Here is a 57,671-nt window from a genome sequence, read left to right on the forward strand (position 1 = left end):
AGCTGATCCTGATCACCTCGCACGTGCTGAGCGACCTCGATGATATCACCAGTCATGTTGTTTACCTGCAGGACGGAAAACTGATATTTTATAAAGATGTGGAAGAACTAAAGCTATCTACCGGTGAGCAAAAACTGAATAAAGTCATTGCGACGCTGATGCAAAAAGAAAACCTGATCACCAACTAAAATCATGAAGATCATTATCAAATATGTATTGCTCGACCTGCTCAGAAATAAAACTGTGCTTGTGTACACTTTCATTCTGGCCATATTAGCCGTCAGCGTGTTGAGCATGAGCGGAAACTCGTCGAAAGGTTTATTAAGCCTGTTAAATATTACCCTGCTGTTTGTTCCCATCATCAGTATGCTTTTTGCAACGATCTATTTCTTTAATTCCGTTGAATTCACAGAATTATTGTTAGCCCACCCGATAAAACGAAAGACCATGATCCTGGCGGAATACGCGGGCGTGGCATTTGCGTTAAGTATCGCCTATCTGGCCGGTGTTGGCTTGCCTGTTATTTTCCTGAATTACAGCATCGCTTCCCTGACGCTATTGATCAGCGGTCTGTTTCTTACGCTGATATTTACCGCGTTAGCTTTGCTGGTTTTTGTTTTATTTAAAGACAAAACAAAAGGCATTGGCGCAGCGATCATTACCGTGCTCTTTTTTACCTTATTGTTCGACGGGTTGTTGTTATCCTTTATTTATTCGTTCAGTGATTACCCCATAGATAAGCCTTTGCTGGGTTTAATATCCCTGAACCCGGTTGATTTGGCACGGATATTTGTTTTATTACAATTGGATGTGGCGGTTATGATGGGCTACTCGGGTGCTTTGTTCAAGGCGTTTATGGGCTCAATCATAGGTAGCATTTATACGCTGGGTTGTATGGCGGTTTGGATTTCTATCCCGCTGTTGGTAAGCGTCAGAAAATTCAATAAAAAGGATTTGTAAGTTACCAACCCAATTCTTTTCTACCAGCTTCGCTGATCATGTCGCCGTTCCACTCCGGCTCGAACGTTATCTCAACTATGATAATATAGTCTTTAAAAGTATTGCTTGCGGTCAACTCTACAGCGGTTTTCAAATAATCTGCCGCAGGGCATGCCGGCGTGGAAAGCGTCATCAGGATATTGACTTTATTTTCACTGATGGCAACTTGGTAGATAAGGCCCAGATCAACTACATTAAGACCAAGTTCCGGATCCTTCACTGTCGACAACATTTCCATTAAAAGGAGTTTATCCTGATAATTCGGATCGGTTATATCTAATTGTATCATTTTCTCAATTTATTAACGATATGAAAAACGTGTCCACAGTACATCAACGAGGCGGTTGTCATTAACACGCATCCGGGATACATCACCCATTGATTTTTGAGTAGTATGCCAGCCAGGAACAAAAGGAACCCAGGCAGATATAGATACATCTGGAGTGCGACCAATTGTTCCTCGTACAGGTCCTTAGGTTGCAGTTCGGCTATGGTGTTGGGCTTATTTAAGTGCATCCAAACAATAAATGGTAAGGTCTTAAAGGTCTGGCCCATGATCAGGGTGGTAATAAACCCCGCAAAAAATGAATACCCGTATGCCACAATAACTGAAGCAGGCGTGCTATGGTAAAAAAACACAGCGATGATCAGCAATATAAAAGGCGCAGCGATACCGCTTATGGCAATGATGGTCATTTTCATTCCGGCGTCCATTTTTTTACGAACGGCACTTTGATAGCAATTCACCACAAAAACAAGGTAGCAGGCAAGACCGGCTGCAAGGAGGGCAATATAAAAAAACACCCCTCCGGAGGTTTGGAACAGCATTCCGTCGGTCAAAAACAATAGCAGCGCCGTATTGATCAGATAGTAGGCAGCCGTTAAATAGGCTTTCTTTTCTTTTCTGCTCAACAAAAACATCGGGATAAGCCTGGAACTCACACCGATAACCAAAAGCAGGAACCATCCGGCCATGCCTACGGAGGCATGCACCTTTAAATAACGCATAAATAACGCAGGTGATTTTCGGGAAGCAGGTTAAAGCGAAAATTGAGGAGTAGGGTAATGCCAATACTTGCGGTGACGATGAGCCATAAATGAGCGGTAACGATATAATCAACAGCGATATTGCTGGCCGATTTTCGCATAGTGAGTATGATGTTGATCACGTGAACGATCAATGCCGTAATGATCAGCGTTGCACCGGTAAAGATCATAGTACCCAATTCAAATACCCAGAAAGCATGTACGAGTAAACAAGTACCCAGCGTAAACAACACAAAGCTTATAACGGGTAAATTATTGCTATATAGCTTTTTATCAGATATAACCGGTATCAACTGGTTACTGGCCCCCATAATGATCATGGTTCCCCAGCCTAAAACGGTAAGGTGGGTAATAGCCAATAAATGCGGCTGAAAAAAATGGCCGCGAAAATCCCCGATCGATAACAATGTCAAAATACTGATCGCAACAAGGCTAATCGCTGCCGCCATGTAATAAGGAATGATCGTCCGCTTTCCGGGGATCTGGTGTGCAGGCATTTCCATAGAACTTATTCGGGATAGATGAGTAGGGTGACCTCCGCTTCGGTTTGTTTGTAGATATACTTAAAATGGCGTTCCTTTAATTCAGGCAGAAGATAAACCGGTACCTTTTTATGATGCACATATAAGGCTTTTCCTTGCGGAAGTTTATCCAGTTGGTCCAGGATGGCGATCATTGGTTGTGGCATTTCCAATGCCCGTACATCGATCTCCACAAAATTGCCGGAGTATTTTTCCTGTACACCATTAAAAATATCAGTGTCCGGGGCTTCAGCGCCAACATCGGCAAGTTTTGAATCAGCGGTAGTAGTGATATAGGTTTCGATCACTCCCGGTTCCTTAGTACGAACAGTTATGCGGTAATTCTGGCTTTTCAGGATATTGATCAACGGGACGGGCTCGAAAGAATTAAGGACAAGTAGGGTTTGATTTGTTCCGAGATGGGAAAGCTTGTTCATAATATTCTTAAACGGATCTATTCCTTTAGCCAGATCGGGACGTACATCATAAGTTTCATCAACAATGATATCGTATTGCTCGTCAGGAATTACTTTAGGCGACAAACCGCCCGTACCGGCACCTTGCTCAATATCAAAACCGATACCGTGTAAATTGGTCAGGATACTGTCAACGGTGCAGTTGCCGATCTTCGCCGCATCAGCGACCGATGCCCCCGATGCCAATACCTTACGGAAAATGGGATTTTTTAACTTTTTAAATAAAGGATTAAGATCCATAAGGACATCAATGGCCCGCACGTCGCATTTCACGATCGTACTTATTTTTGTATCAGCGTTAATGATCATTATCTTAATGGTTAAGCGGGGCCGACCAGGATCTGCCTCGCAGGTGTAAAACTTAGACGGCTTGCTCTAATGCCACCGCTTTGGGAAACAAGATGTTGTTTTCCAAATGAATGTGCATATGCAGGTCATTCTCAAAATCTTCCAGCTTTTTGTACAATAGCCCGTAGCTGTTACAAGCATTTTCCGGAAGAGTATAATTATTGGTCAGCGTTTTGATCTCTTCTGCCAGACGGCCCACGATATCATGGTCATTTTCCATGATGGCGATAGGCTCTTGCACAGAAACAAAGGCATTTGAAGACAGGTTGCTATCTGCATTGACACTTTCCAATTGCTTGATATAAGGAAACAATATGGTTTCTTCTTTCTTTAAATGCAGCAGCAGTTCATTAGCCAGGGCAACTACATTACTCCTGATCTGCAAAAGTTCAGGGTGATTTAGCCCGTGGCGGTTGGCCACCTTTTCGCTAAGTTCCAGCAACACCGGCAGATTTTGTTTTACGTAGGCGTGATGGACATTAACGACATAGTCTGCCAGAAAGACAAGGCTCCATGAATCGAAGTCGTGTTGCGGTGCAGCCGAGGATGTATTCGCGGCTTTTTCGAGTTCTTGCCTTACGTGCAGGATATCTAATCCTTTTTCTTTACACGCTTTTTCGAGTGTCTTCTTACCACCACAGCAAAAATCCAATCCTAACTTTTTAAAAGTTTCTGCTTTGCGCAGATCTTTACTCACGATCTCACCCAGCGTTTCCACATGTTGTCCCGGATCGTTTTTACGGATCTCCACTTCCCATATCTCAGGCCCGTTTAGCAGGTAAGTCCATCCAAAGCAATTACCACGTTCGCCCATCAATTGATAGTATAGCGGCTTAGGGTCGTGGTCGTTGTGGATCACAAAGGCCCTGCCTGGTGATAGGTTATCAAAATACTCAAAAATGGTGGGGTGTTTCAAACGGGGTTCGATGATGGTTACATCCAGTACTTCGATCTGAAGTTCTTCAGGTTGGTTCATATGCTATGTATTTATGATTAATAGTTTATTGAATTACAAGTGGAATAGAAATATCCGCCTTTCGCCGGTGATGGCGAAGAGCCGCTACTGAGATCGTAAGGGCACCCGCAAAAAGAAAAATAGCGGCGATCCATAACAAAAAAGGATAATAAGGGCAACTTATCATCAGCATTGCGGCCAGACCCTGGGTCATTAACAATGCTTCATTGCCGATGACTGCGAGCGCAAAAACGATGATCCCGGTCTTAGCCAGTTTGAAGTGATCTTTAAAATAATTTTGATGCAGCAGGTGGCCCAACAGGAACAATGTGATGAACCCCAGCATGACGAGGTGCAGGTAGCCGATAATCACCGGTCTGTTGTCAAAAATCAGGTTACCCAGCGCAGGGTAAACTATGCCGATCTGCATTGTTGTTTTTAGCAGGAACCCGATCATGGACGCACCAAGAATGATTTTTGTAAATAATGGCGTGTCCCTGAATACAAAGGCTACCGAGCGTGCGAATACTACAAAATAGAATAGCGCCAAGATCAGCAATAAGCCCCCGACAATGGCTACTGACCTGACCGCGAGGTTTGGAAAATGCCATAAATAGGATAGAAAAAGTGTGGGCAGAACAGCAATAGAAAGTATGGTGGCAAAGCGCCCGCCGTTTTGCTTGGCTGATAGTGAGATCCTGCCATTTAATTGGTTAAAAAATATGGCAAATACGCCCAGCGTGAAAAAGCCATTGTATTGCAGATGCAGGTAGGAATAGATCGCATCTTTATACAGCAGTAAATTTACGGAATGCGTAGCCATCATGTAAGCAAGCGTAAAAGGGCCGACAGAAGAAACACACAGGGAGAGCAACGCAACGATACATAACAACAGTATAGTTTTAGAGGGCTGGCTTTTGATCAGGTCGCGGACAAAAATCCAGCTAAAAACGTAGGTTACCAAAATGAATAAGGTGGAAAAGGAAATGGAAAGGAAACCGTATCCCTGAAAGGGAAAGCTAAAAAGCATTCCGGTAGCGGGCAATAAAATACCCGTCAACAGGTATTTATATCGGGGATGCCGGTTAACGCCTTCCGGAAGAATCTCGTAGGTGAATAGGGTAAAGATGCAAAGGGTGATCCACCCTCCGAACGCGAAATGAGAATGGGCGTTGAGTATGAATTTGAAATCGATGCCAGGTATAGAGAACAGGATCTTGCTGCGTAATACAACACCCAGTAATGCAACTACACTCAGGTTAATGAGGCAAATAGTGATCCATTTGTTCTTTACATTCAGCATTGTGTATGATTAACTATATAAAGACCTTCAAGTCCTTAATTGATAAAAAAATTATTCCGCTCTTAAAAACCCACTTCCCTTTTTTAGCTTTTTCGCCATTCCCGCTATCGTGTTATCTTGCATCATGCTAATAAGATCCGACCTGATCGTTTTGAATTGATCATGGAGTGGGCACGGCTCGGTTTCCGAGCATTCTTTTAATCCCAGCCCACAGCCCGAAAAAAGACGATCCCCTTCAACAGCTTTAACGATCTCGATCAACTGGATGGAAGGCTGTTTTTCATCCAGAAAAAACCCGCCGTTAACACCAGTTTGTGAACTGATAATGTGGTTGCGGGTAAGGATCTGAAGGATCTTGGCGGTAAAGTGTTGCGGCGCAACAATATGATCGCAAATCTCAGATATACCTACCTTTTTATCTTTATTACCTTCTGCTGCTATATAAATAGCCGCACGTATCGCGTATTCGCTGGATTTGGAAAACATATTGTACAGATAAAACTTTCAACCTATTTAAATAGTAAGCTTGCTTAAAACAGTTAAAAAGCTGATTTACAAAAGTGCTGGGAATTGAAAAAAAACGGAGTGACTGTCATCAGGTTTAAATGTGATATGTGTCAATTTAGCAACGGTGAATTTGGGGCATATAAACACTGTAAATACCTACTTTAATAAATTCTTGTAAGCCTACCCCTATATGCAATGCTTTTACTAAAAAACAACGTAACCAGCCATTTTCCCTATCTTAGCAGTACCTTAAAATTTATAGCTGGTGTATAATGGTATTCGATTTTAGGCTCAAAGTTTTTCACACAGTTGCCCAGCGACTAAGCTTCACCAAAGCCGCTGCCGAATTGTTTATTACCCAGCCGGCCGTTACAAAACATATAAAAGAGCTCGAATTACAATTAAATGTGCAGTTATTCAGGCGCAATGGCAGCAGTATAATGCTTACAAGCGCGGGCAAAATATTGCAGCAATACGCCGAAAAAATATTCCAAACCTACACCGAGCTGGAAACCGAACTGGCACAATTGAACAACCTGGAGGCCGGCACTTTGCACATTGGTGCAAGTACCACGGTAGCGCAAACCATCCTGCCTAAATTGCTGGCGTTGTTCAAAAAAACTTACCCCTTGGTTAATTTTACCTTTACCCAAGCCAATACCGATCAAATAACTCAGCTGGTTTTAACCGAGAAGATAGATATTGCCATAGTAGAAGGTGCCGCCCATTACCCCCAAATAGCCTACGCTCCTTTTGCTAAGGACGAGATCGTATTGGTAACCCGTGCCAACAACCAGCTATCCAAAAAAGCCGGGATCACACCCAAACAGCTCCTTAATATCCCGTTGATACTGCGCGAAGCCGGATCGGGAACACTGGATATTATTTTTAATGCACTTAACCATGTAGGTATTAACCCAAAAGACCTCCACATCGAGATACAGCTGGAAAGCAGCATCGCCATCAAACAATACCTGCTTTACTCCGAAACCGCCACCTTCTTGTCCATCCGATCGGTAGTGAGCGAATTAAAATATAACGAGCTCAGCATTATCGAAATAAAGGGAATGGGAATATTCCGCACTTTTCAGTTTATCCAGTTGCATGGCAAAAATTCAAAACTTATCGATCTTTTTAAAAGATTTTGCTTAGTCAATTATAACTTAAAGTAATCAGTAATTACTATTTGTAATTAGTGTAAGGTTATAATAGAACTTACCTTTGGCTATTATTCAATCGAGTTTTATGGAACTTATCACTACCGATATTTGCATTATAGGCGCAGGGCCTGTTGGTTTATTTGCCGTTTTTGAAACAGGACTTTTAAAAATGCGCTGCCACCTGATAGATGTTCTGCCGCAGGTTGGCGGCCAGCTATCCGAAATATATCCGCAAAAACCAATTTACGATATTCCGGGGTTCCCAACAATTAACGCCCAGCAATTGGTTGATGGCCTGATGGAACAGATAGAGCCTTTTAAACCAACTTTCTCTTTAGACGAACGCGTTAATGAATTGCTGCAACTGGAAGATGGCTCATTCATCACCCGCACCAGCGACGATACCGAAGTGCGCAGCAAGGTGGTAGTTATTGCTGGTGGTTTGGGGTGTTTTGAACCCCGCAAACCAGCTATAGACGGCTTGGAAGATTTTGAGGGTAAAGGTGTAGCATACATGGTAAAAAATCCCGAAGCCTATCGTGGTCGTAAAGTGATATTGGCTGGTGGCGGCGATTCCGCTTTGGACTGGACAATTTTCTTAGCCGATATTGCAGAAGAAGTTACGCTGATACACCGCGGTGACACCTTTAGGGGTGCACCCGATAGCGCCGACAAGGTTTTTGAACTGGCCCAACAGGGCCGTATCAACCTGGTGCTGCAAGCACACATTAAAGCGGTTAAAGGTAATGGCCATTTGCAGCGAGTAGAAGTGATAGGCAGGGACAACGAAGTTTCGGTTATCGAAGCCGACCACCTGATACCGCTATTTGGCCTGACACCAAAACTTGGCCCTATTGCCGATTGGGGTTTGAATGTAGATAAATCGGCTATTATGGTTGATACTATTGATTACAGCACCAACGTAAAAGGCGTGTATGCTATTGGCGATATCAACATCTATCCCGGCAAGTTAAAGCTCATCCTATGCGGTTTTCACGAAGCTGCCCTGATGGCCCAAAGTGCTTTTAAACTGGTGTATCCCGATCAAAAATTGAGTTTTAAATACACAACCGTTTACGGTGTAACAGCCTTTTAATCGTAAAACGTTTCGCATCTCTGCAAAAAAATGATCAATCTAACAATCGAAGACCGTGACGGCAGCCGCCGGCCGGTTGAAATACCCGAAGGAATAAACCTTAGCCTGATGGAGGTTTTAAAGGCAACCGACCATCATGTACTGGCTACCTGTGGTGGTATGGCCCTTTGTGCTACCTGCCACGTACAAGTTGTTGAAGGCCCCGAGCAATATTTTCACGCAACCGACCTTGAACTCGACCTGCTTGATACCTTGCCCGATGCAGGTAATGATAGTCGCCTGGCGTGCCAGTTACGCATAAACAAGGATATGGATGGGATGGTGTTCAGGATAAAGGGAGAGGAATAGCATTCGGTGAACATTACGAAGTTTTCAAAACCTCGTAATTATTATTGATCCTGAGAAAATGTTCTATCGAATTGAGGGCCTGTCTTACGGTATGAATTGCACCGCCGTAAAATAAAAAACCCATGTAGTGGAAGCAGGACTCGAATCAACGATCTTCGGGTTATGAGGCTGAAGGGAAATCACTATTTAGCTGTTACAGCTCCCAATAAATAAACACATTAGTTAATCGGCCACAACAGGGACTAAAGTACCAACAGACACATAGTCAGTGCTTTAATTGTGGATCAAGCCAATTTCTTAACTTTGATTTTAGCAGCGCAGCCATGTATTTCGTTAATAATACGTTAACGAAAATAACAAAGCCCGCTACAGCTAAATGTAACAGGCTGATTTTCAAGTAGCGGGAACACGCATCGGGTTGAACTTTTTTGCTGATATACAGTCAGTTATAAATGCCAAAGAGATGTTTGAAGAAAATATAGCTGAAAACAAGCAAAATTATTAATGGTATCTTTTAATGCGAAGGCAGTAAAAGCCTATTTTTTTTAAAGCAGTTCGAAACCTTCATAAACTCGGCTTAAGCCAAATGCATCACCGCATACAAAGCGGCTGTAGAGATGGTGATCCACAGTACCACACCCTGAAGCAAAGGCTTCAATCCCACTACTGCTAAAACAGTCCTTGATAATCCGGCACCGATCAGGAACAGGGTCAAGGTTAAACCTGCTTTAGCTACGGCGATAAAGAATGGACTTACTATTTTCACAGCCGGGATATAGGTATTCAGGATCATGGCCAGAATAAATAACCCAATAAAGTATGGGATGCTGATCTTTTTGATTTGTTTTTAAAAAGAAAAGTAGACATGAATGCAACTGGGATGATCCATAAGGCTCTGGCCAATTTTACGGTGGTTGCTACCTCCAGGGCTTGTGCACCGTATTTGCTGGCCGCACCTACTACTGAACTTGTATCATGGATCGCGATGGCACACCATAAACCAAATTGTGTTTGAGAAAGGTTAAAATAATGACCCATGACCGGGAAGATGAATAGCGCGATTGAGTTAAGGATAAACACACAGCCTAAAGCCACGGATATCTGTTTTTCTTCCGCTTTGATGGCAGGAGATATGGCCGCAATAGCGCTGCCGCCGCAAATGGCAGTACCTGACGAAATGAGGAAAGAGGTTTTCTTTTCGATGTTCAGCCATTTACCCATCAGTTTACCGAATATTAATGTTCCGGTGATCGAAGCAATGGTAAACAGAACGCCTTCTTTTCCGGCCTGCATCGCGCTGTGTACGTTCATACCGAAACCTAAGCCGACCACGGATATTTGTAAAAGCAGATTGGTAGCTTGGTGATTTAGATGCAGGTAGGGATGACCGGTCAACTGTGCAATGGCCAATCCCATTAATAAGGCTATGGCAGGAGTAATAAAAGGTGTTAAGCAGAGCGCGATCCCGAGGATAAATATAACTTTACGGGTATTGTCGTTAACGTTCGGTAAGAGGTTGCTTTTTAAAGGGACTGATGTGATTTGAGTGTGCATGATCTTTGTTTTGATACTCAAAGGTCAGGCATTTCAACACACTATTTTTATCACAAGATCTGAGGTTCAATAACAAAAAGTTATGGATCACCTTCGCCGGAAACTGCAATAAATAAACTTCTGAATGGTCTGGAACGGAGTTCGGTGATCTATATGAAAGCACTGCAGTTTTTCAAGATACTCGCCAAATAACTTATTCAGGCTTTTTTCGGAATGTTGCCTAACGGCTAAGCCACTACACCTCTCAGGCCCATCTTCCGCAAATGTACTAAGTACCATGATCGCGTCGGCTTTTAACGATAGGTCTACATTCTTCAAATAGGTTCGCTGATCTTGCTCGCCGGTCAGAAAATGGAACGCCGCCCGGTCATGCCAAACATCATAAGCTTTAGGTGGTTTGAATTCCAGTATATCACTTAGGATCCATTCAATTTGCTGCGCGCTATCACCTAATCGTATCTTAGCACGCTCGATCGCTTTGTCTGAAATATCAAGTACGGCAATATCTGTATATCCCAGGGCTAATAAATGATCAGCGAGAAGGCTATCACCGCCACCAATATCGATAATAGCGGCATTTTTTGGTAAATTCAGATCTGCAATAATGTTTAAAGAGGTTTCAGGTTTTTTTTCGTACCAGCTCACTTCAGTAAGGAGCTTATCCGCGTAAACGGTTTCCCAGTGTTCCTTTTTTATATTCACTTTCGTTAAATAAAGTCTTTAATGTATTCACCCAGGTCATATACTTTCGTTTTTCCTTTAAAGGCATTGTTTACGATACTACTTCCCGCTGCACTGCGATAACCACCCGCGCAATGCACCACGATAGGCTTATTAAATGGTATCTCCAAAATACGTTCCCTGAGCTCGAATAATGGAATATGAATAGCCGACTCAAAAAGAGGTTGCGCCTTTACTTCTGCCGGATTGCGGATATCAAGAATCGTGTACCGATCCTGGTTTGGCTTAAAATCTACAAAACCCAACACCGCTGTTAGCTCACTTCCCTTGTAAAAAACAAATGCTGCTTCAATAAATACTTCGTAACCGATCTTAGCCGTTTTAGCTACCAACTCATTTAAGACTTCTTCATCTTCGGCGACTAAGTAAAACGCCTCTTCAGGCCCTATGATACTCCCGAGCCAGGTTTCAAATTTACCGCCATTCTGAATATTGATAGAACCCGGTAAATGTCCTTTTTTAAAATCGTGTTCAGGACGAGTGTCGATAATGAAAATGCTGTTGTTTAGTTTGCCGGGCATCGCAATGGGAATAACGCCTAATGAAGTTTGCAATTTCATTGCACCATGCTTGTTTAAGGCTACATCATAGGCAAAATATTTGGGGATGAAGGGCTGATCTTCTAACAAAGCCTGGATGAATTGTACTTCGCTCATTTCCTGTAAAGACCAGTTGCTCACCCGTTCTGCACCGATGGTGCTACGGTTCGCTTCGCTTAACGCTTTGCCGCATAGGGTGCCTGCGCCATGCGCCGGATAGATCCATACCTCATTATCTAATACCATTAATTTTTTGCGTAACGAATAATACATATGATTGGCCAGCTCCTCGCGTTTGGAGGTAATGTTACCGGCTTGTTCGCGCAGGTCAGGTCTGCCGCAATCACCAATAAATAAAGTATCACCTGTAAATACCGCTTTGTCTCTACCTTCATGCTCCAATACGATACATATACTATCCAGTGAATGGCCGGGTGTATTTAATGCTCTCAGTTTGATCTTGCCAAATTCCAATACATCACCATCATCAAATGTTTGATGCGGATATTCAGCACCTAATAATTGAGAGCAATAAATGGTAGCCCCGATAGTTTGGTGCAACTCTAAATGACCGCTCACAAGATCGGCATGGGGATGTGTTTCGATCACGCCAATAATTGTTGCAGCATATTTTTCGGCATAATCCAGGTATGGTGCAATATTTCTGCCGGGGTCGATCAGCATTATTTTTCCTTCGCACTCACTCAGGATCGCATACGAATAATGCGATAGCCCTTTATCTTCAAATTGTTCAATTTTCATACTCAATGAGGTAGTTTTTCACGTAATAAACCATATACCCAGGTGCCGGCGATGGCACTTAACAGTGTAACCACGATCACCATAAATCCGCTTCCGATCTGTGCGAACAACGGTCCCGGACATGCTCCTGTTATAGCCCAGCCTAAGCCGAAGATCAATCCGCCGTATACATTACCCCAATGGAATTTCTTATCGGGTATCACAATCGGTTCCTGGTTGATCGTTTTAACGCTGAAATGTTTGATTAGCAAAACTGAGATCATCCCGACTACAATTGCGCTGCCTATCACACCATACATATGAAATGCTTGCAAACGAAACATTTCCTGTATTCGGAACCAAGAAACCACCTGCGACTTGACCAGCACAATACCGAATAAAAGGCCGACGATCAAAAATTTAATGTTCTTCATAACTGTAACAGATAAGGTAAAATAAGCCAGGTCATTATAAAGCCGCCGATCATAAAACAACAGGTAGCCACCAATGACGGCCTTTGCAACGAGGATATCCCCATGATAGCATGGCCGGATGTACAGCCCCCCGCATAACGGGTACCAAAACCTACCAGGAAACCACCCAATACAATAAATATAAATCCCCGCAAGGTGAATAACTGGTTAAAACTGAAAATATCGCCCGGCAATAAACCGCTAAAATCTTTCACGCCTTGTTGCTGTAAGGTGGCAATGGTTTGTGGGCTGAGGTTGACTGAACCCGGTACCGATAATAAGTATGTAGCGATAAATCCACCAGCAATGATACCCAGAGTAAAGAATAGGTTCCAGCTTTCTTTTTTCCAGTCGTATTTAAAAAGGGAAATATTAGCAGGGACACATGCCGCGCAAATATGGCGAAGCGATGAAGATATGCCGAACGGTTTATTTCCCAATAGTAGCAAAGCAGGGACTACCAGTCCGATCAGCGGGCCTGCGATATACCAGGGCCAGGGTTGTTTTATGATTTCCATATTATTTAGTCAAAGTGCTTACCAGTACAAAAATTCCCATGATCAATACAAACCAACCAAAAGCAGGCTTGAGTTTAGCATCATTTATATATTTAGTGAGATAGCTGCCAGCAATGATACCGCCAATAGCAAACGCAGAAAACAATATTAAGAACGAATAATCAATAGCAGCATGCCTTGATACGTCACCTAAAACGCCTAATAGTGAACTGATGGTCATCACCATTAGTGAGGTACCCACTGCTTTTTTCATGGGTAAACCGGCGAATAAGACCAAAGAAGGGATGATCAGGAAACCGCCGCCTACACCTACGAAACCGGTAATGACGCCCACGATCATACTTTGAAGAATCAGTTTGGTATAATCAATCCGATGTTGTGTTTCAGGAAGTGCCTTTTTCTTGCGGATCATAGATATGGAGGCCGCTACCATTAAAGTTGCGAATACCAGCATCAGCAAAACGCTTTTTGTCAATTCAAAGTGGCTGATAGTTAACAGGTGATGTGGCATGGAAGGCATCACCCACTTGCGCATGATAAATACGGCGATCAATGAAGGGATACCAAATACTAATGAAATTTTAAAGTCGACGTTTCCTTTTTGATAATGGCTGATGGCACCTACAGAACTGGTTAAGCCGACAACAAACAAAGAATAGGTGGTGGCCAGTATGGGGTCGAGGGCAAAAAAATAAACTAAAATAGGAACGGTTAAGATGGAACCGCCACCACCTATTACCCCTAAAGAAAACCCTATTAAAACCGAAGCCGCGTATCCTGCTATTTCCAAAACATTTGCTATTATGCAACAAATGTACCGCAGCGCGAACCAATACTTGGTGACCTATGTTACAGAGTGGAATTTAAAGTGATCTTATTCCGGGATAGCGTGATCATATGTTGTTTCTCCATCTGCTTTAACAGTCTGGAGATCACCTCGCGGGTGGTGCCTAATTCTTCAGCAAGTTGCTGATGGGTAATATTAAGTTCGTTGGATTGATAAATGCCGGCCTTTCTTTTTAATAAGGAAACGATCCGGTCATCCAATTTCTGGAACGCAACGGCATTGATCACGTCCAATAATTCTTCAAAGCGTTTATGGTATAGTTTAAAGATAAAATCAGCCCATTCGGGGTATACTTTCACCCATTCACTGGCCTTGGCTACAGGGACCATCAACACCTCCGAATCTTCTTCAACGACTAACTTTACTTTGCTGGTATCTTCATGTATCCCCGCTAAGAAAGACATGATACAGCTTTCGCCGGGTTTAATATAATAAAGCAAAACTTCACGTCCGTCGTCATCCTCCCGCATCACCCGCATACTGCCCGATAGCACTACCGGAATAGATCGGACGTAACTATTGGATTGCATCATCACCGTACCCGCAGGCAGCGTTTTGCGCTGGCTGTTAGCTTGTACTTCTTCTTCCAGTATAGTTCCAAATAGTTTCATCGTGCGAGGTAAGGGGTTGTTAGTTATTGCTTGGCCTGATTCCTTGCAAACCTTGAAAATAATTCGGACAGCGATGATGGTTGCCCATGCGGCTGAATAATGTGGAATGGCCTTTCGATAGTTAAGTCTTTAATATCAATGATCCGGCACTCATTATTCTTGAGTTCTTTCAGGATGGAATGGATAGATAAAAAAGCCAGGCAATTGCTGTGCAGCAAATACGACTTGATACTTTCAGTACCGCCCAACTGCATTTCGACCTGTAGATCACTAAGTTTTATATGATGTGGTTTTAGCGCGTGGGCGATCACATCCAAGGTGCCCGAGCCTGGCTCACGTAACAGTAATGGATAATTCTTTAATTCTTCTGGTTTGATCGTGTCTTTTTTGAGCGATATATTATTACCGGCGCATACCAATACCAATTCGTCTTTCAAGTATTCCTCATATTTAATTTGGGGGTTTCGGGAAACCCCTTCAATAATACCGAACTCAATTTCTTTTTTGATCAACGCCTGTTCAATATCTTCTGTGTTTCCCGTTACCAGGTGCACTTGTATGTCTTTAAACTTTTTATGAAACTGGGCCAATACGGGCGGGATGATATATTGTGCTACTGTAGTACTGGCACCGATGCGCAATACCCCGCTGTGCTGTTTAACAAGCAGGTTCATATCGAACTCCAGTTCCCGGTAAATATCCAATAGTTGGTCTGCGTATTGTAAAAGCGTTTTACCAGCGGCAGTTAAAATGATCTTTTTATTGCCGCTCCGTTCAAAAAGGGAGGTTTTATAAACGCCCTCCAATTCCTTGATATGCTTAGTTACTGCGGGCTGGCTAATATAAAGTTCCGCCGCGGCTTTGGTGAAATTGAGCCGTTTGGCGACGGTGTAAAAAACCTGGAGGCGAAAGTCGAGCATGTTTAATAATTGAATTGTTAAAGTTAATAATTATTAGCAGCCTCGTTTCGAATATCAGGCGCCTCATCTGCCTTGCAGTATTACTTCAAAAGATTTCGTTCCATTTGTTTTAACGTCATATAAAAGGAAACGAGATGGTGTTGTTCAACCTCCTCATGCAGTATTCCGTTTACTTTCTGTACAGCAGCTTGAATTACAGGGGCCACCAATTTTCCTTTTTCAGTTAGGTATACAAAATGCTCCCGCCTGTCTTCCCTGTTGACCTCGGTATAGATATATTCATGTTTGGCAAGATAATCTGTTAGTACTGCCACTCGTGATTTATCGAGCTGCAGGTGCTCACTTAATTCTTTATTGGTTAAGGGGACTTCCTGAGAAAAAAGGATCAGTATAATTTCTCCATAATTCTCTGAGTTAAAATCAGGAAGTTCCCTGGCGATCACGGCATGGTATAACCGCGTTAATCTTTGTAATTTCCTTGATAGTAAAAACTGCATTCGGATTTGTTTAAAAAAGCAACATGGCTGTTTCGAGCCATGCCGCTTTCGATCTTCTTAATTGATTACCGTTCCCTCTTTCACTTCATCATTCGCATTTTTTAGAATAGTATCATTTGCTTTAAGGTTGCCGAACACTTCTGCTGAATCATTCCGTGTCAAGCCTTCCTTAATATCGACCAGAGCGGCTTTCCCATTTTTTACCGTGATCACATATTCCCGTTCAGTTGAGCGGACGATGGCGTTATTAGGCACCAGCAACGATTTCGCGCCGGAAAGCATTGGTATTTTGACTTCGGCATACATGCCGGGCTTTAAATTTCCGTTTTGGTTTTGTACGTCGATCTCGATCGCTTCCGACCGCATACTGCCTAAAGCATTAGCGGAGCGGCTGATCCTGGCAGTTTGTTCATTTCCGGGCATCGCGTTGAAAGTGAATTTTACCGGCTGTTTCAGATCCACTTTATCAACGAAATCTTCCGGGATGTAAACTTCCAGCCGAAGTTTACGCGTGTCCTGTAGCACGAGCATCGGCTGATCGGTGCCTTTTCCAGGAGATACCAGCGCGCCTGATGACACATTACGCTGAACGATCATACCGTCAAATGGCGCACGGATATTCAGGTAAGCCTGCATGGTACGAACGGAAGAAACATTAGAGTTTTCTGACCGTGCCATCGCCTCATCAGCTTTCATTTTGGACATGGCGTTATCCAGGTCGAGCGGAGATACCGAACCGGGTTCTTTCGCAGCCTCTTTTAGCCGCTGGTATTTTTCCTTACTGGCCACCGCATTTTCCTGTGCCTGCAAATAGCGGGAGCCTGCCGATTGTAATTGCGATTCCATTTCAGGCGCTTCCAGTGTGATCAGTAACTGGCCCTTATGAACCATGGTACCTCGGTCAACATAAACAGTTTTTACAAAGCCGTTCACCTTTGGGAATAAGTTAACCTCGTTAAAAGGTTTTAACTGTCCCGGCAAACGGGCTGTACTGGATAAGGCTCTTTCGGCAATATTTCCTGTATCGTATTGCTTCGCCTTTTTTGCGGAAGCGGAGGTCATATCTACCGGCTTTTCGTTGCCGGAGCAAGCCGCAAATAAACTGATGCTGCCCAGCAGGATGAGATATTTTATTTTCATGATCTTATACATTAGAGGTTTGTAATTCTTGAGTTTCGTTAACTTTTACATCTTTCATTAAGGACGGGGAATTATAAGTGGTCTTGTCTTGTATCCAGGCAAATACCATCGGCAGGATAAACAGCGCGGCAATGGTTGAGGCGAATAGCCCACCGATCACGGCCCGGCCTAAAGGCGCGGTTTGTTCACCGGCTTCACCCATACCCGAGGCCATCGGTACCATACCGGCCATCATGGCTAAACTGGTCATCAGGATCGGCCTCAAACGTATAGAGGCACTGGTAATGGCTGCCCTTGTCGAGTTTTTGTAATCCAGCCGCAGTGTTTCCGCATTGGTTACGATCAGGATCGCATTAGCTACAGATACGCCTGTGGACATGATCATCCCCATATAACTTTGTAAGTTAAGCGTGGAGCCGGTGAGCAATAAAGCCGTCAGCGAGCCCAATATAACTGCGGGTACCGTTGATAATACGGTTAGCGATAATTTGAAGGACTGGTAATTAGCGGCCAGTAATAAAAAGATCACCAAAATAGCGAACATCAAACCATTTTGCAGGCTGGTCATGGTTTCGGTTAATAAACTGGACATGCCTTTCACTTCGGCTAATAATCCTTTTGGTGTCGCGCCTAATGATCTGATCGCATCTTGTACAGCGGCTGTTGCTGTACCCAGGTCCTTTTTATAGATATTGGCGCTAACCGTTACGAACCTGCGCGGGCCGGTCCGGTCGTATTCCCCTGGTACATACTTTACTTTGAAACTGGCAATATCACCTAAAACAGGGGCGCTTTGGCCTTTGACCAAAGGAATCTCTTTCAATTCATCCATGGTGTTCATCACATATTCCGGAATCTGCACCTGCACCTGGTAAGTATAGGCTGATTTTTCATCTAGCCATTGGTTTTTCTCGGTAAAGCGGCTCGATGAGGTACTCGCGGTAACTGAACGTGCAATATCAGTTACATTCAAACCCAGTTGCGCCGCTTTAAGTCTATCCAGCGTAATGGCAACCACCGGGAATTTTAACGGTTGTACAATTTGTACATCCCGCAGGTAGTCGATCTTTTTTAACTTACCTAACACCTTGTTGGCATAACCCTCGATCTGACCCATATCCTTACCGGCGATACGTATCTCAATCGGTGTAGAGGCGCCCTGGCTCATGATCTTTTCAGTCATGTCTATCGGTTCGAAGGTGATACGCAGGTCAGGAAGCCGTGCGGCAATGTTTTTGCGCAAAGCATCTTTTAACTCATCCATATTCATATGGTACCCTTCATCCAGGTTGACCTGCAATACGGCTTCGTGTGTGCCGGTATTGAATACGTACAGGTTACTCGTTCCATAACTGCTCGGTACTATGCCTACGTAACCTGAAGTAATAGCTACATGGTGGTTCACCGTGCTATCAATAATTTGGAGTACTTGTTTCAATTTGTCTTCTGTGCGCTCCAAACGCGTGCCGTCGGGTTCTTTAATGCGGATCTGAAATTGGCCGTTATTCAGCTTCGGCATCATGTCCTTTCCTATAAATACGAAGCAAACACCAGCTAAAGCGATAACTACGATGAGGTAAACAGGTACGATCAGTTTTTTACTTGGCATCCAGTTTTCGATGATCTTCATGAACCGCATTTTAATGCGCTCAAACAGATCATTTTTTTCAGGATGCTGCTGCTCCTGCTGCAAATGATGATTCACCTGCCCCTCTTCCTGCCGGTCGAAAGTTTCGCCGGCGTGGGCATGCAGTTTGCCGTGTTCATAATGCTGGTAGGTTTCAGCTTTGATAAGCCAGTTGGATAGAATCGGAACTACCGTTTGTGCTATGATGTATGAAACGATCATGGTCAACCCAATGGATAAGGACAGCGGTAAGAACATGGCTTTGGGTACGCCATTCATCATAAACGACGGTGCGAACACGGCCAGGATACAAAGTAAGATAAGCAATAGCGGAAAGGATATTTCTTCACAGGCATCATAGATGGCCTGTGCTTTACTTTTGCCCATTTCCAGGTGCTGGTGAATATTCTCTATCGTAACCGTCGCCTGGTCGACTAGGATACCTATCGCTAAAGCCAAGCCACTTAAGGTCATGATATTGATGGTTTGACCGAACATCCCCAATAACAATACACCTAACAGAATGGATACGGGTATCGTAATTACCACGATTAAACTACTACGCCAGTCTCGTAGAAAAAGCAGTACCATTAATCCAGTAAGGATAGCGCCTAAGCCACCTTCGGTCATCAGGCTTTTAACCGCGTTTATCACAAATACCGACTGGTCAAACTCATAAGATATTTTGACATCATCCGGCAATAAGCTTTGCATCTCTGGTATTTTGGCTTTGAGTGCTTGTACCACACTCCAGGTACTAGCATCAGCCGTTTTTACCACCGGAATATAAACGGAACGCTTGCCATTGATCAGGGCATAATCTACAGTAACATCACTTGCGTCAGCAATCCTCGCCACATCTTTTACTAATATCGATACGCCGTTCTTGGTCACTATCGGGATATTCCCAAATTCGTCTACCTGTTTAACCAACGTATTGATCGTGGTTACGAACATCGTATTATTTAAGCGCAGGTTGCCCGATGGCGACATGACGTTAAACTTGGCTAATGCTTCCACCACCTGATCGGCAGTTAAGTTATAGCTGCGCAACTTATTCGGGTCAACACTTACCGTAATAGACCGCGAGTTCGCACCAAACGGCGGCGGGGCAGATAAGCCCGGTACTGCCGCAAACATCGGTCTCACCTTGGTAGCCGCCAGATCATAGATCTCTTTCAGGCTTCGGGATGGCGCGGACAATACCAATTGCCCAACGGGTAATGACGACGCGTCAAACCGTACCACCTGGGGAGGCAATGCGCCGGGTGGGAAAAACTTCATAGCGCGGTTTACCTGTAAGGCTACCTGGGCCTGTGCTTCGGCCATATTGGTGCTTTCGTAAAAACTCAGTTTGAGCATCGTTAAACCCTGTATGTTTTTACTGGTGATGTTTTTCACACCGTTTACATACAGGAACTGATCCTGTAAACGGGTGGAGAAGAACCCCTCCATTTGCTGTGGGGACATACCGCCGTATGATTCGATAACATAAATGGTAGGCAGGTTCAACTGCGGAAAAATATCTATCGGTATTTTGATGGCACTGAGCACTGCGAAGATGAGCAGGCTCAAGGTGATCACCACGGTTGTGATGGGCCTTTTGAGTGCGGATGTAACCATTGACATATTAAATTATTTTAAAAGGTTGAGTACAGTATTCACCTGATTCTCGGTAACCGCTTTTTGGAACAGCGCGTTCGAGTAAGCATATTTAGCCTGTACATAATCTGTTTCAGCACGGTAAAGGATGTTGAGCGCGGCGTTCAGTTCAATGATATCTGTCAAGCCGTTTTTGTAAAGGGATAGCTTTTGCCGGTAGCCGTCCGTAGCCGCTTTGAGTTGATGCGGTATTTCCTGCAAACGTTGCCGCGCGGTTTCCAGTTCCACATCTGACTGATTAGCGCTGATCGCCAGTAACTCCTTTTGTTCCTGCAGTTTTCTTAGCGTATAATCTGTTGTAGCCCGTTGCGTTCTTAGCTTTAGCTGTCTCCGGCGCAAATCAAACAGATTATAGGAAATACCGATTCCGACGAGATAGTTATTCCTGTCAAACCCGAATCCGCTGCTTAAGCTATTAAAATGGTCGTTCGCGTCCACGCTTGATCCCCGTCCCCAAACCGCGCCTTCCAGCAGCACTTTTGGATTGTAACTTTTCTTTACTAAGTCTTCCCGTTGTAAACTATTCTGGTAAACAGATTTGTAATAGTTGATCAATGGGTGATTGGTTGTATCGATGCTTAAGGCTTGCAAATTAGCAGCAGTATTGATCAGGGTGGTTTCAGCTGCGGTGTCAGGTACAATGGTTCGATAGGGTAATCCGCTAACAGCTGACAATTGAAGTTGCACCTGCTTAAGCTGGTTATCCAACTCGATATAGTTTAAACGGGCTTTTGAAAGTTCCGCTTCGGCGATGCTGGTATCCACGCCCGCACGTACGCCGCTTTTGGCCAGTGATTGTACAGATCGCCTGATCTCTACATTGCGCTGGATGTTTCGGGTCTGGATCGCTAAGTAATTTTGGAGCCGCATCAATTGTAAATAATTATTGATGGTATAGGCCTGCAACTGGTATTTGGAACCAGCAAACTGGTTTTGCTGTACCTTCACATCTGAATTGGCTATCTTGTTTTGCGCGCCATAGGCACCGAAATTGTAGATCTCCCAATCCAGGGCCGCTACGCCAACATTGGCGGAAACGGTGGTGGTGTTATTATCAAGGCGCACACCCCTTGAATCCGATGGAACGATGCCAAAGCCAAAATATGGGCCGGCCACGTTATTGTTGGTGCCCAGGTCGGCCTGGTAATTAAGTTTAAAATTGGGCAGCCAATTGCTGCGGGTTTCGGCAGCCTGTGCCTGTTTGATCAGGATAGCTGCTGAATCAGTTAATAGGGTTGGTGCTTTTTGTTCGACCCTGTTGAGTAAGGTTTTTAAACTCACCGGGGGATTGCTTTGCTGCGCATAGCCCTGCACAGCCACGAACAGGCCAAGAACCACGCCTGAAATTTTCTTTAAAATTCGCATATATTGATTCCGGAATAGGCTTACAGGTAAATAGATACCGGTAAACGATGGATAATTATTGATAAAATGATCGAAGTATTGCTAAGGCAGCGTGCCTTGCAGCGATCAGATCAGATCCGGAAAGTGCAGAGGGAGAGGTAAGAATATTGAAAACTAACGACCGGATCTGGGAAAGTCCGGTATCGTTTAAGGTCTAATTTCCAAAGCTGAATGGTAAAGAATAAAAGGGTGAAAAAACCTACAACCGATGTAAGTACATCAATCAGCGACTTTTTATCTTCCAGCGTTGATTTATCAGGACGTTGAAGAAAACCGCCTTTAGTTGTAGTGCCGTTCAGGTTTTCGGTTTTTCTTTTGAAAATGGAATTGTGGCCTGCAAAATGAATAGCATGAGGCTGGGTCATACAAGGTAAAAACAAGATATGGGTAACAGCTATTACAAAGTAAACAGCCATGATTGTCATTACCAGGAAGGGTTTTATAAAGCCACCTTTTTTCACCTCAACGAATTAGCGCTGTAAAGTTGAGAAAAAATTATTTAGTTTTTATGCAAAACTATTGTTGCAAAGGGACAGAAAAATGGTACTGCACACTAATAGGGCAGAAGTAGACTTCATTGCTTTGGAAAACCCTATTTTCTCGGCATATAGATGATGATGCAGGCCCCAATAACATCCGCGGTCTGGTTTAAACCCGTCGACTTTCCAGGCCCAGATCAGTGCCATGAAAATAAAGATACCACCATAAGCCGCATAGACGCGTTCGAAGTTGGCGGTTTGCAGGTAGCCACCACACCATATAGCGCTAAGATCAAACCGCCGGTTACACCCACCACAGTGGCTTGTCTTCCTTTAACCGTTGCCAAACGACGTAGCCGCCGCCGATATCGAACAAGCCAGCGAGTATAAAATAGCTAATGATTTAATGAGGTTCATTTTTCAAATGTAAAGAAACCCGTTCATAGATAAAATCAATTTTACCGGGCTTTCCTTAGCCTTTCAGCCAATACATTTGGCAAAGGGCTGCTCAATCGCTTTTGCAGCATAACCAATTATGTTGGTCGCTTATAAGCAAGGCCGCATTTTGTTTGCTAATTGGGTTAATCATGATATTTGTAAATAATTAAATATTGTTTATGAAATCAGCTTATCTATATGTGCGAGTAAGCACTGACGAACAAAAAGAAAAGGTTATTCCCTGCCAGAACAAGAGGATCGACTTTTAAAATATTGTGAATTTAACGACATCAACGTCAAGGGCGTATATCGGGAGGACTTCTCAGCAAAAAACTTCAATCGTCCAGAATGGAAAAAGCTTATAGCAACAATCAAAAAAAAATCTTCCGGCGACGAGAATAATATTTTATTCGTCAAATGGGATAGATTTAGCCGCAACATACAATATGCTTATGAGATGATCGGCATATTGCGAAAGTGCAACACCTCGACAATGGCTATCGACCAGCCGATCGATCTCACTATACCGGAAAGCTCCGTAATGCTTGCAGTGTACTTATCGGTACCTGAAGCAGAAAATACAAGACGGGCATTGAACACCGCAAACGGCATTCGTAGAGCAAAACAAATGGGCAGATATCCCAACAAGGCGCCTTTAGGTTACATTAATCTAACAGGCTTGGACGGAAAAAAAATTATCCCTCCCAGGCAACCTGAAGCAGGTTAGAAGTAGTTATCGAACTGTTCGACTGAACGAAACTACCTGTCGTATCTACTTGATTAATAAGGATTTACTTCAAATAAAAAAGCAGGAAAATGAAGAAATTCTTCACTTTCCTGCTCAGGTAGCGGGGAGCAGGATCGAACTGCCGACCTTAGGGTTATGAATCCTACGCTCTAACCATCTGAGCTACCCCGCCGGGTATATGTTTTTAGATATTAGCACCTTACGTTATAACTTTGTCAGTGATCACACCGGGCACCCCCTAAAAAAGGTTTGCAAATATATGAAAAATTCGTTTTCTTTAGAAAAAATGTTAACATTTACAGCCTGAGTTATAATTCATACTATTGAGTACTACTATGTCGGAAAAGAAAAAATTTAATATCGAATACGAAATCAAATCATCCCCAAGGATATTATATACTTTCTTGATAGAACCTAACGGTTTGGCCCAGTGGTTTGCCGACGATGTGAATGTGCGTGAGCAGGTTTACTCTTTTAACTGGGACGGTGATGAGCAAAAGGCTAAGTTGATGAGCTTTAAAGAAAACAAAATGGTTAAATTTAGGTGGCTTGATGATGAGCCGCAATGCTATTTTGAAATGGAAATACTACAAGATGAATTGACCAATGATGTAGCTTTAGGTGTTACCGACTTTGCCAGCGAAGAAAACATTGCCGACCGTAAATTAATTTGGGATAACCAGATAGATTATTTAATAAGTGTGTTGGGTGCATAACCCAAATAACAAGAATAATACAAAAGTCACCCCGGGGTGACTTTTTTTGTTGAAAAATTAAAAAGCTGCATTCCAAATCAGTACTTTAACATTCAGGTTTTTTTTAGCCACAACCTTTTAAGTATAGAAAATTAATTACAAGCCAAAAACCCGACTCTGGGGTGTTAAATGCTGGGATTAGTATTTGTGATACTTTAACCTTGATCATCAATACAAAAATAAAACGCTTGCTTTTTTATATTTGTATTGATATTACATACCGGGACTACCTTTTTATCTACGGAAGTATTTATATAACCAATATACTTAACCGCTTAAACCGTAAGATACAAGCTTTGGTATGGCTTATACACAGAACGTAAATGGCAAACCTGTTTGTATTACAAAAACGCATTTATAACTTTATAATTAATAAACCCAATTAATAAAATGGACATCACGGTAGAAACGACAGTAAATGCGCCGATAGAAAAAGTTTGGGCATACTGGACAAAACCTGAACATATAAAGCAATGGTGCAATGCATCTGACGATTGGCATGCCCCTTATGCCGATAACGATTTACGTACCGGCGGTAAATTCAAAACTACGATGGCCGCTAAGGATGGTAGTTTTAGTTTCGATTTTGAGGGTGTTTATACCGATGTAAAAGAATACAGCCTGATTGAATATGTTATTGGCGATGGCCGAAAGGTAAAGATCACTTTTACAGATCTGGGCGATAGTATCAACATCATTGAGGTGTTTGAAGCTGAAAACGAGAATCCTGCTGAAATGCAACGGGGCGGCTGGCAAGCTATTATTGATGACTTTAAGAAATATACTGAGGCATCAATATAATAAATTACAGTGGTTTAAACAGCAAAGCCCCTTAAATATTAAGGGGCTTTGCTGTTTGTGGTGAATGATATTAGTTATTCAACTTAATCATATCCATAGTTAGCTTTTTATCCTTTTTAAAGTAACTAACCTGTATCACATGGTTGGTTTTTGCCGGAAGTATGGCAGACCAGGTTGCCTTTTCCTTTTTTATGGCGATTTTATCAGATGTAAACTTACCGTTTTTATACCTTATTTGTCCAAAGTTCTTTGTTTTTTTGGCGTCATTATCCAACTTATCATAATCAACAAAACTGAAAGTTATTTCGCTGTTGTCATCACTCTTCATGGTATACATATAATCCATCCAACCCATAAACTTAGCCGCTGTGGCAAGCAGATATGGTGATAAGAAACCGGAATAAGATGGGAAAGAGTTGGTTGTACCTTTTGCCTTCTGAATTTCCTGGGCCTGCACCACATTTCCATTCTTATCGTATTCTATTACAACCATGTTTTCTAACTGTAATGATACAAAGCTTCCCCCTGTCATGGCCCCTAAGGCTGATAAAGCACCAGAACCTCCCGGTTTTTTAAACTTTTCGGCAATAACAATATTGGTGTTATTCTTTGTTTTTACAATATCGTGGATATATAAAAAGTAACCGCCATCAAGCTTGCCGTTTTCTATAGTTAAATATTTACCCAATGACTCATCGAACGTTTTAAAATTACTTTTTAACAGCTTGCCTGTTTTATCAAGTTCCAGAAACGCGAAACCATCCGGAGGGGTTGTGAATGTTTTAGCTTGTTTATAATTTAATCCTATCACAATGATCTTACCATCTTCAAAAACCGCGTTTACAGGCACAACATAATTACCGTCAAATTCGGTAGGCAGGTCAAATAACTCAGCACCATCCTTTACGCTGTTAGCTACCAATGAGTTTTGGGTTTTAAAGGAATACATCCCTCTTTCTATCTTGGTTACCGCGGTTAATATGATATCGTTATTACCGTTTAAATAAGTGGGGAACATTATGCGTGATTTACCCTCTGGTTCATAAGTATGATCCCATGATTTTTGGCCTGATGCACCAGCATAGTTGATGATAAATGCATCATTGGGGTCATTATAAACATAATTAACAAAGCCACTATTTTCAACTATACCTAATTCGGGGCTTACGCCCTGTTTAAACTGGGTATATTTCATACCAGATGGCTTGTAATTGATTTTGGTTGTTATGGAGTTTACCTCCTTAGCTTGCTGATCATACACTTTTAGCTCAAACGTTTTCTCCTTTTCATTCCAAAACTTAAAGCAAAAGTTATTGCCATCAAAGCCACTACTTACCAACTCCCATTCCTTAGGGCCCTCAATTTCTTTGGTACCTAATGAATTTAAATTTTCATCGAGCAGGTTAAGTTTAAATATCCTTGTTTTACGGTCAACTTTATCAAATTCGTAAAAATTGTAATATCCCTTTACAACATTATTTTTTTTGATCACACCGCTACTGCGGATATTCACAGTCTTCACTTCGTCAAATACCTTCGTTGCATCCTGGCTAAACGCGGGTATACTAAAAAGGGTGACCAAAATGAGTAGTAATTTTGCTTTCATGGTTAATTGTTTAAATGGTTAAGGTTGTTTATGGCTTCTGCCGAAGCGTTGATTTGTGATTTATGGCTTGTATAATATTTATTTGTGATGGCGATTAACTCGCCCAGATCGATATTGTCTATCAGTTTTAGCAAGATGGCGTATTCGTCCTTATCATCATCGGGTATGTATTGATTACTCACCACAGCATACAGTTGATGCTTTTTTTGATGTATGCAAAAGGAAAGCAGCGTATCAAATATCTCGGATTTAATAAAATAGTTGTCCGGGTAGAGCGTATTCATTTGAACAAGCTGATAAAAATAATAACTCAAATTATCATTCTCTTTAGAAAATGCAGCTTCTTCAAACAATGCTTGCTTTTTCAACTCCGAAAATTTGGACGCGTTAGCTATTTCATAATCTAAACCGATTTTTCCATGGCTATCAAAATTATTTTTCATGGCTATCTTTCTTACAGCGCAATCGGGGTGGGTTTTCAAGGAGTCAGTTTCTTCTTTCCTGGTATCACTGAAACTCATTTTTTTTGAGGGCCTAAATAAATTATCAGCTACAGCCATATTTTCCTGCTTAAAAAAGCTCTGCAACACGCCTGTAGCGGGCGAATTTTCGGCAGCTTCGAGCAGATCAAAAATATGAGCTATGTTAGTTCCGTTGTAACCCGTGTTACGAAACAGTGCTATACCCAATGAATCGGCGGCCCGTTCTTGTGAACGGTTGTGCTTACGGCGGTTAAAAACATCGCTTTTATACAACTCTTCCAGTTGTTTTTTTGAATTATATTCTTGTTTCTTTATTTTTTTAACACGCACCAAAAACTCGGATGAGTTGTAAGTTTCTAATTGCGATATAATAGAATTGTTAACATGTTTTAAAAGGTAATGCCCTAATTCATGACAGAAAACCATGGCCACCTGGCTTTCGTTCTCCATAATATTAAGCAGGCCCAGGTTACAAACAATGGTACCTTCTTCGTAACTATATGCATTTACATTAGATGTACGGTTCACAAAAAAGTGGAACCGGCCGGCATCAAGTGAGTTTTTTTGCAGGATATGTAGAAAAACAGAATTTAAATAGGGATAAACCGCGCTATCAAACAAAAACTTTCTCTCACTCAGGTCCTTCAGCAGATCGGTATTTTTTTCGCTGATTATTTTGAGATAATCCTTTTGATATTTTTTCTCAAAGCTATTGGCATCATCTTTTACGGTTTTGTTTAAAAATACCGTATAGCTTTCAATATCAGTATAAGCATATTGTTTAGGTATAGCAACCGGCTTGTTTTTTTGTCCTTTTGCTATAAAAACAGACATAGAAAATGCCACTACAGCAATAACAAAAGGCAGGATGTGGGGCTTAGGGAAATGCTTCACTATTTAAGTAAAATTATTTATTTTTTACTTAACTGCAAGTATCTGTATAGTTATTTTACGATATCATAAAAACATGATAACATTTCATTGTTAAATAACCAGGTGAGCCATATACCCTATCCATAGTTCATCAACGGTTTTGTCGGTTATTTGCTTTAATAATTGGGGCATTTAACCTCAAAGATGGAAAACCGTTTTATCCTTCAAACAAACTGCGTTTTATTCCCATTTCCAAACCTCTTAACTCGGCAAGGCCTTTTAAGCGGCCAATCGCTGAGTATCCCGGGTAGGTGTTGTAGTTAAAATCGTCGAGTATTTTATGGCCGTGATCGGGGCGCATGGGTATCGCTATATCGGTACGGCCATTGTCTGCCCGTTTCTTTTGTTCGATGATAATGTTCTTCATTACGGCAAACATATTGGTGCTGCCACCTAAATGGTCGGCTTCGTAAAAGCTACCATCGGCTTCGCGCTGTACATTGCGTAAATGGATAAAGTGGATATGCTCACCTAAACGGCTCACAATTCCCGGAAGATCATTATCCGCACGGGCACCTAATGAGCCTGTACAAAAAGTTAAACCGTTTGATGGGGATGGGCAAAAACCTACCAGATCGCTCAAATCCTTTTCTGTTGATACTACTCTCGGTAAACCCAGGATCGGGAACGGAGGATCATCGGGATGGATACACATGTTGATGCCTGCTTCTTCTGCTGCCGGTATGATGGCCTGTAAAAAATAAGCCAGGTTTTGTTTCAGTTTGGCAGCATCGGTTTGGGCGTAGCGTTGCAGGTGTTCCTTAAATTCGGGGATGGTAAATACTTCATCGGTTCCGGGTAAACCGGCCATAATGGTATCGGTTAGGTATTTTTTCTCATCTGCAGTAATGCTATCCAAATAAGCTTTCGCGGCTTGCTGCTGCCCGGTTGTAAACTCTTTGAATGCATCTTCTCGTTCTAAAATATACAGATCGAACGCGGCTACTGCCGGAGCATGGTAACGTAATGCGGAGGCATTGTTGGGTAAGCGAAAATCGAGGTTGGTACGCGTCCAATCCAACACAGGCATAAAGTTATAGCATACGGTTTTTAGTCCGGCTTTAGCCAAGTTTTGCAGACTGGTTATGTATTTGGCAATGTATTCGTCGCGTTCGGCACCGGCGGTTTTTACACTTTCGTGGATGTTTACGCTTTCGACAACTGACCATGTTAAACCGGTCTTTTCTATAATATTCTTACGGAGATTGATATCGTCCATTGTCCAAATATCCCCGCAAGGGATATGATGCAACGCGGTAACTATACCTGTGGCTCCTGTTTGCCTGATAACCGGCAGGGTAACGGGATCTGAAGGGCCGAACCAGCGGAAAGTTTGTTCTAAATCACTAAACATATGCTATATATAACGGGCAGAATATACCCGCCGTGAAATTATGAACAATAAAGCAAATTCGCAATCGATTACGAAACAGAAAATCCAATGCAGTATAACGGTGTTGGATTTTTTAGTTATGGATAAAAGCTACACCTTTTGCTTTTTAACCTCCACATATCCCTGGTAAGATATAGGATCGCGGTTATTTAAGCTTACACGTAATGTGGCATATCCGTTTTTTGAGATAGTGAGCTGCATGGTACGCACATCTTTGGCATTTTTTGGAACGATGGATACTTCCCAACTATCCTTTTTCTCAACAACTTTGTAATCAAATTTGGTGGTGGTAAATTGCACCCCGGCATCTTCGGAGTTCATTGGTGCCACATAGGCCCGGCCAAAGTATGGCAGGTAAGCTACTAATGAATCTGTACCTATTCGCAAATCATATTCGGGGGTTACATACCGATTGCCCCCGCGCATAGGCTGCACATATTGGGCTACAAAAACATAGCTTTTAGCATCAATCATGCTTTTAACTTCGGCTGCTGTTTTGGCTTCTTTTGCTTTCCTTTTGGCGCTTTGTGCAAAGCTTGTGTTAATTACCCAAAAGGATAAGATGATGAAAAACGAAGGCCTTGCCCATGTTGCAATAAATGTTTTCATTTTCAAAGGTTTATGTAAATATAACGATATGTTTTTGATAATGTTTTATCAGGATAAATTTAGCGGGCGAAGTATGTACGTATGAATAAGCGATGGATTTTTCGTATTTTTGTGTAGAGAGAGATGTAGTATGGAAGGGGCCAATTTGTTCTTTAACCTCTTACTTTATCCCCCCTTTTTTGTTATCGTGGTATTAAAGTTATTATCTTTAATCGCCCCTAAATTCAGCCATTATTTATGAAACGGATACTTTTACTGGCCACGTGCTTTGCTTTGTTATTTGTACAAGTTAGGGCGCAGGACAACTGGAAATTTGCGCACTTATCGGACATCCATGTGGGGAGTGATAACAGTGTTGCCGATTTGCAGCGTACGGTTAACGATATCAATGCGAACCCGGAGTTGGAGTTTGTGGTGATATCGGGCGATATTACGGAGTTTGGGACTGATGCGGAATTACGCAATGCCAGGAGTATTTTGGATGGCCTGAATAAACCCTGGTATATTGTTCCGGGGAACCATGATATGAACTGGTCGGAAAGTGGAGGAAACTCGTTCAAGACGGTATTTGGGTCGGAAACTTTCGCGGTTAAGCAACATGGCATTTTGTTTCTGGGTACCAATTGCGGGCCCAACATGCGCATGAGCCCCGGGCAGGTACCGAGGGAGAATCTGGTTTGGCTGGATTCGGTTTTGAAAGTAACCCCCAAAGAGACACCGATCATTTTTGTGAATCACTACCCTATTGATTCGGCGCTGAATAATTGGTATGAGGTGATTAATCGTTTAAAAACAAAGAATATCCAGCTCATTATTTGCGGGCACGGGCATAGTAACCATCATTTGAACTTTGAGGGTATTCCGGGTATAATGGGCCGATCAAATTTGAGGGCCAAAGATTCTGTTGGCGGCTATAACATTGTTACCCTTGCCGGGGATTCGGTGTTTTATAGTACGCGCTTACCGGGTGTGGTTACTAAACCTACGTGGACCAGGGACAGATTGTACGACCATCATTTTAGAGTACCGGGTAAGTATCCGAGGCCAGATTTTTCGGCCAATCAAAAGTTTGCTAATGTTAAGGAGATTTGGGCCGTTGAGGATAACAGCGATATTGGAGCGGGCAGCGCGATAGCTGGCAACCTGTTTATTACGCCTAATACTGCAGGCCGGTTAACAGCTTACGATGTGAACACGGGTAAGAAAGTTTGGGCCACACGAACGGGCGGTAAAACTTATAGTACACCCTGCGTTTGGGAGAAGTACGTAGTGGTATCGAGCTCCGATAAGAATTTGTATTGCTTTGATGTAAAAACGGGTAAGGCTATTTGGAAGATGACAGCCGATAAACCTATGGTAGCATCGCCCATCATCAAAAACAATAGGGTTTATTGTGGTAGTTCGGATGGGCATTTTAAATGTTATGAGCTTGCTACCGGAAAAATCATTTGGGAGTTTGCAGCTGTTGAGGGTTTTGAAACAGCCAGGCCTTTATTATATAACGGCTTGGTTTATTTTGGCGCGTGGGCCAATCATTTATATGCTTTGGATCAAAAAACGGGCGCCTTAGTTTGGAACTGGACGAGCGGCTCAACCAACCGCATGTTTTCGCCGGCAGCTTGCTATCCAGTGGCAACGGCTAACAGGTTATTCATCGTAGCTCCGGACAGATACATGACCTGTATTGACGCTACAACTGGTAAAGTGATATGGCGGAAGCAAGACCCAAAGATCAAGGTACGTGAATCTATGGGCCTTTCGGCGGATAGCAGTTTGGTTTATGTTAAAACCATGGATGGTGATGTGCTTGGTATATCTACCAAAGCCGATGAGATGCAGGTTGACTGGAAAGCGCAGCGCAATATGGGTTATGATATTTCGCCATCGCTGATAGCAGAGCATGGCGGTTTGGTTTTCGCGTTAAGCAATTCGGGCATAGTTTATGCCTTTAACCGGGTTGATGGTTCGGTTGCCTGGATGCATAAGATATCTAACTGTTTGGTAAACCCTTTGAGCTTTATCAGCGATAAGCAACTGGTGGCTACTACAATGGATGGAAAGATTGTTTGTTTGAAATATTAGGCAATACCAAGTTAACCTGTTCGAGTTTTTATTTGACGTACAAAGAGAGTGTATGAAAAACTAATAATTAACTTAGTAACAAAACAATTAACATGGTGCCAATAAAATCGGCCTTAATTATCTTTTTGGCTATAAGCTGTTTACATCCGGTTTATTCTCAGCAAAAATACACGCCTGTCAGCATTCATTCGCATAACGATTACTCACGCCCCGATCCATTTTACCATGCCTTTAAAGCGGGTGTAGGCACCATTGAAGCCGACGTGTTTTTACGGAATGGTAAGTTAATGGTCGCGCATGACTCTGCCGATATCCAGCCCGAACGCACACTAAAAGCGCTTTACCTCGATCCATTAAAAAAAGAACTTACCAATCACCCAAGGCCGGTGATTTTGATGATAGATATGAAAGAGGCTTACGGGCCACTATTATCTCAACTGATCAACGAACTTGAAGCCTTAAAACCATTCATAAAAGCGGATAATAACCAAGCCCCGCTCGGCATCGTGATAACCGGAAACCGCCCACCACCATCCCAATATCAAGACTATCCGTCTTACCTATCTTTCGATGATGACCTGCAGCTACCGCACACCCTACAACAATGGCAACGCGTGGCACAGGTTAGCCTTAACTTTGCCAATTACTCCAAATGGAAAGGCGAGGGGGCTTTACCTTTACGGGATGAAAAAGTGACCAGAGCCATCATTAACGCCGTTCACCTTACGGGGAAAAAGATCCGTTTTTGGGCCGCACCCGATAACCCCGCGGGCTGGCAAAAACTGATTGACCTCAAAGCCGATATCCTATCCACCGACAAGATCGACGAGCTCATTACTGCCATCAAATAAATAGAGTAACTGCGCTAACCTAAATAACAAATTATGCCTGCCTGTCGGCAGACAGGGGTAAATATGGGTATCCTCAAAAAGCCTTGGGCTTCAGTTTTTTGCTTTAAAGGGGGGGGGATATTGTAAGAAATCTCAAACGTATTTTTTCCCAACGGCCCTATTCAATCAATTCTTCAATTATTAAAAAAGGGGGGATACCTAACCGCCCAATCAAGTGCCATCGTTTGATTGTAAATAGTTGTGGGCGTCCACGCTCACGGAGTGCAAAGGGGGATAAAGTAGGATTTTTTCAACCACATCTTCCCATCTTGCCTATTACATCTCCAATCAAAGGGGGGGAATAAGGGGTATATTTTCAAATAACAAATCGGCAAAACCTAACAATAAACCAATGCGATCCTACCAATACAAAGATACGCATAAATTACAAAAAAGACTCCGACAATAAGTACTTCGACCTCACTATGACCGAAGCTGAGCAAATTTTTAAGATCCTTAGGCTATATTAAACCCTGCTCATTTACCATTGTTCTCCAGAAAGTAAACTATCCGGCAGGCAGTCCCTTTTGATAATGGATTATGAGCGCTTATAACCTTAACCTTCAACACATGTTTTCCTGCGGATAGGTCATCAGCCAAAACAGCGTACGATGGTAAATGTAACCCTTTACTTGCCGGTTTATAAATATCCATATCCGGGTAAGGCTTGTTATCAACTGTATAGCTAATTATTCCGGCATCTGGCCCGGCAATAAATCCCGCGCCTATCACCGTTCCGGTAAAAGATAGCTCAAAAGTAGCATTAGGTTGAGCCGCCTCCAACACAGGCACATCAGTAAAGCCCGCACGGGTATGTACACTATCGGCCGGGTGCCATGTTTTAACATATTTAAAACCCCTCAGCATTGCCGCGCTGGCTATATCTAAATACTCGCCATGCTCATAGTTAAGTATGTTGATTGGTTTAGAGATGCTATGTTTAACTAACCTTGCGGGAATAGCCTTTTTCAACTCACCAACAAACAATTGCTCAATAGTGTTAAAGTACAATTGTTGGCCAAAAGGCGATGGATGCAAACTCTTAAAATCATCTTTCCAGGTAAATTCATTATGATCAATCCGGTCATTTATTTCTTTCGCCAAGTTAATATAAGGCAGGTGATAATATTGAGCGATATCCTGATGAACCTTTGCTTCGGATGGAATTTTCCCCGCATGGTAATCGGCATTTTTAAGCTCATCGGCAAAAGCCATTACAATAATATCCGTTAACGGGTCAGCTTTAAGCGTATGCCTCACAATACCTTCCATAGCCCGGCGCTGTACCGTATCCGATTTTTCGTTGCCCCTGTCATTCACAGCCGCTTCTAAAAAAAGCAGATCTATCCTGCCCTTCTCCAGCACATCTCTTTTCATCCTGAACGCGTGCGGCAAACTCCCTAACGATGGTATCCCGGCATTCATCATGGTAAAATGTATCCCCGGATACGTTTGAATCAAATACTGCTCAACCTTGCCCCGCCAGCCCGTCATATTCGTGATCGATCCACCAAAAAAGGCAACCGTAATATTCTTCTCTGTAGCCAGCTTATACCTGAAGTTATCCAGGTTGCCATATCGCGATATATAGCTTTCGCTGGATAGTTTTTTAGCGGTATCAATCACATTGCTTTTAGCAAAACCGTTAAAAGCAAACGTTAACAACAAGCCAAGCACTATATATTTTCTAATCATAAAAGGAGTAATTTATAACTGAACCGTTTTCAAAATAAAATCAACAATAGGCATAGGGTTAGGCAAACTATGCGGATGATGCTTGGCTCCCGGTTTATGCAACACGGTAATATTGCCACCCAAAGCTTTAACCTTTTGCTCAAACAGCAAAGTATTATCGGCCGGTGCCACAGCCTCATCATTATCTGCCAGTAAATGCAGCATAGGGTATTTACCCTTCACAATCTGCCCAATCTTATCAATCGGACTACCATGAAAGTTATTCAATTGTTCATCCGTAGTAATATGGTAATCCGCTTTAAACTTCTCAACGTCTTTCACGCTTTTCTGACTTTTTCCACCACCCAGCGGCCAGCTTTTTAAATCGAGCACAGCATTGTCAACATACACACAAGCAACTTTATCCGGGTTAACCGCTGCCCAGTTGTAAACATATACCCCGCCCCTACTCATACCTTCCATTACCGCCTTTTTGTTCAATCCGGCAGATCGTAAAACCTTATAAAAACCATTCCACGCGTTTATCGCCTCGTCGTTACCAAACAGTTCAATTACATCGCAATAAACAATATGGAAACCTCTTTCCAACAAAGAGATATCCGCTTGCGGCTCATGCCCCCAAAAGCGGGCTCGCCATACCCAGGGATGCCCAATCGCGCTCCATTTAGGCTGCACAACTTTGCAGTCATGGTTATTCAATGTAAAATCGTTACACACATACCCATAAAACGAACTCTGCTTTACCGAATACTTAATCCCCTTATCTATATCAAACCTAACATCACGCTTTTGCTGTAGCAGATCAGCCAACCTTTTGGCAATAATACCCGCCCCCTCCGCATTCGGATGGATCTTATCAGCTAACAAGCTTTCCTTATCGGCGAATAAACTATGCAGGTCAATAACTTCCAGATGCTCCGTATAAGCCAGGTGTTGGATATGTGGAATGATTTGCCCAACAATCACTTTATCAGATATCGAATTACTATCTGGATGAAAAGATTTGATCGGCAACAGCAACACAATTCTCGGGTGCGATGGTAAGGCCTCAAAAGCGGCTATCATCTCCTTATAATCGTGCTCATACTCGTCAAGGTATACCCGGTTAACTAACTTGCTATCATTGGTACCCAACTTAATAAAAACAACATCGGGATTACTTTGCAAAGCCTGCTGATATTGGGGCTGATTAATATAAGGCTTGTTACCCTTATGCAGTAGCGTGCTGCTATTCACACCAAAATTACTCACCACATAATTATCACCCAGCATCCGCTGTAACTGCGCGGGGTATGAGTCATGCTCCCGGTCAACTATCCGGGCGCCATAAGTAATGCTGTTACCAATACAGGCAACCTTAATGGGTGCTACAGCTTGCGCGATGGAGCTGCATAACACGATCAGCAATATAAAAACGGTACGTTTCATTTAAATTGGTTTAATTACCTTTTAAAAATGATTGTGGGTAATTACTTCAAACAGTATGGTGCAATTACTTAAATTTATAATACAATGTATTCAATTATCTAAGCAAATCAATGATAAATATGAGTATACTCAATAGGCAATCACCCCCGATTTTCTGCTAAAATGGCTTATTAATTTGCTAAAAACGGCCCTCATTTGCTTGTTTAGAATCAGCAATTTGTACCTGCCAATTATTAATCACCAGATATGAAAAAAACAGTCCTTTTACTCGCGCTAATATTCGCGACATTAACCAACACCTTATTCGCTCAAAAAGCCAAAACTGATAAACACATGCAATGGTGGCGTGATGCCCGCTTCGGCATGTTTATTCATTGGGGAGTATATTCCGTTCCTGGTGGTATGTACAAAGGCCACCCCATGACCAAGGGCGGCGCCGAATGGATCATGAACCGTTCAAAAATACCGGTTGCCGAATACCAACAATATGCCAAACAATTTAACCCCACTAAATACAATGCCGATGCATGGGTTAAAATGGCAAAAAACGCCGGTATGAAATACATCGTTATCACAGCCAAACACCATGATGGCTTCGCCCTGTTCAAATCAAAAGCCAGCAAATGGAACATGGTCGATGCTACTCCTTACGGAAAAGATATTTTAAAGCCTTTAGCTGCCGCTTGTAAAAAGTATGGCATCAAATTAGGCTTCTATTACTCACACGCGCAGGATTGGAACAACCCTGGCGGAAGCGCGGCACGCAAAGTTACTACCGAAGGCTGGCCTAACCCCGATTCAGCTAAAATTGATGCTTATACCGAGGCCCACACTGGCCACTGGGACCCTGCCCAAACTACCCGCAGCATGGGCGATTATATGGATCAGGTGAGCGTTCCACAAGTAAAAGAACTATTAACCAACTATGGCGATGTTGCCGTTTTATGGTGGGATACCCCAACCGACATGACCGACGAGTTTGCCGCCAAACTAAACAATGTACTAAAGCTGCAACCCAACATCATTACCAACGACAGGTTAAAGCGCCCCAATTATTTTGGTGACTATAAAACCCCAGAACAAAAAATACCCGATCTAAGTGAATTAGATGGCAAAGACTGGGAAACCTGCATGACCATGAATGGCTCATGGGGTTATAAAAGCTACGACCATAACTGGAAAAGTAATGAAAAGCTGATCCGTAACCTGGTTGACATAGCCTCAAAAGGCGGAAATTATTTATTAAATATTGGCCCAAAAGCCGATGGTGCTTTCCCCGATGAAGCCATTAAAAGCTTACAAGTCATAGGCAAATGGATGAAAGTAAACGGCGAGGCCATTTATGGCACCAAAGCCAGCCCTATCGATACACTAAGCTGGGGTCGCTGTACTAAAAAAGATATTGCCGGTAATACCATCTTATACCTATCAGTTTTCGACTGGCCTAAAGATGGTAAATTAACAATCCCGGGTATCAAAACTCCCATTACTTCGGCCAGGCTACTGGTAGGTAACACTACCATCAAAAGCAAACAAACCGGCGATGTTTTAGAACTCCAACTCCCGGCCAAAGCTCCGGATCAAATTGCATCAGTAATTAAAATAAACCTAAAGGGCATACTCACAAAAGGTTCAGCAAAAAGCGGTAAAATAAAAAGTGGTGAGCTTGATTAATCGCGTCGTATCAAACACATAAACATGCGTTACATAACAACACTTATTATAGTTCTATTTTTAGCCTCCAATGCTAAAGCCCAGGCACCCGAGGGTGAAAGCTGGGATAAAAACATATCGGGTAAAGAGCACCCAAACATCCAGTGGTTTAAAGATGCCAAATTTGGCTTATTTATCCACTGGGGTTTATACTCTGCCGCTGCGGGCGAATGGCAGGGAAAAAACAACTACGGCATTAGCGAGTGGTTAATGAATACGGCCAGAATCCCCGCGAAGGACTATGCCACCCTTGCCAACAACTTTAACCCGGTAGGTTTTAATGCCGCGCAATGGGTAAAACAGGCACAGGGCTTTGGCGTAAAATACATGGTGGTTACCGCCAAGCACCACGAGGGTTTCGCCATGTTCAAATCCAACGTATCTGATTTTAACATAGTTGATGGGTCGCCTTATCATAAAGACCCTATGAAAGCCCTATCAACCGAAGCCCATAAAGCAGGTTTAAGGTTTGGCTTTTACTATTCACAATTTGTTGATTGGCACGAACCTAATGGCGGCCGTAACAATTGGGATTTTGATGAAACTAAAAAAGATTACCAGGCCTATTATCGCACCAAAGCTATCCCACAGTTAAAAGAATTGCTCAAAAACTACGGCCCGCTTGATATCATCTGGTTTGACCAGGCGGGCGGGATGACGCCTCAGCAAACCCAGGCTTTGATCGATTCCGCAAGAAAGCTCCAACCCGGCACCCTACTTAGCAGCCGCATTGGCAACGGCTTAGGTGACTTTAAAGACTTTGGCGATGGCGAAGTACCCGCCCTGCCAGTTAAAGGCGCGTGGGAAGCCCTATTCACCCACAACGATTCATGGGGATATACCAAGTTCGATCATAATTTCAAAACCTCTGCCGAGATCGTCCATCTGCTGGCAACTGTTGCCTCAAAAGGCGGCAACCTTATCTTAAATGTAGGCCCCGATGGTAACGGCAAGTTCCCCGAATTTTCGGTCAGGTACTTAACCGAGGTTGGCAACTGGCTCAAAATAAACGGAGCTTCCATTTATGGCAGCACCTACGGGCTAATTGCCCCCCAACCCTGGGGAGTTAGCACCGCTAAACCGGGCAAACTATTTTTGCATGTGTTTAACAAACCAACTAACGGACAGATTGTAGTGCCTAACATCAGTGATCATATCATATCGGCTTACCGTTTAGATAATCACAGGCCCCTAACCTTTGTAAAAAAAGGCACTGATATTTTGATCAACGCAGCAGCTATGCCCGCTAATGCGGATGCTGTAATTGTGGTAAATTACAAAGGGAAGATCAAAGATGCCGGGCCAAATGCGCCTACTATTGTTTCGTACCAATACCCGCAATACAATATAGAGGCCGCGTACACCAATACCTTTGGCAAAGCCAGCGCTAAAGCAATTGTATCAAGCAATTATCATGGCGATTGGAAACACAACACCTGCATCACCGCGATGGCAACCCCGGCCGATAGCGCCAACTTTAAAATGCGTGTAACCGAACCCGGCGATTACAAAATAAGCCTTGAGTACGCTTGCGACGAAAAAAGCAAAGGCCAGGAAGGAACGCTTACCGTATTAGGCAAAGACTACAACTTTTTAACCCTCCGCACATCTGCCGATTACGACACGCATAAACCCGGGTTATTTATCAAACATACCATCGCTATCGCGAGCATCAAAAAGCCCGGTACTTATTCAATAAGCATCAAACCATACACTTCTGCAACCGAACTGTTTAAATTAAAAACCATCGTTATAGAACCGGTTAAATAAACCATTACTATAAACCAACAAAACAAACAAAAGCCGCTTTTATTGCGGCTTTTGTTTGTTTAATATCCTGCTAATATCTAATCATGATCTCCCGCTAAAAACCGCTTATTTTTTAACCAAAGCAACCTACCGGTAATCTGTGGCGAACTGGCTATCTTTTTAGCGTTGATGTTAATATTGGCCGCAGTAGTATATTTATCCTTGCGGATATCAGCCAGGTAATAGTATTCATCGCGTACATAGTTATCACCATCGGCATTACCTGTACCTGTTGTGGCATCTACTTTACCGGCATAAATACCATTGGTTACCGTGGTAAGCACAATATCAAAGTAAGTATTTGCCATAGGCTTAATATCATCCAAACTAACGTTGTAGCGGCCGCTGTTATAAGCCAGCCAAAAACCTTCCGCATCATAAGCGGCATGGTTGGTATCTTCTACACTACCGCCAATAGCGTATTTCCAATTATAGCAGGCAGTACCCAATTTAGATGTAACCGTAGTCAAATTAGCTTTAAACCAATCCACATTGGCCTGCACTATAGCATCATATTTTGTAACCCTTGTCGGTGCATCATTTAATATCAAATGGCATTGCACCAGGCGGATCATGCTATTGGTAACCATAAACAACTGGTTCCAGGGTGCGGCATCATTAGGTTTGTAAGTGTTAGGCGCCCCCGGAAAGTACAGTTTGTTATCACTCGCGCGTACAAAACGGGGTAGTATCCATACATCGTTCACATAATCTGCCTGCTCAATATATTTGAGCGCCCTTGCTTTGTAAGTTGCGCCATAACCCTTTGCATCACCAATACCTACAGCGGTATTCCATATGGCGGGCTTTTGTAAGATCAGCTTCGCGCAGAAAACCATGTGCGATAGTACATCCCCCTGCTCAACACCGGCCCCGGCAGGTATTGTAGCCGCGTCTGATGATGGCCAAACCGGTTCAATACTCCCCGTCCATAATTTGCGCTGCCCGCCATTGGTCACACTCGCCAAATCATTTCTTCCAGATAAGGCGGCATCACAGTAATAGATCATCCGGTCAAGTATCGCTATATCTCCGGTAGCTTCATACATCAAACCACAAGCTTCAATAGCCTTGCCGGGGTTTCCAAAAACCCAAACATTCTGGTCGTTATCAGTTGGTGCGGCAACTGTTTGCATATAGGTTTTAAAGGCCAAAATTTCGCTAACGGTTATACTGCCGGTTAAACTTTCAACTATCATACCCTTATTGGTTACAGGTGTAGTTGTACCGCCTCCGGTTGGGGTAGTAGTTGTCTGCGTAGTGTCGGTAGTCGTTTTTTTGCACGATGTTAAAACGTGGCCACAAAGCATAGCCAGGCCTCCTAAAAGGATCAGTTTTTTCTTCATAAATATTTAGCTATATGGTTATTTAATTGGGGCGATCTTTAATCACACTAATTTACCAAACCCATTGCCCATTAACTCACATCACTTGGCTTAACAGTAAACATTATTGGCATAATAAACTGTAATACAAACATTTATTTAATAACACAGCCTAGTTTAAACGTAAAAAGGGCTAAACACATGTATATGTTTAGCCCCATGTATAGCTTGTATTTTAATTTACTTTACAGGTTTTAAGTCCACTTCTAATAACCTCATCAGCCCTTCTGCTTTAATATCTTTTGCCCTAATAGTAATGGTATGTATACCTGGTTTCAAATCAACAATACCCATATCTGTTTCTTTAACGCTGTCGCCCTTAGCTAATGTTTCTATCGTTCCCGGCTTAATCGCATCATCAATCACCAATTCATATTCACCGGAATTGTTGCTATCGGCACTGTATTTAAGCAGCAAAGCAAATTGTGCAGGCGCTAACAATCTAAACTTCCAGCTGATGGTTTGTTGTTTATTCTTCCAACCGTCAACATAATAACGGGCAGGTTTACCATCACCAAATTTAAAACCCTTGCCAGTAAGCAAAGCATCAAAGGCCAGCAAACGGTTATTGGGCGTAGCCGATGTAAGCAACCTTACAGAATCAGTCACAAAAGGTTTCTGGCCTTCTAACACAATAACACCGCTTAAATTATTGGGGGCTTTTGCCGGGATGGTTAGTTCAATATCCAAAGCACTTAAACGTTTAAACGCCAAAGGCTTCTTAGCAGGATCGGCCAATAAATAAGCTTTCGCGATATTGCTTTTCAAGCCCGCTACAATCAGTTTATTATTACGTGGCCATTCAAAAACCTGTAGATATAATTTGCCCCTTTTTTGTGTAGATACGCCCCAGTTTTGAATAGGCAATGGTGTTTTTGTACTTCCATAGATACTGGCGCTATTAACCTTCATCCAGATACCAATACTATCCAGTATCCGCTTATCGGCAGCATCAAATTCGCCATCGCCTTTAGGGCCAATATTCATTAACAAATTACCCCCACGTGATGCCGATCTAACCAATAACTGAACCAAAAACTTTGCCGATTTATGGCTCTTATCAAACTTGGAATAACCATACGATTCGTTAGTAGTTGGTATAGCTTCCCAATCGCCCGTTACCGGGAAAAATTCTGCCGGCCTATCTGCCGTATTTTGATAATCGCCCAGGTTTAAATTACCACCGCCACGAGCCAGCCTACCATTAACAACTACATTCGGGTCGGCTTCGCGGATGGCTTCCAATATCCTGATATTTTCAGACAAAGGCAGTTTGCTTGGCGTATCAAACCATAATATATCCGGATGATATTTTTTGATCAGTTCGCGTATCTGTGGTATTGCTTTTTGATTCACATAATTAGCTGCCTTAGGTAACAATTCGGGATGAACATCGTACCAGTTGGCACCACCAAATAACAGTTTATCGCCACCCGGGTTATTATATTCCCAATCATTTCCGGGGGCATCAGGGTGTTCCCAATCAAAGGCATGCGAATAGTAAAAACCAAACTTAATGCCGTGCTTTTTACAGGCCGCGGCAAGGTCCAGCATCGGGTCGTGCTTCCAGGCAGTTTGTTTAACCACATTATAATCTGATACATCCGAATTAAACATCGCGAAACCATCGTGATGTTTAGCCGTAATGATCAAATATTTCATACCTGCTTTTTGGGCTATGCTCGCCCATTCATCGGCATTAAATTTAACCGGATTAAACTGATGCGCTAATTGCAGGTATTCGGCGCGTGGTATTTTTTCTTTGCGCATCAAATGCTCGGCATAACCATCAACCTTTTTCCCTTTCCACTCGCCTCCCGGTAACGAGTATATTCCCCAATGGATAAACATACCAAAGCGGGCCTCGCGCCACCATACCACACGGGCATCATGCGTTTTCATTGATGTTGCCCACCAGCCATGTACAGCCTTATCAATTTCTTTTTGATCGCGGGCTTTTGCCTGATTTTGCATTCCTTCTTCGTCGCCCTTTTGTTGGGCATACAAAGTTTGAGAATTACCTAACGCCAACAGCGCCAGGCCGAACGATAACGATTTTAATGTTTTGATGTTTTGCATAGATAAAAAGCCAGGTGCTAAACAATAAGTAGCACCTGGCAGGTTTTAATTTTTAAATAAACCGTTAATTGGTATTAACATTACATTTATAGAACCGGCAAACCGGGAGCCAAACTTGCACCAAACACATGGATAATGCCATTGGTTGCAACATAGCCACCACTCCTATCGTTCGTTTTATTATTGTGAACTATTGGTGCCGAATCACTATTGTTTAATATCTTCAGATAAAATAACCCCGCTTGGTCAAAACCTCTGCCATTAGCAAAATAACCCAACATACTTGATTTAGATAATGCAGTGTTTGCAGGTAATAATGATTGGATAGGCTTATTAGTCTCATTCAAATCGGCAAAGTTATAACGGCCTTGTCCTATCAGGTATAAAAAGTAATTTTTAACGTCCTCTTTAGGGTAATCGCTCCACTTAGTTGCAGGCTTGGTTACCGGTATGCCTGTTGTAGGGTTAACACTGGTTACCATAGGGTAGTCAAACCACAAACCGGCCGAAATAGTGGTAGTTGTTATCCCCCCTGTAGTTTTCACTGTAGATACACGTATGGCATCATTGGTCATAAACAAATAAGTACGATCAGCCTTTTCAAATTCAGCCAGATCAATACCTGCATAATCCAAACCGGCTTTCATGTATTTAAATATGGTATCGGTAGCGCTGTTGGCAATACCTGTGCCGCTGGCCCTGTCTTCTAAAAACTTACGTGCGGTAACGTTAATATTGTTATCAAGCGTTTGCGGATGATAATCATAATTCTTTTGCGGCTCAAGCCCGAATATCTTTACGCAACCTGCTTGCCCTATAGCAACTATAGCCAAAAGCAAAATGAGTAAATATCTATTTTTTAAACTTTTCATGTTATGTCTTTTAAAGGTGAACATTAATCTGAGTAACCCGGATTTTGTGTCAATTTTTTGTTTGAGTTTAATACCGCTCTGCTTATTGGCCAAAGCACCCGGCGGATATCAGCGAAACCAACCAGATCGGTACCACCGCTTCTTGCTTGCCTATCCTTCAAAACCGGATCCATTATTTGTTTAACGTGATCGGTACGTATCAAATCAAACCAGCGTTTACCTTCGCCAACTAATTCATACATGCGCTCTTGCAAAATGGTATTCTCCATTGAGGCTTTATTATTAACAAGCGGGTCCGTAGGCAAATATTCAACAAGACTTGCCCTTTTTCGGATATAGTTTAAATATTTAAGCGCGTTTGGCAAATCATTATTTCCATTTAAAGCTTCTGCATATAACAAGTAAATATCCCCTAAACGGTACATTGGCAGGTATGGGTTAATTGTTACTGCATAATAAATAGCCAGATCTGCCGCGGTTGATGCCGCGGTAGGATTAACCGGGCTTTGAGCAAATTTCACAAACCTATCCCTATTATTAGTAGGCGTAATATATAGATCCAGGGTTTGTTTAGGTCTGATATCATTTGTGTGTGTTGCTGTAGTTTGTGGTAAAAAATAGCTGGCATAAAATAAAGGATCAAGCTGCATACCCTTGTTATTATTTGCCGGACCGAGTACCATGCACGAACATCCGTTGTTGGTATAGTTCCAATTTATTGACCATATAGCCTCTGCACTCGCTGTTGGTGTGGTGAAAACGTTTTTCCAGGTAGCAGTTGGCTCCAGGTTAGCGTCTGATGTTCCGGCATATAACGCGCCCTTTGGATTTTTTGCCTTAAACAAATTATTTATCCAGATAATGGCGTTAGGATAATCTTTCTTCCACATATAAGCATCGGCGAGGTTTGCACAAATAGAAGCTTCGTTAATATAAAATACAGATGCTGTTTGCCCTTTAACTGTTAAACTATAAGCTGTTGTTAAATCTTTAATAACAATATCATTCAAAATTGAAGCGGCAGTTGTTTTTTCGCGTTCTGGCTCCTGGCTTATGCTTTCATAAGGTTCAAGCCAAACAGGTGCATCGCCCCAAATACGTAATATATAAAAGTAACACATGGCACGCATAGCGTATGATTGTGCCAGATCCGCATTTACAACATCTGTTGTAACCGAGTTATCTATCGCGGTTACTGTAGGTATATATTTGATGTTGTTATTTGCACGACTGATCACAGTATAAAACTTAGACCAATCACTGTACGGATTATCCGGTGTGATAGCGTTAAAAGCTATTTCATTTTGATAAACGTTTGCGTAGCTTATAAATCTGTCAAACGTATCCGACCTGAAATCTCCCCAGTAATGGTAACGATCGTTAAATGACGTTGTGCCGCCTTCACCAACCATCATCAATTGAAATCCCGAGTACATGCCGGCCATCGCGGCATCAACATCGTACTTTGATTTGTAGAACTGAAAATCGGCAATTTGCGAAACCGGTGTTTGAGTTAAAAACTTTTTACAGCTACCTAAAGGTAGCAGCATCATTAAAACAATGATATATTTAAATGTTTTCATAATTGTATCTATTACAATTTAATATTTATTCCTAAACCAACTTCTCTTCTTTTTGGATACTTTCCGGTATCATCATTAGGTGTTAACGGGTTGCTGGTACTAAACTCCGGATCGTAACCTGTGTAGTTGGTCCACGTCATTAAGTTTGTGCCATATATAAATCCCGACAATCCTTTTAAATGCAATTTTGCGGCGAATTTATTATTTAAGTTATAAGACAGCCTAACGCTTGCCAATCTGATAAAACTTGCATCTTCAAGATATAAGCTATTCCCATTTTGTTTCAAACTCCCCCTGCTTGCGCGATCAGGATAATAAGGCAACGTGGCTATGTCGCCTTGTTTTTGCCACGAATTGTACAATACCATTGGGTTACCAGGGCCTGTATTTGATGGGTAATTAGCATTGTATTGTAAGGTGTTATAAATTTGCCCACCAATTGATGTGTTAACCAAAAAGAATAATGAGAAGTTTTTATAGGTGAAATTATTACTCACACCTAAGTAAAATTTTGGTTGGGAATTACCTATAACATGGCGGTCATTATCATCAATCAAACTATCGGCATTCATATTTTGCCATTCGGTATCTCCGCCTTTTAACTTACCGGCCGGGTCGTACAGGTTGTGTACAGTACCCGTATAAGGCTGCCCATCATAAGTATATTGTGGCTTGCCTCCTACAAACAATGGTTTACCATCGCCACCTAATACAACGGTAAGTCTTTTCCAGCTATCGTTATACGCGTTTGATTCGTTCCATTGGAATACACCAAGGTTTGTCCAGCCATAAAAATCGCCCAGGCGGCCTCCTTCCTGTACATACCACTTACTACCTGCTACAAATGGTGTATGGCCCGCCAGTTCAGTAACTACACCTCTTTCAAATGATATGTTAGCATCAATATTCCAGGTAAAGTTCTTTTTGCTAATAGGCACACCACTAACTGTTAGTTCTAAACCTTTGGTATTTATTGAACCTACATTTACTGTAACGGTTGAAAAACCTGTTTCCTTAGCTAACTCTTGTGGATAAAGCAATCCTTCCGAACCCTTTTTATAAACATCTGCCGTAACGCTTAAACGTCCTTTTAAAAAAGTAAGTTCTAAACCCAAATTGGTTTGAACATTAGTTTCGTAATGAATATCGCTATTACCAAAATTAGAATCATACACCGCAGCGCCAACACCATTGTAACTACCGGTAAAGCTTACTTTGGTTAAAGAGGCATAATTTGTGATTTGATCATTACCAACACGGCCATAACTTACCCGGAGTTTTGCATCATCTAAATAGTTTTTAGACCAATCCATAAATTTTTCTGCCGAAAAGCGCCATGCGCCTGATCCTGAATAAAAATAACCTCGTTGGTTACTCTCTCCAAACTTTGATGAACCATCATTACGCAAAACCCCTTGAAAAATATATTTGCTTTTGTAATCATAGTTTAACCTGGCTAAAAAACTTTGCTGGGTAGACCCGCTTCCGCCTGTGTAAGTAGAAGTTGTTGTTAAATAGGCAGGCAGAGCCGCGGTAATTTCTTCACTTGTAGTGTTAGCATATTCAAGGTGAAAAATATCCGACGAACGTTTTTGAGCATCTATACCTAAAGTAGCCGAAAAGTTATGATACTTATTAAAAGTTTGACTATAGTTTAAATACGATTGGATTTCGTAGTTAAAATTCTTTTTCAATTCATCAGTACCATTATTGTTTGTACGGCCGTTGCTCAAATACCTTGGCGAAAAGAAGGTGTATTGCGGACTCTCGTATGAAAAATTGAACAAATTGGTCCACTTAAGGTGTTTGCTTATATTCAGATCAAGCTGATTATTTACTTGTGCCGAATATGTTTCTGTTTTATTGATCTCATAAAGCGCATTGGCAACCGGGTTGCGTTTTGAACCTATATAACTGGTTAATGAGCCATCGGGATAATAGATCAACGAAAACGCGGGCCTGTCAAAAACAACGTTAACTGTACGGCCTACCGGTATTTCGTTTTTGTTTTGATAATATAAGGTAAGATTGGTTGTGTATTTTAAAAACGTAGTAGGCTGGTATGAAATATTAAGCCTGGTTTGCAAAGTTTTTGCATAACTATTAATTATAATAGATTTATCATCCATATAATTAACGCTGGTATAATAATTTAATGTTTTGGATGCGCCACTCAGGCTTAAGTTAACCTGATCGCGATTACCTAAATTACCTAATAGCAGTTTTTGCAAATCATTATCAGCGTTAAAGCTTGGGTTAAGCGAATCGGTGCTTGATCCTGCCGTAGCAGTACCACCGGCTTGTAAACGTCTGAAAGCTCTAACCTCCTGCGCATTGCTTTGTGGTAATTTATGAGCCAGCCTGCCAAATAAGTGGGTATATTGAACACTTACTTGCGGTACACCTTCAACACCCTTTTTAGTGGTAATTAAAATTACACCGTTAGCCGCCTGCACCCCATAAATAGATGCCGAGGCAGCATCTTTTAACACCTCGATACTTGCAATGTCCAGCGGATTAATGTTACGGCCATTATCACTAATAACGCCATCAACAACATATAACGGCCCTGCACCGGCATTCAATGTTGTAACACCACGTATTTGTATGGTTCCTTCGGCCCCCGGCCCGCCATCATTTGTTATTAATACACCGGCAGCTTTACCTTGCAATGCTTCTAACAAATTGATAGGTTGCCTATCCTGAATGTCTTTCGCGCTAACCGATGATACCGGCGCTGTTAGATCACTCCGTTTAACTTTACCGCCAAAACCGGTAACCACCACCTCGCTTAACGAGCTGGATGTTTCGGCCAACACTACATCAAGCACTTTATTAGCCGGAACCACCTTTTCTGTTGTGGTAAAGCCTATAAAACTAAAAGTAAGTGTCGCTCCCACTTTCGCGCTTATGCTATACTTACCATTTGCATCGGTAACGGCAGCGGTAACTGCGCCGTTAACTTTTACACTCACACCTGGCAAGCCCATCCCGCCGGCGTCTTTAACTGTACCGGTAACTTTTCCGGGAGTTTGAGCCCTTGCTTCAAAGGCGTTAATAAAACTAAGCAGAAGCACTATAACCGCTAATTTTAGGGCAATAGAACTTCGCGAAAAATTTTGAGTAAATTTTTTTCTCATATCTTTTTAGATATTGGTTTATAAATAAGTGAACTGGTTCTGTGAGGTTGAATGTACCACAGAACTATAAGTAAAATATCTTACTTATAACAATACAATTTTACTGAGCTTGGTTGGTTTTTGGGTTTCATAATTTTTTAATTTAGGGTTATACCTATTGGTATTTAATTGGTAATGCAAGTAACCGATAAAGCAAAACTTAGCATTTAATGCTATTGGCGAATGATTCAGTTATTTTGGCATCAAAAAGCGCAGAAATGGGCTGTTTTTGCTAAAAAAACAGAGTTTTTTACTTTTTATCAATGTAAAAGTTGTCAAAAATTGAAACGAATCACTCAACTTTTAACATAAAACAAGGCAGATAATTACAAGTATGTTAAGAAACGTATCGGGTTAGTTACAATTGAATTATCCATTTTTGATAATTTACGATGATAAGAATGAAGTCGCACCGAACGTTGATTCTTTAACTCATATGATATTTTTTGGCAAAAAAAGCGCAGCAATTAAAGTCATATTTTGAATACTTATCCTGATAAAATCACTTCTTTTTATGCGTAAATTCTTTTTGATAGGCGAGTGGTGTTTTACCGGTTAATTTTTTAAAATATTTATGAAAGCTGGCAAAATTATTAAAACCGCTTTCGTAGCAAATTTGTTGAATTGATAATTTATCCTGTATCAATAGTTTACATGAAAGCCCGATTTTACACTCCAGCAAAAAGCCCGAATAGGTTTTACCGGTATGCGTTTTAAAGTATCGGCAAAATGAGTTTGGACTTATACAAGCTATGGTAGCAATCTCATCCAAGCTTATTTTATTGGTAAAGTTTGATAACGAGTATTCGTAAATGGCATTAATGCGTTCGTTCTCCGCATCCTCCAAATTCGGTAAAAAACTGCTCGACGATAAAAAATGCACTTCACTGCTCCCGGCTATCAATTCCAATATCTCCAGCAATATCACCATCCGTTTAAACGATTCCGCTTTTAACATCTGCTGCATCATTTCGGCTACCCGCGCACGGGTATTACCAATGATCTGGATACCGCGTTTAGCTTTATCCAATATATTTTTGATCATCGCATTCTCCGGAAGTAATAAAAATTGTACACCCCAAAAATTCTCATTAAAGTGAGCTACGATTACATCAGCCGCGCTTTTAGAATCCTCAACAAAATAGTGATCGTCAAAACGCCAGTAATGTGGCAGGTTAGCTCCTATAAGTACCACATCACCATCACTAAACGACCGGATATTATCGCCTACAAATTGAGTTCCGGTACCTTTTTCTAAAGATATAAGTTCTACCTCGGTATGGTAATGCCATTTATTATTAAAAAACGGGATCAGATCGTGCCTTACACTAAAAGATTGTGCAAGTCCGGTGGCTACTTTTAACAGTTGAGGTTTCATAAAAATCAATAAATATTTAGAAATCCGGTTACTGATAACTCATCCAAACAACCTCAACAGGGAGGACATGGATAAGTTCCCGAGCCCAGAAAATCAAGCTATAATAATTGGTTTAGCAGTGCTTGTATAACAACATCTAAAATACTAACAATATGCCAATAAATATGACTATTATGATAAGATATGCCAATAAAAAAACATTCCATTATTGTTACTTGCACAATTATTAAGGCCTGATTTTTTGCTTACAGCCTACGCTATAATCTATTTATCAGGCATCGCTAAAATACACTCATGGAAAATACTACAACTCACAAAGTTTCAACTTATTTGATCATTCACCCAGACGATAATGTGTTGGTTGCACTTAAAGATTTAAAAGCAGGTACACTTATACAACATAATAACGATAAATTTATGTTAGCTACCGATGTTAAAGCCAAGCATAAATTTACCCTCCAAAACATTGATCTAAACGGCGCTATAACTATGTATGGTGTAGTTGTTGGCGTTGCTTTAGAGCCACTTGCAAAAGGTACTGCCATAACATTACAAAATATAAAACATGCATCAGAAGATTTTAGTTTAGGCCAGCGCAAACTAAATTGGGTTAAACCCGATATTACCAAATGGCAAAACAAAACCTTTAATGGCTACCACCGTGCAGATGGCTCGGTAGGTACCGCTAATTACTGGTTGGTTATCCCGTTGGTGTTTTGCGAGAACCGTAATGTGATGGTTTTAAAAGATGCGCTATTGGATAAGTTAGGCTATAAAAAACCCGACCTATATGAAAAGAACGTTGACGATTTGGTAGCACTATATAAAGCAGGTAAACCGATTGACGACATCCTAAATGCCGACTTACAAATAGCGCCCGATCAAAACGCAGGTACCAAATTATTCTCCAATTTAGATGGGATCAAATTTTTGACCCACGATTTAGGCTGTGGCGGCACCCGTACCGATTCGGATGCGCTATGCGGATTATTGGCCGGATATATTACCCACCCGAACGTAGCCGGTGCAACCATATTAAGCTTAGGTTGCCAGCACGCGCAAGCTTCAATTTTGGTTGATCAGATCAATAAACGTGATACCGGTTTTAATAAACCACTCATTATTCTGGAGCAGCAAAAAGAAGGAACCGAAAGCCAATTAATGCAAAAAGCGCTTAAACAAACTTTTGCCGCGCTTATTGAGGTTAATAAAATTGAAAGACAGCCGGCCCCCTTATCAAAATTATGTATTGGCCTGGAGTGTGGTGGCTCTGATGGTTTTTCAGGTATATCGGCAAACCCGGCCATTGGCTTGGTTGCCGATATTATTGTAGCGCTGGGCGGATCTGTAATATTAGCCGAGTTCCCCGAACTTTGCGGAGTAGAGCAAGAACTTAGCGACCGCTGCATAGACGAACCAACAGCTCTTAAATTTAATGACTTAATGCGAGTTTACAACCAGCGCGCCGAAGAAACAGGCTCAGGTTTTTATGCCAATCCATCTCCCGGTAACATCCGCGATGGTTTGATCACCGATGCCATTAAATCTGCCGGAGCCGCTAAAAAAGCCGGAAGTTCGCCGGTGGTTGCCGTGCTTGATTATCCCGAAAAGGTTACTACTCCCGGCTTAACCCTGTTATGCACTCCCGGAAACGATGTTGAAAGCACCACTGCCGAAGTTGCCGCCGGTGCAAATGTTGTTTTATTTACCACAGGTTTGGGCACGCCAACAGGCAACCCGGTTGCCCCGGTTGTTAAACTGGCTACAAATACCCCGCTCGCCAAACGCATGCCCGATATTATAGATATTGATTGCGGTAATATTATTGAAGGTACAGAAACACTAGCCCAGGTTGCCGACAGAATTTTAGAACACACCATTGCCGTTGCCAGCGGACAGATCATCCCCAAAGCAGTAACACTTGGGCAGGATGATTTTATCCCGTGGAAACGTGGCGTATCATTATAATTACTGCGCTACAACCGTATAAGTTTTACCTTTTTGAGTTTCAAAAACTGTAACATAGCTCTTTTTCAAATTCAAAGCTTGTAGCTGCGCATTGGTATTTTTTTGATATACAGCAGCATTGGTGTATTGTCTGTTTCTGGTATCAGTAACAGATTTTACACCATTTACTTTTACAGGCGTAAAAGTTCTGAGTACGCATTTACCACCCAATGCCGATGTGATTTGAGCCGTAGTTAAATGGCCGTTCTTCCAGTTTTCGGTTACTGTAATATTCCCCCTCGCTTTAATTCCGGATATGCTGCCTTCGGGCCATGCATCTGGTAAAGCGGGTAATAAAACCAGTTCGCCGTAATGGCTTTGCAAAAGCATTTCGGTTATACCGGCTGTAGCGCCAAAGTTTCCATCAATTTGAAATGGCGGGTGCGCGTCAAATAAATTAGGATATGCACCGCCACCGCTCATTTGCTCTTTAGTGTCAATCGGATCAATATAATTGAGCGCCGCGCTTAAAACTTTATAAGCATGGTTACCGTCCTGCAAACGCGCCCACCAATTGGTTTTCCATGCCATTGACCAACCTGTACTTACATCGCCACGATGAATTAACGATTGTTTAGCTGCGGCAGCCAACCCAGCATCACGATAAACATTGATCTGGCTCCCCGGATATAATCCAAACAACTGCGAAATATGACGGTGTGTATCTTTCGGATCATCCCAATCATTAAACCACTCTTGCAGCTGACCGTATTGACCGATGTGATATGGATATAATTTAGCTTTAGCATTTTTTAATTTGGCAACAAACTTTTTATCGGTATTTAAAACAGTAGCTGCCCTAATACAATCTTCAAACAATTCGCGGATGATACTCATATCCATAGTAGAAGCCATGGTCAGTTGATATTCCTTACCATTTATTTTGATCGTATTCTCAGGCGAAGTTGATGGATTGGTAACTAAATAACCACTCTTAGGATCGGTAATCAACCAATTGAGCATGAATTGCGCGGCACCTTTCATTAAGGGATAACCTTCAGTCTTTAAAAAATTGGTGTTGCGTGTAAACAAATAATGCTCATACAAATGCGTGCTCAACCATGCTCCGGCCATTGGCCAGCACGACCAGCGCGGCATGCCCTTAGGGTCTTTATCATACCCACCCGGAGTTGATGTTTTTGCCCAGATATCCGAGTTATGATGCACCACCCAACCCTCGTTAATATCATAATTTACCTTCGCTGTCACTTTTCCGTTTACCGATAGATTTTTAATAAAATCAAACAAAGGCTCATGGCATTCCGATAGATTGGTGTTTTCTGCCAGCCAATAGTTCATTTCGGTATTGATATTGGTGGTGTAGTTACTACCCCATGGCGGTTGTACCAGGTCGTTCCATAAACCCTGCAAATTATTTGCTCTCCCGTTTGGCCTTGAGCTGGCAATAAGCAGGTACCGGCCATATTGGTAATATAAAGCTTGCAATTCCAAGTCGCTTTTACCAGTTTTTAATCGCAGCATTCGTTGGTCAACAGGTAATTGATCAGCTTCCGGATTGGTAACTAAATTAAAGTGAACACGGTTAAATAACTTTTGATAATCAGCAATGTGTCTGCGTTCAAGTTCAGGATAACTCTTTACCCAAGCCCCGTTCAAATTTGTCTTGGCTTCAATAGCCGGGTCTTTCCCAGCCGATGCCGCGGAACGATCAAAACCGTTAAAGCTGGTAGCCTCAGTTAAGTAAATAGTTACGCTTGTAGCTCCCTTCACCTGCAATTCGTCCTTATTGGCTTTAATGGTTCCACCGGTAGCTTTAATTCGAATATGCACCTGAAAAGTCATGCCTTCGCCATTGTCATCATAAACAACCTGCTGAGGTTCCGAAGGGCGATTAGCCACAAATTTAGGCGCTTTTCCTTTCAGCACTAAGTAATCATCGCCTACAGCACTTGTTGTATAATGCAGCTTGCTGGTTAAGCTTGTATTAAAGCTCAATGCATTTGCCTTATCGGCGGTTAATTGAATGATCATCACCTTATCGGGATGGCTGATGAAAGTTTTGCGGGTATAATTAACACCTTTTATGGTATACTTAAGCGTAGTTGTGCTGTTTTTGATATCAAGATCGCGATAGTAATTGCTTGTTGTAGAATCGGACAAACCAAAGTTTAAAAACAGGTCAGCCATAGTCAAATAACGGGCGGAGTACGGCCCTTGCATCTTTTTCCATAGTTCGGCAGCTTTCTCATAATCGCCATCAAAAACCGCTTTACGTACCAGTGGCAAAACCTGCGGTCCGTTAGATATATTTCCAGCATCCGGAAAACCCGACCATAAGGTATTATCGTTTAATTGATAACGCTCTATATTGATACGCCCAAAAACCATGGCACCGGTTTTGGCATTACCCAATGGCAAAGCTTCTTCCCACACCCGGGCGGGCTTATTATACCACAATTTTAACGATTGTTGGTTTATTTGCTGAGCCAAAACGGGCAGTGTGCAAATTGATACCAGTATGGTAAACGTTGTAAGCTTCATTTATTAGTGTATAATTTGGTAACGCAAGGTGCAAAAAAGCGCACTTACATTAATCACTATATGAGTATAGTATTAAACAATTTTGGCTTTAGATAAAAGTCTGGAATTACCCTTTTACAAACCATACCATCAGATAAAATTCATTTGTTATGCATTATAACTAACCCTACTGTCACTACACAAATGAACCAGTAAACCCTGGCAATGAATAGCTTTATTACAGATATGCCAATATAGTTTATTAATTAAGCAATTTTAAAAAGATGATATATGGTAAATCCTACTTTCTTTGTAAAACCAATTATTACTTATCTAAAACCTATGCAAACCATTGCACCTCAGCCGGTACAACAACCTGCCAACAAAACCAGCCAGTTATTTCCGGTTATTCTAGTTACGTCCTTGTTTTTTTTATGGGGCTTTGCCCATAATCTGGATCCTATATTAATACCGCATTTAAAAAGGTCGTTCACACTAACCACAGTTCAGGCAACATTGATCGACTCTGCTGTTTTTGCCGCTTACTTTTTAATGGCTATACCTGCCGGTATCATCATGAAAAAATATGGCTACAAATGGGGTATTGTTATTGGCCTACTCATTTTTGCTACAGGATCATTTTTATTTATTCCAGCTGCGAATACTCAGCTTTATAGTTTCTTTTTGATAGCGCTATTTATCATAGCCTGTGGATTAACTATTTTAGAAACCGCCGCCAACCCATATATGTCAACTTTGGGCGATCCCAAAACATCGGTATTACGCTTAAATTTCGCACAATCATTTAACGGTTTAGCCGCGGCTATGGCTCCAGCTATTGGTGCCAGAATTATATTAACCAAAGGCCATACTGATGCTGAGTTAAGCACCATGACAGAAGCCGCAAAAAAGCTGGCCTTAGCTGCCGAAGCCGCGTCCGTTAAAACGCCTTACTTTATTTTAGGTGCTATACTGGTTGTGATAGCCATTCTATTCTCAATAATTAAACTGCCTAAAATTCAGAAAACAGAAGAACATGTAGCAGGTAAAAACATCCTGCATGCCTTTAAACACAAGCACTTATCATGGGGTGTTGCTGCTCAGTTTTTTTATGTTGGTGCACAAGTATGCGTGTTTAGTTTATTCATCCTATATGCAACAAAATCGGCCGGGATATCCGAAGTAAAAGCAGCTGATTATTTGGGTATTTGTGGTATCGCATTTTTAATTGGCCGCTTTGTAGGTACTGCTTTAAACGTAGTGATACAACCTCAAAAACTACTGGCGTTATATGCCATTATTAATATTGCACTTTGCCTCGTTGCAGTATTTGCTCATGGCATGATAACCGTTTATACGGTAATTGGCATATGTTTTTTCATGTCTATCATGTTCCCAACTATCTTTTCACTAGGTATTAAAGGTTTAGGTGGCGATACTGAGTTTGGCAGTAGCTTAATTATCATGTCAATAGTTGGTGGTGCTATTCTACCACGCTTTTTTGGGATGGTTGGCGAATCATTCAACAACATCCAATATGGATATATTGTACCTTTAATTTGCTTTGCTGTGATAGCCGTGTTTGGCTTATCAGGGTATAAAGTAACGAGCAAAACCGATGTCCAAACAGCATTCGATCCCGGAAACTTAGGATAACCATATTAAGTATGCTCCGATCGGGCTAAACCCGATCGGAGCATACAAAAACGCCAACTAAACTTAATATTATGCCTCTTTAAGCAATCCTTTTGATCTGGCTTTTTTGCAGCTTGCATTGTCAATTGTAACCAATTACCAATGCACAGATCTATCCTTTTTATTTGCTCTTTATTCCTTTGCCTTAACTATTCCGCGCAAGCGCAGGCCCCAACATTTACCCAGGTTGAACCCGGTATATTCAAAGCCATTATTGGTAAACCCGATAACTTTAACCTGTTAAACGCGGCTGGCGCAATACCTTACCATGCCGGCTTGGTTGAAATGGGCAACGCCGGTTTCCCATTAAACAAGGCAGATATTTCGGCAACTGTGGTTAATGGCAAAACCTATCTGCGCTTCCCGCTCACCCGTACCGAGCAGCTTTACGGCTTCGGCCTCAACTTTCAAACCGTGTACCAGCGGGGCAAAATATTAACGCTGCATGTAGATAATTATGCCGGTAAAGACAACGGCCGTACACACGCCCCTACACCATTCTACGTTTCATCCAGTGGTTATGGTGTATTTATTAATTGCGCCCGTTACATCACCGTTTACGCGGGCACAGCGGTGCGTGCTGATAGCAAAACCCCTGCCGAGGTTTTGGATAGGAATACCGACAAAAATTGGAAATCACACCCTTATTCTGATGCCGTTGAAATGCTGATCCCTGCCGAAGGTGCCGAGATCTATATTTTTGCAGGCCCAACCCCAATGGATGCTATCCGCCGTTACAATTTACTAAACGGAGGCGGCTGCTTGCCACCACGCTGGGGGCTTGGCTTTACCCAACGTGTACAGCGCCTAACCGATGCCGCAGGCGTAACCGCCGAAGCCAAAGCTTTTGAAGATAAAGGTTACCCATTAGATTTTATCGGCCTTGAACCTGGCTGGCAAAGCAAATCGTATCCATGTACTTTTGATTGGGATAAAACCCGTTTTCCAGATCCCAAAGCATTGGTACAGGATATGCTGAAAAAAAACATCCGCTTAAACTTATGGACCAATCCATACGTATCGCCAGAAGCGCCCATTTACAAAACCATTCTCCCTTACACGGCATCGCATACCGTGTGGAATGGCTTGGTACCTGATATAAGCCTGCCTAAAGCAA

At 42.1% G+C, this 57,671-nt stretch carries 50 protein-coding genes, 1 tRNA gene and 1 pseudogene (1 of these 52 running past the window's edge); 15 read left to right on the forward strand and 37 right to left on the reverse strand.

Annotated features, from left to right (window positions below):
- Together ABIN91_RS02940 and ABIN91_RS02945 are read left to right on the forward strand one after the other, a co-directional pair.
- Positions 1-188, forward strand: a pseudogene (locus ABIN91_RS02940) (hypothetical protein); the annotation flags it as partial.
- Between the two features lie 4 nt (positions 189-192).
- A complete protein-coding gene (locus tag ABIN91_RS02945) occupies positions 193-960 on the forward strand; it encodes an ABC transporter permease subunit (RefSeq protein ID WP_348048276.1) in 768 nt (255 codons plus the stop codon).
- 1 nt (position 961) lies between these two features.
- Here ABIN91_RS02945 and ABIN91_RS02950 read toward each other — a convergent pair whose 3' ends face one another.
- Genes ABIN91_RS02950 through ABIN91_RS02980 form a run of 7 tightly spaced genes read right to left on the reverse strand, consistent with a single transcriptional unit; the run spans position 962 to position 6,135 of the window.
- Positions 962-1,288 (reverse strand): metal-sulfur cluster assembly factor, encoded by a 327-nt coding sequence (locus ABIN91_RS02950; protein ID WP_348048278.1) that lies wholly within the window; start codon positions 1,286-1,288, stop codon positions 962-964.
- Positions 1,285-2,007, reverse strand: a complete 723-nt coding sequence (locus ABIN91_RS02955) for a hypothetical protein (protein ID WP_348048280.1) — start codon at positions 2,005-2,007, stop codon at positions 1,285-1,287. Before ABIN91_RS02955 ends, ABIN91_RS02950 begins: the two co-directional genes overlap by 4 nt.
- On the reverse strand, positions 1,995-2,549 hold the full coding sequence (locus ABIN91_RS02960; RefSeq protein WP_348048282.1) for a hypothetical protein: 555 nt from the start codon (positions 2,547-2,549) through the stop codon (positions 1,995-1,997). Before ABIN91_RS02960 ends, ABIN91_RS02955 begins: the two co-directional genes overlap by 13 nt.
- A 5-nt stretch (positions 2,550-2,554) precedes the next feature.
- Positions 2,555-3,352 carry a DUF2249 domain-containing protein gene (locus tag ABIN91_RS02965; RefSeq protein WP_348048284.1) on the reverse strand — a complete coding sequence of 266 codons (798 nt, stop codon included), beginning with the start codon at positions 3,350-3,352 and terminating at the stop codon, positions 2,555-2,557.
- A 52-nt stretch (positions 3,353-3,404) separates the two neighbouring features.
- Complete coding sequence (gene ric, locus ABIN91_RS02970; protein WP_348048286.1) at positions 3,405-4,367, reverse strand: iron-sulfur cluster repair di-iron protein; 963 nt, start codon at positions 4,365-4,367, stop codon at positions 3,405-3,407.
- A 25-nt stretch (positions 4,368-4,392) separates the two neighbouring features.
- Positions 4,393-5,649, reverse strand: coding sequence for a hypothetical protein (locus ABIN91_RS02975; protein WP_348048288.1), 1,257 nt, complete (start codon positions 5,647-5,649; stop codon positions 4,393-4,395).
- A 51-nt stretch (positions 5,650-5,700) separates the two neighbouring features.
- On the reverse strand, positions 5,701-6,135 hold the full coding sequence (locus ABIN91_RS02980) for an Rrf2 family transcriptional regulator (RefSeq protein WP_348048290.1): 435 nt from the start codon (positions 6,133-6,135) through the stop codon (positions 5,701-5,703).
- Positions 6,136-6,428: 293 nt separating this feature from the next.
- On the opposite strand from ABIN91_RS02980, the gene ABIN91_RS02985 reads away from it, so the two are divergent.
- The 3 genes from ABIN91_RS02985 (at position 6,429) to ABIN91_RS02995 (ending at position 8,760) form a co-directional block, all read left to right on the forward strand.
- The gene (locus ABIN91_RS02985) at positions 6,429-7,328 is read left to right on the forward strand and encodes a LysR substrate-binding domain-containing protein (protein WP_348048292.1); all 900 of its coding nucleotides are present in this window, start codon (positions 6,429-6,431) and stop codon (positions 7,326-7,328) included.
- A gap of 73 nt (positions 7,329-7,401) precedes the next feature.
- A complete protein-coding gene (locus ABIN91_RS02990) occupies positions 7,402-8,412 on the forward strand; it encodes an NAD(P)/FAD-dependent oxidoreductase (protein WP_348048294.1) in 1,011 nt (336 codons plus the stop codon).
- 30 nt (positions 8,413-8,442) lie between these two features.
- Complete coding sequence (locus ABIN91_RS02995) at positions 8,443-8,760, forward strand: 2Fe-2S iron-sulfur cluster-binding protein (RefSeq protein WP_348048296.1); 318 nt, start codon at positions 8,443-8,445, stop codon at positions 8,758-8,760.
- Between the two features lie 577 nt (positions 8,761-9,337).
- Here ABIN91_RS02995 and ABIN91_RS03000 read toward each other — a convergent pair.
- The 16 genes from ABIN91_RS03000 to ABIN91_RS03075 all read right to left on the reverse strand — a co-directional run bounded on the left by ABIN91_RS03000 (position 9,338) and on the right by ABIN91_RS03075 (position 22,889).
- Positions 9,338-9,553: a hypothetical protein gene (locus ABIN91_RS03000; protein ID WP_348048298.1), complete on the reverse strand. Its 216-nt coding sequence runs from the start codon at positions 9,551-9,553 to the stop codon at positions 9,338-9,340.
- The gene (locus ABIN91_RS03005) at positions 9,550-10,314 is read right to left on the reverse strand and encodes a putative sulfate exporter family transporter (protein ID WP_348048300.1); all 765 of its coding nucleotides are present in this window, start codon (positions 10,312-10,314) and stop codon (positions 9,550-9,552) included. Before ABIN91_RS03005 ends, ABIN91_RS03000 begins: the two co-directional genes overlap by 4 nt.
- An 87-nt stretch (positions 10,315-10,401) precedes the next feature.
- Entirely contained in the window at positions 10,402-11,016 is a 615-nt protein-coding gene (locus tag ABIN91_RS03010) for a class I SAM-dependent methyltransferase (RefSeq protein ID WP_348048302.1), read from the reverse strand.
- 5 nt (positions 11,017-11,021) lie between these two features.
- On the reverse strand, positions 11,022-12,356 hold the full coding sequence (locus ABIN91_RS03015; RefSeq protein ID WP_348048304.1) for a rhodanese-like domain-containing protein: 1,335 nt from the start codon (positions 12,354-12,356) through the stop codon (positions 11,022-11,024).
- A gap of 2 nt (positions 12,357-12,358) precedes the next feature.
- Positions 12,359-12,769, reverse strand: a complete 411-nt coding sequence (locus ABIN91_RS03020) for a DUF6691 family protein (protein ID WP_348048306.1) — start codon at positions 12,767-12,769, stop codon at positions 12,359-12,361.
- Positions 12,766-13,326, reverse strand: a complete 561-nt coding sequence (locus tag ABIN91_RS03025; protein WP_348048308.1) for a YeeE/YedE thiosulfate transporter family protein — start codon at positions 13,324-13,326, stop codon at positions 12,766-12,768. Before ABIN91_RS03025 ends, ABIN91_RS03020 begins: the two co-directional genes overlap by 4 nt.
- Before the next feature lies 1 nt (position 13,327).
- Positions 13,328-14,116, reverse strand: coding sequence for a sulfite exporter TauE/SafE family protein (locus ABIN91_RS03030; RefSeq protein WP_348048310.1), 789 nt, complete (start codon positions 14,114-14,116; stop codon positions 13,328-13,330).
- Positions 14,117-14,175: 59 nt separating this feature from the next.
- The gene (locus tag ABIN91_RS03035) at positions 14,176-14,784 is read right to left on the reverse strand and encodes a Crp/Fnr family transcriptional regulator (RefSeq protein WP_348048311.1); all 609 of its coding nucleotides are present in this window, start codon (positions 14,782-14,784) and stop codon (positions 14,176-14,178) included.
- 23 nt (positions 14,785-14,807) lie between these two features.
- On the reverse strand, positions 14,808-15,704 hold the full coding sequence (locus tag ABIN91_RS03040; protein ID WP_348048313.1) for a LysR substrate-binding domain-containing protein: 897 nt from the start codon (positions 15,702-15,704) through the stop codon (positions 14,808-14,810).
- Between the two features lie 80 nt (positions 15,705-15,784).
- Entirely contained in the window at positions 15,785-16,201 is a 417-nt protein-coding gene (locus ABIN91_RS03045; RefSeq protein ID WP_348048315.1) for a MarR family transcriptional regulator, read from the reverse strand.
- A gap of 57 nt (positions 16,202-16,258) precedes the next feature.
- Entirely contained in the window at positions 16,259-17,341 is a 1,083-nt protein-coding gene (locus tag ABIN91_RS03050; RefSeq protein WP_348048317.1) for an efflux RND transporter periplasmic adaptor subunit, read from the reverse strand.
- A 4-nt stretch (positions 17,342-17,345) separates the two neighbouring features.
- Positions 17,346-20,591 carry an efflux RND transporter permease subunit gene (locus ABIN91_RS03055; RefSeq protein WP_348048319.1) on the reverse strand — a complete coding sequence of 1,082 codons (3,246 nt, stop codon included), beginning with the start codon at positions 20,589-20,591 and terminating at the stop codon, positions 17,346-17,348.
- Positions 20,592-20,603: 12 nt separating this feature from the next.
- Positions 20,604-21,995, reverse strand: coding sequence for a TolC family protein (locus ABIN91_RS03060; protein WP_348048321.1), 1,392 nt, complete (start codon positions 21,993-21,995; stop codon positions 20,604-20,606).
- Between the two features lie 110 nt (positions 21,996-22,105).
- Positions 22,106-22,459: a hypothetical protein gene (locus ABIN91_RS03065; protein ID WP_348048323.1), complete on the reverse strand. Its 354-nt coding sequence runs from the start codon at positions 22,457-22,459 to the stop codon at positions 22,106-22,108.
- 81 nt (positions 22,460-22,540) lie between these two features.
- Positions 22,541-22,795, reverse strand: a complete 255-nt coding sequence (locus tag ABIN91_RS03070) for a hypothetical protein (RefSeq protein ID WP_348048768.1) — start codon at positions 22,793-22,795, stop codon at positions 22,541-22,543.
- Between the two features lie 22 nt (positions 22,796-22,817).
- Positions 22,818-22,889, reverse strand: a complete 72-nt coding sequence (locus tag ABIN91_RS03075) for a hypothetical protein (RefSeq protein ID WP_348048770.1) — start codon at positions 22,887-22,889, stop codon at positions 22,818-22,820.
- Between the two features lie 303 nt (positions 22,890-23,192).
- On the opposite strand from ABIN91_RS03075, the gene ABIN91_RS03080 reads away from it, so the two are divergent.
- Positions 23,193-23,678, forward strand: coding sequence for a recombinase family protein (locus ABIN91_RS03080; RefSeq protein WP_348048772.1), 486 nt, complete (start codon positions 23,193-23,195; stop codon positions 23,676-23,678).
- Between the two features lie 119 nt (positions 23,679-23,797).
- Here ABIN91_RS03080 and ABIN91_RS03085 read toward each other — a convergent pair.
- Positions 23,798-23,871, reverse strand: a tRNA-Met gene (locus ABIN91_RS03085).
- A 163-nt stretch (positions 23,872-24,034) separates the two neighbouring features.
- Here ABIN91_RS03085 and ABIN91_RS03090 point away from each other — a divergent pair.
- Together ABIN91_RS03090 and ABIN91_RS03095 are read left to right on the forward strand one after the other, a co-directional pair.
- Positions 24,035-24,415, forward strand: a complete 381-nt coding sequence (locus tag ABIN91_RS03090; protein WP_348048325.1) for an START-like domain-containing protein — start codon at positions 24,035-24,037, stop codon at positions 24,413-24,415.
- Positions 24,416-24,844: 429 nt separating this feature from the next.
- Positions 24,845-25,255 carry an SRPBCC family protein gene (locus ABIN91_RS03095; RefSeq protein WP_348048328.1) on the forward strand — a complete coding sequence of 137 codons (411 nt, stop codon included), beginning with the start codon at positions 24,845-24,847 and terminating at the stop codon, positions 25,253-25,255.
- A gap of 70 nt (positions 25,256-25,325) precedes the next feature.
- On the opposite strand, the gene ABIN91_RS03100 is transcribed toward ABIN91_RS03095, so the two are convergent.
- The 4 genes from ABIN91_RS03100 to ABIN91_RS03115 all read right to left on the reverse strand — a co-directional run bounded on the left by ABIN91_RS03100 (position 25,326) and on the right by ABIN91_RS03115 (position 30,278).
- The gene (locus tag ABIN91_RS03100; RefSeq protein WP_348048330.1) at positions 25,326-26,861 is read right to left on the reverse strand and encodes a DUF6770 family protein; all 1,536 of its coding nucleotides are present in this window, start codon (positions 26,859-26,861) and stop codon (positions 25,326-25,328) included.
- 2 nt (positions 26,862-26,863) lie between these two features.
- Positions 26,864-28,237: a M48 family metallopeptidase gene (locus ABIN91_RS03105; protein ID WP_348048332.1), complete on the reverse strand. Its 1,374-nt coding sequence runs from the start codon at positions 28,235-28,237 to the stop codon at positions 26,864-26,866.
- 196 nt (positions 28,238-28,433) lie between these two features.
- Positions 28,434-29,630, reverse strand: coding sequence for a mannonate dehydratase (uxuA, locus tag ABIN91_RS03110; protein ID WP_348048334.1), 1,197 nt, complete (start codon positions 29,628-29,630; stop codon positions 28,434-28,436).
- 129 nt (positions 29,631-29,759) lie between these two features.
- Positions 29,760-30,278 carry a DUF4251 domain-containing protein gene (locus ABIN91_RS03115; protein WP_348048336.1) on the reverse strand — a complete coding sequence of 173 codons (519 nt, stop codon included), beginning with the start codon at positions 30,276-30,278 and terminating at the stop codon, positions 29,760-29,762.
- A gap of 237 nt (positions 30,279-30,515) precedes the next feature.
- Between ABIN91_RS03115 and ABIN91_RS03120 the strand changes: the two genes are divergently transcribed.
- Both ABIN91_RS03120 and ABIN91_RS03125 read left to right on the forward strand, forming a co-directional pair.
- Positions 30,516-32,360, forward strand: a complete 1,845-nt coding sequence (locus ABIN91_RS03120; RefSeq protein WP_348048338.1) for a PQQ-binding-like beta-propeller repeat protein — start codon at positions 30,516-30,518, stop codon at positions 32,358-32,360.
- 92 nt (positions 32,361-32,452) lie between these two features.
- Positions 32,453-33,211, forward strand: a complete 759-nt coding sequence (locus tag ABIN91_RS03125; protein WP_348048340.1) for a hypothetical protein — start codon at positions 32,453-32,455, stop codon at positions 33,209-33,211.
- A gap of 516 nt (positions 33,212-33,727) precedes the next feature.
- Here the strand turns inward: ABIN91_RS03125 and ABIN91_RS03130 are convergent.
- On the reverse strand, positions 33,728-34,945 hold the full coding sequence (locus ABIN91_RS03130; RefSeq protein WP_348048342.1) for an SGNH/GDSL hydrolase family protein: 1,218 nt from the start codon (positions 34,943-34,945) through the stop codon (positions 33,728-33,730).
- A gap of 12 nt (positions 34,946-34,957) precedes the next feature.
- Positions 34,958-36,373: a GDSL-type esterase/lipase family protein gene (locus ABIN91_RS03135; RefSeq protein WP_348048344.1), complete on the reverse strand. Its 1,416-nt coding sequence runs from the start codon at positions 36,371-36,373 to the stop codon at positions 34,958-34,960.
- A 246-nt stretch (positions 36,374-36,619) separates the two neighbouring features.
- On the opposite strand from ABIN91_RS03135, the gene ABIN91_RS03140 reads away from it, so the two are divergent.
- Complete coding sequence (locus tag ABIN91_RS03140; protein ID WP_348048346.1) at positions 36,620-38,047, forward strand: alpha-L-fucosidase; 1,428 nt, start codon at positions 36,620-36,622, stop codon at positions 38,045-38,047.
- 24 nt (positions 38,048-38,071) lie between these two features.
- Positions 38,072-39,856, forward strand: a complete 1,785-nt coding sequence (locus tag ABIN91_RS03145; protein ID WP_348048348.1) for an alpha-L-fucosidase — start codon at positions 38,072-38,074, stop codon at positions 39,854-39,856.
- A 77-nt stretch (positions 39,857-39,933) separates the two neighbouring features.
- Here the strand turns inward: ABIN91_RS03145 and ABIN91_RS03150 are convergent, their stop codons facing one another.
- The 6 genes from ABIN91_RS03150 to ABIN91_RS03175 form a co-directional block, all read right to left on the reverse strand.
- Positions 39,934-41,241, reverse strand: a complete 1,308-nt coding sequence (locus tag ABIN91_RS03150) for an alpha-1,2-mannosidase (RefSeq protein ID WP_348048350.1) — start codon at positions 41,239-41,241, stop codon at positions 39,934-39,936.
- A gap of 219 nt (positions 41,242-41,460) precedes the next feature.
- A complete protein-coding gene (locus ABIN91_RS03155; RefSeq protein ID WP_348048352.1) occupies positions 41,461-43,359 on the reverse strand; it encodes an alpha-L-fucosidase in 1,899 nt (632 codons plus the stop codon).
- A gap of 86 nt (positions 43,360-43,445) precedes the next feature.
- Positions 43,446-44,231, reverse strand: coding sequence for a hypothetical protein (locus ABIN91_RS03160; protein ID WP_348048354.1), 786 nt, complete (start codon positions 44,229-44,231; stop codon positions 43,446-43,448).
- Between the two features lie 23 nt (positions 44,232-44,254).
- Complete coding sequence (locus tag ABIN91_RS03165; protein ID WP_348048356.1) at positions 44,255-45,814, reverse strand: RagB/SusD family nutrient uptake outer membrane protein; 1,560 nt, start codon at positions 45,812-45,814, stop codon at positions 44,255-44,257.
- 11 nt (positions 45,815-45,825) lie between these two features.
- On the reverse strand, positions 45,826-48,954 hold the full coding sequence (locus ABIN91_RS03170; protein WP_348048358.1) for a SusC/RagA family TonB-linked outer membrane protein: 3,129 nt from the start codon (positions 48,952-48,954) through the stop codon (positions 45,826-45,828).
- A gap of 541 nt (positions 48,955-49,495) precedes the next feature.
- The gene (locus ABIN91_RS03175; protein ID WP_348048360.1) at positions 49,496-50,371 is read right to left on the reverse strand and encodes an AraC family transcriptional regulator; all 876 of its coding nucleotides are present in this window, start codon (positions 50,369-50,371) and stop codon (positions 49,496-49,498) included.
- A gap of 294 nt (positions 50,372-50,665) precedes the next feature.
- Here ABIN91_RS03175 and ABIN91_RS03180 point away from each other — a divergent pair, with 294 nt between their 5' ends.
- On the forward strand, positions 50,666-52,339 hold the full coding sequence (locus ABIN91_RS03180; RefSeq protein WP_348048362.1) for an altronate dehydratase family protein: 1,674 nt from the start codon (positions 50,666-50,668) through the stop codon (positions 52,337-52,339).
- Here the strand turns inward: ABIN91_RS03180 and ABIN91_RS03185 are convergent, their stop codons facing one another.
- Positions 52,340-54,880, reverse strand: a complete 2,541-nt coding sequence (locus ABIN91_RS03185; protein ID WP_348048364.1) for a glycoside hydrolase family 95 protein — start codon at positions 54,878-54,880, stop codon at positions 52,340-52,342.
- 270 nt (positions 54,881-55,150) lie between these two features.
- Between ABIN91_RS03185 and fucP the strand changes: the two genes are divergently transcribed.
- Both fucP and ABIN91_RS03195 read left to right on the forward strand, forming a co-directional pair.
- Positions 55,151-56,515: an L-fucose:H+ symporter permease gene (gene fucP, locus ABIN91_RS03190; RefSeq protein WP_348048366.1), complete on the forward strand. Its 1,365-nt coding sequence runs from the start codon at positions 55,151-55,153 to the stop codon at positions 56,513-56,515.
- Positions 56,516-56,656: 141 nt separating this feature from the next.
- Positions 56,657-57,671, forward strand: the 5' end (the start) of a protein-coding gene (locus ABIN91_RS03195) for a TIM-barrel domain-containing protein (protein WP_348048368.1). Its footprint extends 1,133 nt past the window's final position; only the first 1,015 of its 2,148 coding nucleotides appear in the window; its start codon is at positions 56,657-56,659; the stop codon falls past the right edge of the window.

This window comes from Mucilaginibacter sp. (genome assembly GCF_039921305.1).
GTDB lineage: Bacteria > Bacteroidota > Bacteroidia > Sphingobacteriales > Sphingobacteriaceae > Mucilaginibacter.

Coding starts and splice junctions, on each gene's coding strand:
- ABIN91_RS02945 (WP_348048276.1), top strand. CDS start 193: ATGAAGATCATTATCAAATATGTATTGCTCGACCTGCTCAGAAATAAA.
- ABIN91_RS02950 (WP_348048278.1), bottom strand. CDS start 1,288: ATGATACAATTAGATATAACCGATCCGAATTATCAGGATAAACTCCTT.
- ABIN91_RS02955 (WP_348048280.1), bottom strand. CDS start 2,007: ATGCGTTATTTAAAGGTGCATGCCTCCGTAGGCATGGCCGGATGGTTC.
- ABIN91_RS02960 (WP_348048282.1), bottom strand. CDS start 2,549: ATGGAAATGCCTGCACACCAGATCCCCGGAAAGCGGACGATCATTCCT.
- ABIN91_RS02965 (WP_348048284.1), bottom strand. CDS start 3,352: ATGATCATTAACGCTGATACAAAAATAAGTACGATCGTGAAATGCGAC.
- ric (WP_348048286.1), bottom strand. CDS start 4,367: ATGAACCAACCTGAAGAACTTCAGATCGAAGTACTGGATGTAACCATC.
- ABIN91_RS02975 (WP_348048288.1), bottom strand. CDS start 5,649: ATGCTGAATGTAAAGAACAAATGGATCACTATTTGCCTCATTAACCTG.
- ABIN91_RS02980 (WP_348048290.1), bottom strand. CDS start 6,135: ATGTTTTCCAAATCCAGCGAATACGCGATACGTGCGGCTATTTATATA.
- ABIN91_RS02985 (WP_348048292.1), top strand. CDS start 6,429: ATGGTATTCGATTTTAGGCTCAAAGTTTTTCACACAGTTGCCCAGCGA.
- ABIN91_RS02990 (WP_348048294.1), top strand. CDS start 7,402: ATGGAACTTATCACTACCGATATTTGCATTATAGGCGCAGGGCCTGTT.
- ABIN91_RS02995 (WP_348048296.1), top strand. CDS start 8,443: ATGATCAATCTAACAATCGAAGACCGTGACGGCAGCCGCCGGCCGGTT.
- ABIN91_RS03000 (WP_348048298.1), bottom strand. CDS start 9,553: ATGATCCTGAATACCTATATCCCGGCTGTGAAAATAGTAAGTCCATTC.
- ABIN91_RS03005 (WP_348048300.1), bottom strand. CDS start 10,314: ATGCACACTCAAATCACATCAGTCCCTTTAAAAAGCAACCTCTTACCG.
- ABIN91_RS03015 (WP_348048304.1), bottom strand. CDS start 12,356: ATGAAAATTGAACAATTTGAAGATAAAGGGCTATCGCATTATTCGTAT.
- ABIN91_RS03020 (WP_348048306.1), bottom strand. CDS start 12,769: ATGAAGAACATTAAATTTTTGATCGTCGGCCTTTTATTCGGTATTGTG.
- ABIN91_RS03025 (WP_348048308.1), bottom strand. CDS start 13,326: ATGGAAATCATAAAACAACCCTGGCCCTGGTATATCGCAGGCCCGCTG.
- ABIN91_RS03035 (WP_348048311.1), bottom strand. CDS start 14,784: ATGAAACTATTTGGAACTATACTGGAAGAAGAAGTACAAGCTAACAGC.
- ABIN91_RS03040 (WP_348048313.1), bottom strand. CDS start 15,704: ATGCTCGACTTTCGCCTCCAGGTTTTTTACACCGTCGCCAAACGGCTC.
- ABIN91_RS03045 (WP_348048315.1), bottom strand. CDS start 16,201: ATGCAGTTTTTACTATCAAGGAAATTACAAAGATTAACGCGGTTATAC.
- ABIN91_RS03050 (WP_348048317.1), bottom strand. CDS start 17,341: ATGAAAATAAAATATCTCATCCTGCTGGGCAGCATCAGTTTATTTGCG.
- ABIN91_RS03055 (WP_348048319.1), bottom strand. CDS start 20,591: ATGGTTACATCCGCACTCAAAAGGCCCATCACAACCGTGGTGATCACC.
- ABIN91_RS03060 (WP_348048321.1), bottom strand. CDS start 21,995: ATGCGAATTTTAAAGAAAATTTCAGGCGTGGTTCTTGGCCTGTTCGTG.
- ABIN91_RS03065 (WP_348048323.1), bottom strand. CDS start 22,459: ATGACAATCATGGCTGTTTACTTTGTAATAGCTGTTACCCATATCTTG.
- ABIN91_RS03090 (WP_348048325.1), top strand. CDS start 24,035: ATGTCGGAAAAGAAAAAATTTAATATCGAATACGAAATCAAATCATCC.
- ABIN91_RS03095 (WP_348048328.1), top strand. CDS start 24,845: ATGGACATCACGGTAGAAACGACAGTAAATGCGCCGATAGAAAAAGTT.
- ABIN91_RS03100 (WP_348048330.1), bottom strand. CDS start 26,861: ATGAAAGCAAAATTACTACTCATTTTGGTCACCCTTTTTAGTATACCC.
- uxuA (WP_348048334.1), bottom strand. CDS start 29,630: ATGTTTAGTGATTTAGAACAAACTTTCCGCTGGTTCGGCCCTTCAGAT.
- ABIN91_RS03115 (WP_348048336.1), bottom strand. CDS start 30,278: ATGAAAACATTTATTGCAACATGGGCAAGGCCTTCGTTTTTCATCATC.
- ABIN91_RS03120 (WP_348048338.1), top strand. CDS start 30,516: ATGAAACGGATACTTTTACTGGCCACGTGCTTTGCTTTGTTATTTGTA.
- ABIN91_RS03125 (WP_348048340.1), top strand. CDS start 32,453: ATGGTGCCAATAAAATCGGCCTTAATTATCTTTTTGGCTATAAGCTGT.
- ABIN91_RS03130 (WP_348048342.1), bottom strand. CDS start 34,945: ATGATTAGAAAATATATAGTGCTTGGCTTGTTGTTAACGTTTGCTTTT.
- ABIN91_RS03135 (WP_348048344.1), bottom strand. CDS start 36,373: ATGAAACGTACCGTTTTTATATTGCTGATCGTGTTATGCAGCTCCATC.
- ABIN91_RS03140 (WP_348048346.1), top strand. CDS start 36,620: ATGAAAAAAACAGTCCTTTTACTCGCGCTAATATTCGCGACATTAACC.
- ABIN91_RS03145 (WP_348048348.1), top strand. CDS start 38,072: ATGCGTTACATAACAACACTTATTATAGTTCTATTTTTAGCCTCCAAT.
- ABIN91_RS03150 (WP_348048350.1), bottom strand. CDS start 41,241: ATGAAGAAAAAACTGATCCTTTTAGGAGGCCTGGCTATGCTTTGTGGC.
- ABIN91_RS03155 (WP_348048352.1), bottom strand. CDS start 43,359: ATGCAAAACATCAAAACATTAAAATCGTTATCGTTCGGCCTGGCGCTG.
- ABIN91_RS03160 (WP_348048354.1), bottom strand. CDS start 44,231: ATGAAAAGTTTAAAAAATAGATATTTACTCATTTTGCTTTTGGCTATA.
- ABIN91_RS03165 (WP_348048356.1), bottom strand. CDS start 45,814: ATGAAAACATTTAAATATATCATTGTTTTAATGATGCTGCTACCTTTA.
- ABIN91_RS03170 (WP_348048358.1), bottom strand. CDS start 48,954: ATGAGAAAAAAATTTACTCAAAATTTTTCGCGAAGTTCTATTGCCCTA.
- ABIN91_RS03175 (WP_348048360.1), bottom strand. CDS start 50,371: ATGAAACCTCAACTGTTAAAAGTAGCCACCGGACTTGCACAATCTTTT.
- ABIN91_RS03180 (WP_348048362.1), top strand. CDS start 50,666: ATGGAAAATACTACAACTCACAAAGTTTCAACTTATTTGATCATTCAC.
- ABIN91_RS03185 (WP_348048364.1), bottom strand. CDS start 54,880: ATGAAGCTTACAACGTTTACCATACTGGTATCAATTTGCACACTGCCC.
- fucP (WP_348048366.1), top strand. CDS start 55,151: ATGGTAAATCCTACTTTCTTTGTAAAACCAATTATTACTTATCTAAAA.